The organism is Microbispora sp. H10670, from assembly GCF_014161385.1.
Classification (GTDB): Bacteria; Actinomycetota; Actinomycetes; order Streptosporangiales; family Streptosporangiaceae; genus Microbispora; species Microbispora triticiradicis.
This window is the reverse complement of the sequence record NZ_JABBWW010000038.1, coordinates 1-52,332: the sequence shown is the minus strand read 5'-3', so window position 1 is coordinate 52,332 and position 52,332 is coordinate 1. Positions and strand designations below refer to the sequence as shown.

Genomic DNA, 52,332 nt, shown 5'->3' with positions numbered 1-52,332 from the left:
GCCTTGAACCTCCGTACGTTGATCCACCTCGGGCTCACCCACGCCGACGGCGCCTGGGCTCTCAAGTCAGCCACCGCCTGATGTCCTCCACCGACAGCCCTCACCAAGATTTTCAGTGATCTTCTAGACCGGCGCCCGATCCTCAGCTCAGCGCCTGCCTCAGGAGCGCGCCGATCCTCGCCTCGACGTCGGCGGTGATCTCGGTGAGGGCGTACGAGGCCGGCCACATGGTGCCTTCGTCGAGGGCCGCCTCGTCGCTGAAGCCGAGTGTCGCGTAACGGGCCTTGAACTTCGCCGCGGGCTGGAAGAAGCAGATCATCTTGCCGTCGCGGGCGTACGCGGGCATCCCGTACCACAGCTTCGCCGTGAGGTCGGGCGCGCCGGCCCTGATCAGGGCGTGCAACCGCTCGGCGATCGCCCGGTCGGGCTCCGCCATCTCGGCGATCTTCGCGAGCACCTCGCTCTCCGTGTCGGCCTTGGCACCCCGCCGAGCGCTCGTCTTCAGCTCCTTGGCGCGCTGCTTCATCGCGTCGCGCTCTTCCACGGTGAAACCGTCGTGCTTCTGGCCCTCGGCGGCGGTGGTCTTCCTGGTGTCCGACATGACGACTTCCTCTTTCCGCGACGTACGGGTTGGGGTGGTGCTGATCGGGGACGGTGTCACCACGTGCCCGCCTGCTGGCGGGTCGGCACGTTGAGCCGGTTGAAGGCGTTGGCGATCGCGATGTTGAGCAGCAGTGCGGCCAGCTCCTTCTGGTCGAAGTGCTTGGCGGCCATGTCCCACACCTGGTCCGGCACCGGGTCTGCCCGGTCGGCGAGCCGGGTCACGGCCTCGGTCAGGGCCAGTGCGGCGCGCTCCTCGTCGCTGAACCACGGAGTCTCCCGCCACGCGGCGACGGCGTGCACCTGGTCTGCCGTCACCCCGTGCCGCTGGGCCTGGTGGACGCCCCCGGCCACACACGGAGCGCAGCCGTTGATCTGGCTGGCCCGCAGGTGGCTCAGCGCCAGCAGCTTGCCGTCCGCTCCGGCACCCGCGATGGCCTTGTTGACCGCTATCAGGGCCTCCATCGCCTCGGGGATCAAAGCCGCCGGGTTCGGCATGCGCTCGGTCGACATCGCTTCTCCTTCGTCGTGGGTGTTTCCGACAGGTGCTATCCGACCATCGGCGTGCCGGGGCCCGCCTGGTCCGTGGGACACCGTGGGACAGGCAGAACCCGGTTGAGCTGCGCGAACGCATCGCTGATCCGTCTGCGTGGGCCGGGACGGGTACGGTGTTGCACGTGTCCAGCCCCCAGGAGCGACTGGTGGCTCAGCTCTCCCGGATCAAGGAGCTGAGCGGGCTCAGCCTGCGCGCGCTTGCCCGCCAGACGAATCTGAGCAGCTCGTCGTTGTCGCGGTATCTGACCGGCCGGCTCGTGCCGCCATGGGAGGCCGTCGTGGCGCTGTGCCGGGCCGTGGGACGCGATCCCCGGCCACTGCGCGCGCTGTGGGCCGAGGCGACCGAAGCAGGCGCGGCGCCCGCCCGGCGCCGCAACGACCTGCCGGCCGACCTGTTCGACTTCACCGGCAGAGAAGCGGAGTCCGCGCTGGTCGAAGAGCTGCTGCGCACCACTGGCGCGGCCGCGGTCGACGGCATGGCGGGCGTGGGCAAGACCAGCCTGGCCGTGCACGTGGCCCATCGGCTCGTCCCCGCGTATCCGGACGGCGGGCTCTATCTCGACCTGCAGGGCTTCACCCCGGGTCAGGAACCGCTGGAGCCGCACGCCGCGCTGGGCCGGCTACTGGGCGCGTTGGACGTCACGCATCCCCCGGCCGGCGCCGCCGATCGCGCGGCGCTCTGGCGGTCGGAGCTGTCCCGCAGGCGGATTCTCGTCGTGCTCGACAACGCGGTCGACGCGGAGCAGGTGCGTCCGCTGCTCCCCGGCGCGGGGAAGTCCGCGGTCCTGGTCACCAGCCGACACCGGCTGGTCAGCCTGGACGGAGTGCCGCCGGTTTCCCTGGAGCCGCTGACCGACGACGACGCGGTGCACCTGTTTGGCCGGGCGGCCGGGCTCTCGCTCACCGAAGAGGAAGCGGTCGACCAGGTGCTGCGGCAGTGCGGCGGGCTCCCGTTGGCGCTGCGGATGGCGGGCGCGCGGCTTCGCCACCGCCCGGGCTGGACGGTGGCCGTGCTGGCCGAGCGGCTGCGCGCCACTCCCGGCCGCTTCGACTCCGCGTTCGGAATGTCGCTGCAGCAGCTCGACGCGGTCCAGCGCCGCATGTTCCGGCTGCTGGGCGTGCTGCCGGGCGCCGACTTCGACGCGGCGGTGGCGGGCGCGCTCACCGACATGCCGCCCGACCGGGCCGGCGCCGCGCTGGAGGAGCTGGTCGACGCCCACCTGGTCCAGGAGCCCTCGCCCGGCCGCTACCGGATGCACGATCTGATCCGGCAGTACGCGGCGGACATCGCCGCCGACGAGGAGCCACGAGCCGAAGCCGCCCTGCGCCGGGTCCTGGCACATTATCTGGAGCAGGTCGTCGCCAACGATCGAGCCCTGCCCTCGCCGCACCGCAAGGACCCCTCGCCGGGAGATCCGGCGAAGGCCATGGCCTGGTTCGACCTCGAGTACGTCAACCTGGTGGCCTGCTTCGACGCCGCCGTACGCCTCGGCATGGACGAGGTGGTGGCCGAGCTGCCGCAGGCCATGCGGGTCTGGTTCTTCCGGCACCGTGGAACCGATGACCAGGCACGTATGCTCGAAGCCGCCGCGACAGCCGCGGCGCGTCTCGGCCGCGACCGGCAGCGGGCTTCGCTGCTCGCAGACCTCGGCTACGTCCGTGCCACCGCCGGACGCCTCACCGAGGCGCTCTCCGCCTACGAACTGGCCGAGCAGTCGGGGCCGGACGACGACATCGCGGCCGCCCTGGCGCTGCGTATCGGCATGGCGCGCCGGGATCTCGGCGACCTCGACGCGGCACAGGCGCACTTCCGGCGGGCACGCGAGCTGTTCGAGAGGACAGGGCGCCACGCGGGGCAGTCCCAGGCGCTGGCCTTCGACGGGTGGGTGACACTTCACCTCGGGCGGCGCGGCGAAGCCGTCGAACTCGCCCGGGCATCCCTCGCCCTGGCGGAAGGGCCCGCACGGATCACCGGGCTGGTCACCCTCGGTCTCGCGCTGGCACCGGACGACCTGGCGGAGTCGCTGCGAACGCTGCATGACGCGTTGCGGCTGTCCGAGCAGCACGATCTTCTGCACAACCAGGCGTGGTGCCACAACTGTCTCGGTGTCGCGCTGCGGATCACAGGTTCACCCGAGAAGGCGCTCGAACACCACCGGCGGGCCTTCGAGCTGCTGGAACCGCTGGCCGAGGTACAGCTGGAGATCGATGTCCTGCACGCCTACGCCGAGACGTGCCGCGCGGCGGGCCGCTGGGACGAGGCGCTGGCGCTGCTCGGCCGGACCATCGAGCTCGCGCGTGAGCTGGGCCGGCCGTTCGACGAGAAGCTCGCCCGCGCGGCGCGGGAGACCGTGCGCGCCGCCCGCTGAGCCACCTCCACCTCCACCGTCTGCACGCTTCGCCTGATCATTACCCGGAAGATCCAGATCTCGCCTGCACAGGGTCGGGAGAGAACAAGATCCGGCCAACTGTTGGCACGGCCGCACGTGTCAGCCCACCTCACCCGCGCCCTCCGGGTGAGTCTCTCGCTCGGTGCCAGCGCCGGTCGTACGGCCTGGTGAGTTACCGCCGACGAGAGGATCCCCATGATGAGGCACATCCACAGGATGTGTTACCCCGTCGCCGCCCTGGTGGCGGCTGTGGTCCCCCTGACGCTGTCCGGAGCGGTCCCGGCCGACGCCGCGGCCGCCCGTGCCGAGGCCACGGCGGCGCAGCGGGCCGCGGCGCCGAACCCCGCGTCGTGTCCCGAGCAGGTGGCGCTGGTCAACGGCGGGTTCGAGAAGCCCGTCGTCGCCGGGACGTGGGCTCCGTTCCCCGACGCCTCGCAGAACAACCCGAACGCGGTGCCGGGCTGGCGGACGACCGCCACCGATCACATGATCGAGATCTGGAGCCCCCGGATGAACGTTCCGGCGGTCGAGGGCGCGCAGTTCGCGGAGCTGAACGCGAACCAGGTCTCGACCCTCTACCAGGACCGTCCGACGACCCCGGGCCAGAAGCTGTACTGGCGGCTGTCCCACCGCGGGCGTCTCGGCACCGACCAGATGGCGCTGGACATCGGCGCTCCCTCGGGCCCCGCCCAGCAGGGGACCATGTCCGACGGCACCGGGAAGTGGGGCACCTACCACGGCAGCTACACCGTGCCCGCCGGGCAGACGACCACCAGGTTCGCCTTCCGTTCCATTTCCGCCGCCGGAGGCAACGCGTCGGTCGGCAACTTCCTCGACGACGTCTTCTTCGGCACCCCGCCGTGCGTCGTCGTCACCAAGTCCGCGAGCCCGCAGGGGCCGGTGGACGTCGGTGCAGAGATCACCTACCGGCTGACCGCCGTCAACAAGGGCGGCGACGTCGCGCAGAACGTCCGGCTCACCGACAAGGTCCCGGCCGGGACCACCTACGTGCCCGGCTCGCTCCGTGTCGTGGGCGGCCCGGGCAGCGGCGCCATGACCGACCAGGCCGGCGACGACCGGGCCGAGTTCGACGCCGCCACCGGTGCTGTCTCGTTCAGGCTGGGAGACGGCGCCACGGGCACGGCAGGGGGCCGGCTGGCCAACGACACCACGCTGCCGGACGGCAGCACCGTGGAGTTCCGGGTCAAGGTCGGCAGGTCGGTCGCGGGCAGGCAGGTCGTCAACAGCGGCGCGGTCGCCTACGAGAACCGGCTCGGCCCCGAGCCCGAGACGCTCACCTCCATCAGCGGTGACGCCGTCACCGAGGTCAACCCGGCCGTCGACCTGAGCGTGGTCAAGTCCGCCGACAAGACCGAGGTCACCGTGGGCGAGACCGTCGTCTACCGCGTCACGGTCGCCAACGCCGGGCCCAACGACGCCACCGGCGTCGCCGTCAAGGACGTCCTGCCGGCCAACCTCGCCTTCCTGTCGTCCACGCGGTCGACCGGCACGTACGCCGGTGGAACGTGGACCGTGGGAACGCTGGCCGGCGGCGCGACGGCCACGCTGGTCGTCCGCGCGAAGGCCACCGCGGTCGGGGAGACGGTCAACACCGCCACCGTCGGGGGCAAGGAGCTCGACCTCGACCCGGCCAACGACAGCGACGCGGTGAAGGTCTGCGTGCAGCGCGAGCCGTTCTGCCCATACTGCACACCCGGGAGCAAGCCGGACACCGGGAAGTGATCCGCTGAAACCGGAAGCCTCCGGGACTACCGTTGTGCCGTCGAAGACGCGCCACGACGGAGAGGACCGACATGGCAGGCACTCTTCTGGACGAGCTGTACGAGGCCGAGCGGCGGCTGCAGAACGCCCAGCTCAACGGTGACGTTGAGGAACTCGACCGGCTGCTCGACGAGCGGCTCGTCTTCACCGGGCCTCCCGACGGGCGGCTGTACCCGGAGGCCAAGGAGCTCGACCTGCACAACCACCGCTCGCGCACCCAGGTCATGAAGAAGGTCGTCCAGGAGGACCTCACCGTCCTCGTCTCGGGGACGACCGGGGTGACCTGCTTCCTCGGCACGCTGGAGGGCGAGTTCGCGGGCGTGCCGTTCGGCGGCCGGTTGCGCTACACGCGCACGTGGGTGCACACCGACGAGTACGGCTGGCGCATCCTGGCGGCCCACGCCAGCGAGGCCTGAGCCCGTACGGACGTGTGGAAGGGCACGGGCGGCATGGCCCGTGCCCTTCGTCGACCCGGCCGGTGACGCGCCGGGTTCAACTCTCACCTCACTACTCGCACTACTCGCACTCCTCGCTGGACGAGCTGGACGAGCTGGAGCCGAGCGACGGCTGGTAGGCGATCTGCCGGCTCTCGGTGACGTAGTGCGTCTCCGCGATCGGGCGCTGGAAGGTCTCCATGCGCGTGTAGCTGACCGGACGGCTCTCGGTGACCATGTGCGTGCGGGTCACCGGGTGCGTCTCCGGCACCATCCGGGTGTAGCTGACCGGACGGCTCTCGGTGACGAACCGTGTCTCGGTGATCGGCCGCTGGAAGCTGACCTGCCTGGTCACCGGGCGGCTCTCGGTGACGTACCGCGTCTCCTTGATCGGCCGCTGGTAGGTCTGCTGCTCGGTCACCGCCTTCTGCTCGGTGACGTAGTGGACCACCGGCCGCTGGTAGCTGACGTACCGGGTGACCGGGCGGCTCTCGGTGACGTACCGCGTCTGCTGGATCGGCCGCTGGTAGGACACGTACTGCGTGACCGGGCGGCTCTCCGTGACGAACCGCGTCTGCTGGATCGGCCGCTGGAAGCTGACCTGGCGCGTTTCGGTGACCGGGCGCATCCGGGTGACCATGTGCGTCTCGGACACCGGCCGCTGGAAGGTGACCTGACGCGTGTAGGTGACCGGGCGGCTCTCGGTCACCATGCGCATCTGGGTGACCGGCCGCTGATAGGTGATCGTCCGGCTGTAGCTGAGCGGACGGCTGTAGGAGACCTCGCGCAGCGAGGAACTCCTGAGCGACGGACTGCTGAGGGACGACTCACTCAGTGAGGACTCCCTCAGCGAGGACCGGGAGTGGAGGGCGAGGTTGCTCGCCGCCTCCTCGGACTCCCCGGCCTCCTCGGACTGCCCGGACTCCTCGGCCTCTTCCGACTCCTCGCTCGAACCGCTCGAACCGCTTTCCAGGGCGCTTTCGCTCTCCCGCCCGAACCCGCTCTCTTCGTACGCGCGTACGCTCTGCTCCGCCGCCTCCTCTGATTCCTCGCCGAGGTAGCTCGGCTCCTCGGCCCGCGGCGCGCTCAGCGCGGCGGCCGCCAGGGCGCCGGACGGGTGGACGGTGGAGGCCGAGGCGATGGCCGGCCAGAGCGATACAGCGGTAAGGACTGCCGGACCCAGCAGTAATGAGAATCGAGTGCCGTGCATAGAGATACTCCTCTCCGATCAGCGATCGGGTGCATCTCAATCCTTGGCACCCCCGCCGGAGCCCGTCCAGGCGAATTGACCCCTCCCGGGCCGTTCACGGCATGATTCCGTATGACCTGATGGGCATCCGTGCCATTGAACGGCGGGATGACCGGTCCGCGTTTTGCTGCGCCCTGCCTGCTGGAATGCGATCGGCCGTTTCCGGGACTATTGCGTTTCCGGTGTTGCGAGTTTTCCCCGCTTTCCTGTCATCGGCGGGCGATGACGGCGTAGCGCTCGTCGTGGATCGTCTTGCCCCACAGCACGGGATCGGTCAGCGGCTCCACCCGCACGCTCGCGGCGTACGGCCGGAGGACGTCCAGGAGCGGTCCGGCGCTCACTCCGCCGAGCCACGGCAGCGCGTGGGCTCCGGCGACGTACGGCGGGCCGTCGTCGGAGGACCGCCAGTTGCCCTCGATCAGGACCAGCCGCCCGTGCGGGCGCAGCAGGCTCATCCAGGTGCGGAGCGCGCGTTCCGGCGCGGGCAGGGTCCACACCAGATGCCGGGCCAGGACCACGTCGAAGGAGGCGCCGGCGGCGGGAGGGTCGCTCGCGTCCCCGACGAGGACGGTCACCGAGAAGCCCGCCGAGGCGAGCTTGCGGCGGGCCGTCTCGGCCATCCTCGGCGAGAGGTCCAGCCCCACGGGCCGGTGTCCCTGCTCGGCCAGCAGCAGTGTCAGCGAGCCGGTGCCGCAGCCCAGATCGAGGACGTCGGACGGGGGCCGCGGCATCCAGGAGCGCAGCCGCCCCGCCCAGGCGGCGCGGATCCCGAGGTCACGAAGCCCGTGGTCGGCTTCGTCGTCGAAGGTGTCCGCCGCCGCGTCCCAGTAGGAGGAGATCGACTCGCGATCCGGTACGGGCATGAACGCATCGTGGCACCCGCCACCGACAATTCCGCGCGGTCGGCAGGGGGGGAAGGGATGCCCATAGCCCGTGCTCCCGGAACACGCCTGTGCTCGCGGAACACGCCGGAACTCCTGGAAACACACCGGTGCTCCCCGAACACGCCAGGACCCCGGCAGGAGGATTTCCTGCCGGGGTCCCGCACGTGTGGTGCCGGTGCCGGGTCGCCTCTCGGCGAAAGGCACAACGCGGCTCCAGCCGAACGGTAGTCCGCGAAGGCAAATTAGGTGAGGCCCGGGGACACCTGCACACCGGCCACGCTTCATCAAACCACGTGCCCGGGCCCGTTGTTCCCGGCCGCGCCATCTTTTTCCCGGACGTTCTCCGGGAGGACCCGGAGCAAGAGGGCCTGCTCCGGGAAAAAGGGTTGCCTGCCAGGGGATGCCGCGCGAACCTCTGCTTCGTGCGACGAGTGACTCTGGCCGGGCCCGACGGTTCCCCGGCGATCAGCTACACCGAGGGCGAGAGGTACGGCCTGCCGTGCGCAGACGAGGTGGAGGTGCTGGGCCCGGACCCGGTGAGCGCGATCCTGGAGAAGCTGCCCGGGTGGGCCCTCGCGGGGCCGCCCGATCTCGGCCGGGAACTGCTCGCGCACGGCGCCCGCCTGATGCGGCACGCCCACCAGATGACCTGCGACCTGCGTACGGCGCGGCCCACCGACTCCGCCGCTCCCGAGGGCTACCGGTTCGTCTCCTGCGACCGCGCGCCGGAGGACCTGCTCCCGGCCATGTGGGCGGCCTATCCGCCGGGCCATGTGGACCACCGGAGCAAGGACAAGGCAACGGCGCTCCGCGAGGAGCTCGTCCCGCTGCTGACGGGGGAGCTGCTCGGCGAGCTCCTGCCCTGCAGCGTCCTGGCCGTGGACGAGAGCGACACGGTGGTCGGCGGCGTCCTGGTCAACCGCTTCGGCGACCTGGCCTGGGTGACCGAGGTCTTCCGGCACCCCGGCCGTACGCCGTCCGGCCTCGGCGCCCGGATGCTGGCCGCGGTCCGCGAGAGGGCGTGCGCCACGGGATGGGACCGGCTGGGCCTGGCCGTGACCGAGGGCAACCCGGCCAGGCGCGTCTACGAGCGCCTGGGCTTCACCCTGGTCAAAACCTCGATGACCGTCGTGATCCCCGCCGTCACAGGGACGTGACGAACTCCTTGAGTTCCCGCTCGTAACGGGCGGGGTCGGCGTTCCACGATCCGGTGTGCCCGCCCCCGGCGGTCCGTACGAGCCTGACGATGTCGGGCCGCGCCTCGGCGAAGCGCAGCGCGGGACCGGGCGGCACGGTCGCATCGTTATCGTCCACGAAGACCAGGGCCGGGACCCTGAACTCGCGGGCGTGGCGCAGGTGGTCCAGGTCGTCGAACGACAGGCCGGTACGCCGTTCGACCACCCACTCGCCCACCGGCACGAGGAAGCCCGGGACGCCCATCTGCTCGGCCCCGAGGGCGATGGGCGCCCGCCAGTCGACGACCGGGCTGTCGAGGATCATCGCCTTGATCGGCTCGCCGGGCAGCTTCCGCACGGTCATGGGCACGATGCCGCCACCCATCGACCAGCCGTACAGCACGATGCCGGTCGCGCCCTGCCGCCGGGCGTAGGTGATCGCCGCGGCCACGTCGCGCCACTCGGTGGCGCCGAGGTGGAGCTTGCCGTCCGGGCTCGCCGGGGCGCCCTCGTCGTTGCGGTAGGTGATGCCCAGCACCGGCATCCCCAGGCTGTGGAAAACCGGCAGCACGCGCAACGCCTCCCCGGGGCCGCCGTTCCGTCCGTGCACCGCGATCACCCAGGTCCGCGAGACGCCCTCGGTGCGCCAGCCGGGGAAACCGCCGAGCGGCGAGGGGATCGTCACGTCCGTGTACGGCACGCCCGCGGCGGCCGGGGTCGCGTGCCCCCACAGCCATCGGTCGAGGTAGGCGCGCACCCCCGGGCGCAGTTCGCCGCGGACGACCCGGGTGACCTTCCTGGTCACCGCGCCGGCCCCGGCCGCGGTCGCCGGTCCCAGCAGTGCGTTGCCGTCCGCCCAGGTCAGGCCGTACGTGCCGGGGGACGCCGTGTCGGTGCCGCCCTTGATCGTGACCTCGTCCCCGCGGACGGCCGTGACCTCCAGCGGATAGCCGGCCTCGTGCACCGGGTCGATCACGAAGCCCGAGTAGTACCAGCCGGCGCCGCCGACGGCGGCCAGGCCGAGCGTCACGACGACGGCGAGCGTCCACAGGAGGCGGCGCAGCCAGCGGGATCTGCCGTGCATGCCCAGAATCTACTGGGCGGTTTCCATATTTTTAAGCGCGGATGACGCCCTTCGTGCGCATGAGGAACTCGCCGAGATAGGCGTCGTGCGGGACCCACTGCGGCATCCAGAACGTGGGGGCGTCGCCCAGATAGACGTTCCTGATCGACGGGTCGTCCACCAGGCGGTCGACCAGGTCGTCGTCCCGCGTCATGGCGGTCAGCACCAGCGTGTTCCTGAGCGGCCCGACGCCGTCGGCCGGGCTCCAGGGCGCGAACCACACGCACGGGAACGACAGCTCGATGCCCGTCTGCGGCGCGTCGGGCCGGTCCACCAGGAAGACCGCCGGCCGTAGCACCCCGCTGCCGTCGCCGAGGTCGTGCACGATCCCGTCCCCGCCGAGCAGCGGCGTCGCGCCGTCCACGTGGTCGAGCAGGTACTTCTCGACCGCCCGCGCGTCCGCGACCGGCTGGACGGGCAGGACCGCGGCGTCGTCCTCCGGCGGCAGGCTCGGGATCGCGGCCAGCCGCTCCGCGACGGCCGCGGCGACGGGCGCGGGATCGCCCCGGACGAAGACGGCGGTGGTGTTCACGCAGGCCGTCCCGCCGAACGCGCTGACCGACTCGACGATCGTGCCGAGATGGCGCTCCCAGTCGTCCTCGGTGAGCAGGATCTTCGACCGCCCCGGGCCCTGCGGCAGCACCCGCACGTCGTCGCCGTACTTGCTCACGACCTCCTCGCCGCCGTACACCATCGCGAGGTCCGCGTCCCTGATGACGTCGTCGGCCACGCTGTAGTCGGTCGGCAGGAGCGCCACCTGGTCCTCGCCGAATCCCGACTCGCGCAGCGCGGTGATCAGGCGGTGCGGGGTGAACGGCTCGCGCCGGGAGGGGCGCACCGCGACCCGGTAGCCCATCGCCAGGGCCTCCAGCCACAGCGTGTGCACACCCGGATGGTTGCCCGCCGCGTGGACGGCGAAGACGTCCCCGCGCCGGGTCCAGACCGCCTGCCCACTGCGGGTGAGCGGGTCACGCCAGTCGTCCACCGCGCCCTCGGGCCGGGCGTACCGGGTCGTGCGGTACGCCTCGCCCGCCCGGTGCGCGATGCCGGACGCCGCCGAGCGGACCACGGTGATCGGCATCCCCGAGACGCGGCTGACGACGTGCCGGTACTCCTCGGCGCCGAGGCCGCCGACGACGCCCGTCTCGAACAGCCGTCCCGCGCGGGTGAGGGCCGAAACACGCTCGTCGGCCGGCATGGTGCGCGCCCGGTGCAGGGCCGCCATCGTCCGCTGCACGTAGAGCCGCGGCACCAGGCTCAGCTCGGCGACCGGCCGCCCGCCCAGCTCGCGGATGGGCAGCCGGCTGCGGCTGCGGTACGGCCCGCCCGCGCCGAGGGCGTCGAGCTGGATGGGCTCGTCCATCAGTACACCCCCTCGATGACCGGCTCGTCCTCGAACGTGGGGAGCGGCCCGACGTCGGCCACGGAGTCGCCCGTCTGTCCCGGCGGTGCGGCCACGCGGGTGGCCAGGTCGCGCTCCAGGTTGTTGGGCAGCAGGAAGCTCTTGCTCACGTGGTGCATCACGACCTGGCCGCGGTCGCCGATCCGCACGCTCTCCCCGGTCCGCGGGTCGACCACCTGGAAGGCGATGTACGGCGAGAAGCCGTCGAAGACGACCACGTCCTGTTCCGGCGGCACGACCCGCTCGGGCAGCCCGCCCAGGATCATCGTGCTGCCGTACATGCCGTACAGCCGCACGCCCGGGAAGACCTCCGTACGGAGCAGGTAGTGGGTGTCGGGGTCCATGTGCGCGCCGCTCCAGCCGATCACCGAGACCTTCTCGTTGACCAGGCTGACCAGCTCGTCCCTGCGGGCCAGCCGGGTCAGCAGCGGAGGGGTGGTCACCATGACCCGCACGTCCTGGGTACGGAGGAGGTGGGCGCTCTGGTCGATCAGGTGCTCGGCGTACCGCTCCGCCTCCTCGGCGCGGCCCTCGGCGATGCTCCTCTTCACCCAGCGCGGGTCCATGTCGACGGCGAGCCGGATGCCGCCGCGCCGCTCGGCCTGCCGGCGGACCAGCTCTCCGTAGATGTGCGGTCCGGTCGGGCCGAACGACAGCCAGTTGCCGTTCTCGGGGTAGCCCTTCGCCTCCAGGTCCTGTTCGAGCCGGTGCATCAGCCGGTCCAGCCAGTCGTGGAGGACCACGACCCGCTTGGGCGGACCGGTGGTTCCGCCGCTCTCGAACACGCCGGCCACCGCCGCGTCCGGGCCGTACCCCCTCGGGATGAGGTCCTCCACCCGGACCTCGCGCAGTTCGTTGGTCACGTTGGGGAAGCGCCGCAGGTCCTCGAAGGAGTGCACGTCCGCGCGCGGGTCGAAGCCGAGCGTCCTCGCCCGTTCCAGCCAGAACGGCGAGCCGGTCTCGGGGCTGAAATGCCAGCGCATGGCGGCCTCGACGAACTCCCGGCTGTCCGGGACCTGGTCGATCGGGCAGTCGAGGATGGGATCGGTGCGCGGTGACATATCCGCCCCTTCGACGTGGCAATCCCGTAAAATGTCAGGCTATTTCCGGGTGATGCGCCGTCGAGTCAAGACGTTTCGCGGTCGAGGAAAAGAATGCGCCCTGACCGGAGCGAGGCCGCCGCGCCGTCGCCCCCCTCCCTCCGTCCCGTCTCCGTCCCTTCCCGTACGGCGGTCTCGGCTGGGAGGCGAAAACGGGATGCCGCGGGTGTAAAAGGATAGGTAGCCTGCGCGGGAAGCGCACGAGCACATCCCGGCAGGAGACCCACGGTGGGACACGTTGAGATCGGGCATCTGACCCATGTCCTCCCGGACGGCAGGATGCTCCTGAACGACGTCTCGTTCCGGGTCGGGGAGGGCGTCAAGGCGGCCCTGGTGGGTCCGAACGGCGCGGGCAAGACCACCCTGCTCCGGATGATCGCGGGGGACCTCCAGCCGGTCGAGGGCACGGTCGCCCATTCGGGCGGCCTCGGGGTGATGCGGCAGTTCGTCGGCAACATCCGGGACGGCAGCACGGTCCAGGACCTGCTGCTGAGCGTCGCGCCGGAACGCGTCAGGACGGCGGCGGAGCGGCTGCACGCCGCCGAGCTCGTCATGATGGAGCGGGACGACGAGAAGACCCAGTTGCGGTACGCCCAGGCGATCACCGACTACGGCGACGCCGGGGGCTACGACATCGAGGTCCTGTGGGACGCCTGTGCGATGGCCGCGCTCGGCGCGCCGTACGACCGGGTGAAGTACCGCGAGGTGGGCACGCTGTCCGGCGGCGAGCAGAAGCGGCTGGTCCTGGAGGCGCTGCTGCGCGGCCCCGACCAGGTGCTGCTGCTCGACGAGCCCGACAACTACCTCGACGTGCCGGGCAAGGTGTGGCTGGAGACGGCGCTGCGCGAGACGCCCAAGACCGTGCTGCTGGTCTCCCACGACCGCCAGCTTCTCGCCAACGCCGCCGACCGGATCGTCACGGTCGAGTCGGGCAACGTCTGGATCCACGGCGGCGGCTTCGGGACGTACGCGCAGGCCCGCAGGGAGCGGAGCGAGCGGCTCGACGAGCTGCGCCGGCGCTGGGACGAGGAGCACGCCAAGCTCAGGCGCCTGGTGGTCATGCTCAAGCAGAAGGCCACCTACAACGACGGCATGGCCTCCGCCTACCACGCGGCGCAGACCCGGCTCCGCCGGTTCGAGGAGGCCGGGCCGCCGGAGCTCGCGCCCAAGGACCAGCTCATCAGCATGCGCCTGCGCGGCGGCCGTACGGGCAAACGGGCGGTGATCTCCGAGGGCCTGGAGCTGACCGGCCTGATGAAGCCGTTCGACCTGGAGGTCTGGTACGGCGAGCGGGTGGCCGTGCTCGGCTCGAACGGCTCGGGCAAGTCCCACTTCCTGCGGCTGCTGGCGGGCGAGGAGGTCCGCCACGCCGGGGTGGTCAGACTCGGCGCGCGGGTCGTGCCCGGCCACTTCGCGCAGACCCACGCCCGTCCCGAACTGCTCGGCCGCACGCCCTGCGAGATCGTCATGACCGAGCACGCCCGGCTGAAGAACGAGGCGATGAAGGCGCTGGCCCGCTACGAGCTGGCCGGGCGGATCGCCGAGCAGAGGTTCGAGACGCTCTCGGGCGGCCAGCAGGCGCGGCTGCAGATCCTGCTGCTCGAACTGTCGGGCGCCACGCTGCTGCTGCTCGACGAGCCCACCGACAACCTCGACCTGGCCAGCGCCGAGGCACTGCAGCAGGGCCTGGACGCCTTCGACGGCACCGTGCTCGCGGTCACCCACGACCGCTGGTTCGCCGCCGACTTCGACCGCTACCTGGTCTTCGGCTCCGACGGGCGGGTGTACGAGTCCCCCGAGCCGGTGTGGGACGAGACGCGGGTGGTCCGCCCGCGTTGAGCGGCCGGTAAAGATACCGGCGGGGGCGCGCGTGTCCGGGAGGGGACGTCCCTTTCAGCGGTTATGACGGCTGAGTGACGCGACGTTGCCGCATAACCGCCGCCCTCGCCCTCGCCGTACTGGCGACGGCGTCGTGCGCGAGCAAGCACAAGCAGGAGGGCCCGCTGCCGCTGGCCCTCAAGGAGCAGGTGTCCTCCGTCGTACGCTCCGGAGCCGGGTACGCGGTGACCTGGGCGGGGGTGCTGAGCAACCCCAACCGCGGGCACTTCGGGGAGAACGCCGTCGCGGTGGTCACGGCCGTCGACGCGGCGGGCAAGGAGGTCGTCCACCTGGAGCAGCCGCTGGACGCGGCGCCTCCGGGCCGCCCGCTGGCGTTCGGCGGCCAGGTGACGACCGGCGGGCAGCCGGTCCGCGTGAAGATCGACTACCGGCCCGCCTCGTGGCGGGCGGCGTCGCGGCCACCGTCGGCGTACCTCAGGTTCCCGATCTCCGACGTGCTCACCGAGAAGCAGCCGGACGGCTCCTACCTCGTCACCGGCTACGTGCTCGACCCGTTCCGCAGGACCGCGGGCGCCCTCGCCGTGACGGCCCTGCTGCGCGACGACGCGGGCCGGCTGGTCGCCGGCCGCACGTCGTATGTGGACGACGTGCGGCCGGGCACGAAGCGGAGGTTCGTCATCACGGTCGACGGCGTCCGCGGGGCCGTCGGCGCGACCGACGTGTACGCCACGACCTGGGGCTCCACCGCCCGGGCGTACGAGGATCTGGCGCGGGCCGGGGCGGTTCCGCTGCACACGATCCCGCCGACCACCGCGCCGTTCACCAAGGACCGCGGCTATCCGCCGTACAACGATCGGCGCCAGTGAGCGGCCCACCGCCGATAGCGATAGGAGGGGCGGGTTACCGTAGCGGAATGGCCAGGATCGTGCTCTTCGGAGCCACCGGTTTCACCGGCGGACTGACCGCCGAGGCGCTCGCCCGGCGCGGGGCCCGGCCGCTGCTGGCGGGCCGGGACCAGGCGCGGCTGACCGCCCTCGCCGACTCGCTCGCCGGCTCACATGGCGGTGAGCTGCCGATCGCGGTGGCCGACGTCGGCCGCCCGGAGTCCGTACGGGCCCTCGTGGCGCCGGGCGACGTGCTGATCTCGACCGTCGGGCCGTTCGCCCGCTGGGGTGAGGCCGCGGTGGCCGCCGCGACCGAGGCGGGCGCCGTCTACCTCGACAGCACGGGCGAGCCCACGTTCATCAAGCGGATCTTCCAGCGGTACGGCCCCGCCGCGGCGGCCCGGGGCGCGGCCCTGATCACCGCCTTCGGTTACGACTACGTCCCCGGCAACCTCGCCGCGGCCCTGGCCCTCCGGAAGGCGGGCGCGGACGCCGTCCGCGTCGACGTCGGCTACTTCGTGGGCGGCGACATGGCGCGCCGCGCGAGCGCCGGGACCCGCGCCTCGATGCTGGGGATGCTCCTTGAGCCGATGTACGGCTTCCGCGAGGGCCGCATCGTCCCCGAGCACGGCCGCACGCGGCGCTTCCTGGTGGACGGCCGGCCGCGGCACGGCCTGTCCATCGGCGCCACCGAGCACTTCACGCTGCCGCCAGTGCACGCGGGACTGCGGGAGGTCAACGTCTACCTCGGCTGGCTGGGCGGGCTGACCAAGGCCGCGGGCGTGCTGGCCCGGGCGACCCCGGTGATCGCCGCCCTGCCCGGCGCCAGGCGGGTCACCGAGGCGCTGGCCGACCGGGCGCTCCGTACGGGCACCGGGACGCCGGCCCCGGCGGCGGGTGTGTCGTCCAGGATCGTCGCGGAGGCCTACGACGCGCGGGGGCGCCGCCTGTCGGCCGTCCATCTGTCGGGCTGGGACCCGTACGAGTTCACGGCCGGCATGCTCGCCTGGGCCGCGACCACGGCGCTCGCGGAGGGCGTGCGCGGCACCGGCGCCCTCGGCCCCGTCGACGCGTTCGGTCTCGACGCGCTCACCCGGGGATGCGCCGCCGCCGGCATGACCGTACGCGAACCGGCCTGACCCCTCCTATCGCCCGGATGTACCCGAACCCGGCCCCGAGCCCCTCCCTGAGCCCGGTCACCAGCCCACGCAGGGACGCAACCGCGAGCCCGACCGCGAGCCCGCCTACAAGCCCGCACACGCGGGCGGTACGTCGTCGCTGGGCCGGGGTGGCGGTGAGGTCGGCCAGGTGCCACCAGGCGAGGTCGCGGGTGCCGTGCGCGGTCAGTTGGCGGGCGAGGTAGGCCAGGTAGTGGCGGGCCTGGTCGGGTTCCCAGGCCAGGCGCAGCAGCAGCTGCACCGCCAGTGTGGTCTTGCCGCTGCCCGGGCCGCCGGTGATGACCAGCCGGCGGCGGCGTAACGCCCGGAAGTTCTCGGCGAGCCGCGGGATCCGGTCGCCGGTGGCGGTGAAGGTCAGCGGCTGGTGGCCGATCAGGCGGGGATGGTCCATCAGGCCGGGGTCGTCGGTCAGGTGCCAGGAGACGGGGATCGGTTCGGGATCGCCCAGCGATCGGATCGTCGCCTCGGTGCGCGCGGCGACCACTGCCACGGCAAACAGGATCGGCCACCACGATCTGCGCCCGTTCACCCAAGCATCGTCTCCCGACGGCGCCGCTGCGCGGGCCGATGCGCACAAATGGTGATGAGAAGGATGTTCGTCCGTCAGACGGACGGACGGAGGAAACGACTTCGGCCGAATGGGTGGAGCGGGTAGTTACCAAGCATTTACTCTCCGTATATGAATGATGGCGTCCTGGTGGAGGCGTTGCGTGCCCGGGATCCGGGGGCGCTGTCCGCTCTCTACGACACCTACGCCGAAGGGCTCTACCGATACTGCAGGGCGCTGCTGGCCGGGCCCGACGCCGCCCAGGTCGCCCTGCGCGACACGCTGATCGCCGCGGAGGCCCTCGTCGGGTCGCTCGCCGATCCGGGCATGCTGCGCCCCTGGTTGTACGCCCTGGCCAGGGGTGAGTGCGTGCGCCGCCGCACCCCCGGGGAGGAGGGCGGCCAGGAGCGGGGGGCCACCCCTGTGCCGACCGCGCCCTTCCCCCGCGCCGGGGACGGCGAGGGCGACACCGACCTGCGCCTGGCCGCCGGCGGCGCCGTGGCCGCGCTGTCCGCGGAGGACCGCGAGGTGCTCGAACTGGTCGCCCGGCACGACATGGACACCGGCGACCTGGCCGCCGTGCTCGGGACCGGCGACCGGTACGCCCGGGCCCTCCTCGACGCCGCCACCGAACGCCTGCGTGAGACGGTGACGGCCGAGATCCTCGCCCGGCGCGCCTCGCACGACTGTGAGCGGGCGGCGGCGATCCTCCAGGGTCTCTCCGGTGAGCTCACCCCGCAGACGCGCGGACAGCTCACCCGTCACATCGCCCGTTGCGAGACCTGCGCGCGGCACCGCGTCCGGCAGGTCTCCCCGGCCAAGGTGTTCTCCCTGCTGCCCCGGGTCGCCCTGCCCGAGACGCTGCGCGTGCGGGTGCTCAGCAGCTTCATCGACCCCGAGCTCGTGCCCTACCGGCGGTACGTCGCCAAACGCGTCGGCGGGCTGAGCGCGGCGGGCTTCCCCAGGGCGGGGGCGCGGCGCGAGGGGCGGCTCGCCCAGGCCGTGGCCGGCGCGGTGGCGGCGGTCGCGGCGGTGGCGACGATCGCGCTCGTGTTCGCCCAGTTCGCCGGTGACCTGCGTGAGCGGGCCGCCGACTCGTTCGTCGGCCACCGGCCCCCGGCGGCCGAGGCCCCGGCCGCGACCGGTTCCGGCCCGGCCGGGGACGCCGGGGACACGGCCTCCCCTGGATCTTCGGACGACGGGGACGGCCGCTCACCCGAGTCCTCGGGCTCGGGGGACACGGCCGAGCCCGGTGGCTCCGTACGGCGGGCCGATCCGGTCGTCCTGCCCCGGCCGGCGCCCCTGCCCGCTCCCGTGCCTCCGGCCACCGTCCGGCCCCCGCGTCACCACGAGCCGACGCGCAGCCCGGCGGCGCCGCCCACGACCCCGCCCAGGACCCCACCCACGACCAGGCCCTCCGGCTCCGCGCCGTCGCCGCCCGGCGAGACGGCCACGCCGCCGGACCCCGGGTCCGGCGACGACCCCGGCTCGGGCGGTCCGGGTTCCGGCGGTCCGGGTTCTGGCGGTCCGGGTTCTGGCGGCCCGGGCGGCTCGGACGACCCCGGCGGCTCCGGCGACGACCCCACGGATCCGCCCACCGGCGGCCCACCGAGGGGCGGGCCGCCGCCGGCGCACTGGCCGGGACGCCGCCCGCCCCACCGTGAGCACCAGCATCATCACGAAGGACGTTTCCACTATCCGCGCACGCCGGGCCACCGGCGTGGAGGAGGGGACTGCCCGCCGGCTTCCGAGCCCGCACCCGGCCCCCTCTTCCTCCGGCAAAAAGGACGACCTATCACATAGGCCAATTACTGGGCGTACCTTAGATGTGTACGGAGAGTAGTCACTGGGAACTGAGGGGAGTGGAGCAGGGAAGGGGAAGGAATGCCACTCCTCAGGGCATCGGGGCTGGTCGCCGGGCTCGGGTCAAGTCTGGTCCTCACGTTGGGGGCTCCGGCGGGAGCCGATCCGAAGCCGTCGTCGAAGGACGTCGCCAGGGCACGGCAGCAGGTGCAGGAGCGGGCGCGGGAGCTGGGCAGAGCGTCGGCCGATCTCGCCACCGCCCAGGCCCGCCGGGACGCGCTGGACGCCGACGCCGAGCGGCTGGTCGAGGCGTACAACGGAGAGCTCGTACGCCTGGAGCAGGCGCGCGCCGCCTACGAGCAGTCGGAGCGGCGGGTCGGCCAGGCGGCCGGCGAGTTCGACCGGTTGCGGAGCGTGGTGATGACCCGGGTGGCCCAGGGGTACGGCCGGCTGCGGCTGGCGCCGTCCGCCGCGGCCGTGCTCGGCGGCTGGGACGACGCGGACGGGTTCCTGCGAAGAGCCAGCGTGCTGACGCAACTCGGCGACGAAGAGAACGCGACGCTCGCGGAGATGGACGACGCGCGGAAGATCTACGAGATCCTCCGAGAACAGGCGGCCCGCGCGTACGCCGAGCAGTCCCGCACCGCCGACCAGGTCCGGCAGGCGAGGGACGCGGCGCAGCGGGCCGTCGCGGACCAGCTCGATCAGACCCGGCTGATCGAGCGGGAGAAAGAGGAGATCTCCGAACGCCTGGACGCCGCCCGCGCCCGCGTCGACGAGCTGAGACAGGCGAGGAGCGCGGCCAGGCAGAGATCCCGGCGCCAGGCTCCCCCCGCGCGGAGCGGCATGGCGATCCCGGGCTGGGCGGCCCGGCTGCCGTCCGGCCGGGGCGGGGAGGCGGCCCAATGGGCGCTCAAACAGATCGGCAAACCGTACGTGTGGGCCGCGGCCGGCCCGTCGGGGTTCGACTGCTCGGGACTGACCATGCGGGCCTGGCAGCGGGCGGGGGTCTCACTCGACCACTGGACCGGCACCCAGTGGACCTCGGGACGGCACGTCCCGCTCAGGGAACTGCGCAGCGGCGACCTGCTGTTCTACGGCAGGCTGAGCCGCAGCCCCGGCACCATCCATCACGTGGGCCTCTACATCGGGCGCGGCCTGATGGTCCACGCCCCCCAGACGGGGGACGTGGTCCGCATCTCACCCATCTGGCGCCATGATCTCGTCGGCGCCACCCGGCCCGCCTAGTGCCCCCCGCGGCACCGGCTCAGTGGTCCTCGCCCTGGTGGTCGATCTCCTCGTACCGCTTGATGCTGGCGACGATCTCGGCCTCGGCCTCGGTGCGTCCGACCCAGTTGGCGCCCTCGACCGACTTGCCGGGTTCGAGGTCCTTGTAGACCTCGAAGAAGTGCTGGATCTCCAGCCGGTCGAACTCGGCGACGTGGTGGATGTCGCGGATGTGCTCCATCCGCGGATCGGTGGCCGGGACGCACAGCACCTTGTCGTCGCCGCCCTTCTCGTCGGTCATCCGGAACATCCCGACCGCCCGGCACTTGATGAGGCAGCCGGGGAAGGTCGGCTCCTGGAGCAGCACCAGCGCGTCGAGCGGGTCTCCGTCCTCGCCCAGCGTGTCCTCGATGAACCCGTAGTCAGCGGGGTACTGGGTCGACGTGAAGAGCATGCGGTCCAGGCGAATGCGGCCGGTCTTGTGGTCCACCTCGTACTTGTTCCGTTGTCCCTTGGGAATCTCAACGACAACGTCGAACTCCACTCGTTCCTCCGCATGAGTCCCCGGTCTCCCGGGCTGGCGTTAATGTCTCGTAAGCGTGTTCAAGGTCGGCGCGAAGTGAGGGTGACGTGGTGCGACGTGAGCGCTGGGTGGTGGTGTCCACCCTCGCCCTGCTGCAGATCTTCGTCGTCCTCGCGGGCAGCTATCTGATCGCCCATGACGCCGACAGGACCCCGGCTCCGGTCGCGTCCCCGAAGCCGAACCCGATCCCCCTGGTGACCGCGGGTCCGGTTCTGGCCGCGGTGGGGGATGGGGCTCTCCCCGCCAAGGGTACTTTGACCACCCGGCTCGCCGCTGCGATGGGTGACCCCGCCCTGGGCGGCAGCGTGGCCGGCATCGTCCTCGACGTGACGACCGGCGCCACCGTGTTCGACGGCCGCTCGGGCACTCCCATCACCCCCGCCTCCACCACGAAGGTCGTCACCGCGGTGACCGTGCTGGCCTCGGTGGGCCCCGACGCCCGCCTGGCGACCCGGGTGGTCAAGGGGACCGCCCCGGGCTCGATCGTCCTGGTCGGCGGGGGCGACCCCACCCTGGCCGGCCCGGGGACAAGCGCCGCGGAGCGGAAGGACGCCTACCCGAGGCCGGCGTCGCTCGACCAGCTCGCCTCCCGTACGGCCAAGGCGTTGAAGGCGGCCGGCGTGACCTCGGCCGACCTGTCGTACGACGCGTCCCTGTTCGGCGGGCCGCGTACGGCGCCGGGCTGGAAGCCGACGTACATCCCCGAGGGCAGCGTCGCCCCGGTGTCCGCGCTCATGATCGACGAGGGCCGGGCGGCGAACGGCGCGCGGGTGCCCGACCCGGCGCAGACCGCCGCCGCCGCGTTCGCCGCGCTGCTCAGGAAGAACGGCGTCAAGGTGGGCAGGGACGTCGGCCCGGGCCGGGCCCCGGCCGCCGCCCAGGAGCTGGCCCGGGTGGAGTCGGGGCCGGTCTACGCGCTGGTGGAGCGGATGCTCACGCACAGCGACAACGACCTCGCCGAGGCGCTCGCCCGCCAGGCCGCCGTGAAGGAGGGCCAGCCGCACACGTTCGAGGGCGTGGCCGCGACGGTCCGCCGCGTGCTCACCCGTCTCGGCGCGGCCGAGGGCGTGGAGGTCCACGACGGCAGCGGCCTTTCCACCAGGAACCGGATCACGCCCGGCGGCCTCGCCCGGATCCTGGCCCTGGCGGCGTCCCCGGGGCACCCCGGCCTGCACTCGCTGATCAGCGGGCTGCCGGTCGCCGGCTTCACCGGGACCCTGCACAACCGGTACGGCAGGTCCGGCTCGGCGGCCGGCGCCGGATTGGTCCGCGCGAAGACGGGCACTTTGAACGGCGTGAACACCCTGGCGGGGATCGCGTACACATCCGAGGGCCGGCTGCTGACCTTCGCGTTCATGGCCGATCAGGTGGCCGATCCGACGCAGGCCATAGCCGCGCTCGACAAGATGGCCACGATCGTCTCCCAGAGCTGAGGTGTCGGATCCCGCTCGGCCGCCCGCGCGGCGGGCAGGCGGAGAACGTACGGTGGTGAGTATGCAGGTGATCGACTGGGATCTGGCCGTCACGACCGGAGTGCGCCTCGTGCGACCGGGCCCGCAGGTGAGCCGCGAGGAGGCCAGGCAGGCCGTCCTCGAACTCCGGCGGCTGTCGCGGGACGCCGAGGGGCACGTGCGGGAGTTCACCCGCATCGACTCGGCCCCGCCGGAGGCGGCCACGGTGGTGGACCGCCCCGGCTGGATCCGCGCCAACGTCGACGGTTTCCGGGTCGTGCTGGAGCCGCTGACGCAGAAGATGTCCAACGTGCCGGCGATCGTCGGCGCCGTCGGCTCGCGCATCACGGGTCTTGAGGTGGGCGCGGTGCTGGCCTTCCTCGCCTCCCGGGTGCTCGGGCAGTACGAGCTGTTCCTCCCGCCGGACCCGTCCGGCGTCGCGCCGACCGGCCGGCTGACGCTGGTCGCGCCGAACATCGTGCACGCCGAGCGCGAGCTCGGCGTCGACCCGCGCGACTTCCGCCTCTGGGTGTGCCTGCACGAGGAGACCCACCGGGTGCAGTTCACCGGCGTACCCTGGCTGCGGGAGTACGTGCGCGGCCAGATGACCGAGTTCCTCCTCGCCTCCGAGATGGACCTCGCGACGCTGCTGGAGCGCCTGCGCGCCGCCTCCGACGCGGTGGCGGACGCCTTCAAGGGCGGCGAGGGCAATCTCATCGAGGCCATCCAGACGCCCGAGCAGAAGGCCGTGCTCGACCGGGTCACGGCCGTGATGACGCTGGTCGAGGGGCACGGCGACTACGTGATGGACGCGGTCGGGCCCAGCGTGGTGCCGTCGGTCGCCGAGATCCGCGCCAAGTTCCAGCGCCGCCGCGAGGGCGGCTCCCGCGTCGACCAGCTGGTCCGCCGGCTGCTCGGCATCGAGCTGAAGATGAAGCAGTACGCCGAGGGCTCCCGCTTCGTCCGCACGGTGGTGGACGAGGCCGGGATGGACGGGTTCAACAAGGTCTGGACCTCGCCGGAGACGCTGCCCGACCGCGACGAGATCGCCGACCCCCACGCCTGGATGTCCCGGGTCCTCGCCACCTCCTCCTGACCCGCGCTCCTCCTCACCCGTGCTGACCCGCGTTCGCGCGGGACACCGCGAGAATGGGCCCATGGGCCCGCATCCCGCCGTCGCCGACGTCCGCCGTGCCGTACGGCTGTCGCTCGCGGACCTCGCCGCGCGCGCGCAACCGGACGCGGGGCCGGGGCCGCTGGTCCTGGTGGCCTGCAGCGGCGGCGCCGACTCGCTGGCACTGGCCGCGGCCACCGGGTTCGCCGCCCCGCGCCTCGGCCTGCGCGCCGGGCTGCTGACGGTCGACCACCGCCTGCAGGAGGGCTCGGCCGGGCGGGCCCGCGACGTCGTACGGCTCGCGCCGGCGTTCGGCCTCGGCCCGGCCGAGGCGCTGACCGTCACGGTGGGGACGGCCGGCGGCCCCGAGGCGGCGGCGCGGGACGCGCGTTACGCCGCGCTGTCGGCCGCGGCCGACCGGCTGGGCGCCGCCGCGGTCCTGCTCGGCCACACCCTCGACGACCAGGCGGAGACCGTGCTGCTGCGGCTGGCCCGGGGCAGCGGCTCCCGGTCCCTGTCCGGCATGGCGGAGGTCTCCGGGATCTACCGGCGGCCGCTGCTGTGGCTCGGCCGGGAGCGCACCCGGCAGGCCTGCGCCGCCCTCGGCCTGCGGCCGTGGGACGACCCGCACAACGACGACCGCGTCTACCGCAGGGTCCGCGTGCGGCACGACGTCCTGCCGGTGCTGGAGGACGCGCTGGGACCGGGGATCGCCGAGGCGCTCGCCCGTACGGCGCGGCTGTGCCGGGACGACGCGGACGCCCTGGACGGGTGGGCCGCGGAGGTCCACGCGCGCTCACGGGGACCGGCGGGGGAGCTGCGGGTGCCCGATCTCGCGGACGTGCCGGCCGCGGTGCGGCGGCGGGTGATCAGGCGCGCCGCCGTCGAGGCGGGGGCGCACGCCTCCGCGCTCGCGGCGGTGCACATCGAGGCGGTCGACCGGCTGGTGACCGGCTGGCACGGGCAGAAGGGGGTGAACCTACCCGGGGGGGTGGTTGTGGTCAGGCGCTGTGGCACCCTTGTCTTCGCTGTGGACAACGTCTCGCTCGCGTAAGGAAAACCCCAGGTGGATGCAGCAGACATGGGCAAGGACCTCTCCCGCGTCCTCATCTCGGAGCAGGAGCTGCAGGCGAAGATAAAGGAGCTGGCCGGCCGCATCGACGCCGACTACGCCGGCACGGAACTGCTGATCGTCGGTGTGCTGAAGGGCGCGGTGATGGTCATGGCCGACCTCGCCCGCGCGCTGCACGTGCCCGTCCAGATGGACTGGATGGCCGTGTCGTCGTACGGCGCGGGGACCAAGTCGTCGGGCGTCGTGCGGGTGCTGAAGGACCTCGACACCGACATCGCCGGACGGCACGTGCTCGTGGTCGAGGACATCATCGACTCGGGCCTCACCCTTTCGTGGCTGTTGAACAACCTGAGGTCGCGCAGTCCGGCGTCCGTGGAGATCTGCACGCTGCTCCGGAAGCCGGACGCGGTGAAGGTCGAGATGGACGTCCGATACGTCGGTTTCGACATCCCCAACGAGTTCGTCATCGGGTTCGGCCTCGATTACGCCGAGCGCTATCGCAACCTGCCGTTCATCGGGACTCTTGCGCCGCATGTGTACGGAGGGGAGTAAGCCCTTAGCGAAGTGCCCCGCCGATCGTGCGTTATTGGGCGCCAGGTCGGGGAACACGGGGTTGGCTGACGTACGTTGGAAAGGCAAAGCCGGAGCCGCTCGGGCAGTTACCCGACGCGGCGGCCGGGTGTACCTTCGGATATCCGTGGGGAGCCGTTCGGCGTCCCTCGGTAGCCAGAAGGAGCGGTAACGGATGCCGCGACCCCGGGTCCGCCCGGGGCAGGCCTTGGTCAGGAAGGGACGGGCCCGCCGGGGTTCCGCAACGGATGGATCTCAAGCGATTTACACGTGGCCCACTCCTGTGGATCCTGGGCATCGTATTGCTTCTCCTGCTCGTCACCACGATGTTCGGCGGGGACGGCAACTACACCACCGCCGACACCTCGACGGTCGTCCAGCAGATCCAGCAGGGCAATGTCAAGAGCGCGACCGTGGTCGACAAGGACCAGCGGGTCGAGTTGACGCTCAAGCAGCCGATCACGGTGCAGAACAAGAGCGTCACCCGCATCCAGGCGCCCTGGGTCGAAGGGCAGGGTGTCCAGCTCACCCAGGCGCTCGACACGTCCAAGCCGTCCGAGGGCTGGACCGTCGAGGTGCCGAAGGAGAACTTCCTCCTCAGCCTCCTCGCCAGCTTCCTGCCGATCATCGTCATCGTCCTGATCTTCCTGTTCATCATGAACCAGATGCAGGGCGGCGGCTCCCGGGTCATGAACTTCGGCAAGTCGCGGGCGAAGCTGATCACCAAGGACACCCCCAAGACCACCTTCGCCGACGTGGCGGGCGCCGACGAGGCCATCGAGGAGCTCCAGGAGATCAAGGAGTTCCTGCAGGCCCCGGCCAAGTTCCAGGCCATCGGCGCCAAGATCCCCAAGGGCGTCCTGCTGTACGGCCCGCCCGGCACCGGCAAGACCCTGCTCGCCCGGGCCGTGGCCGGCGAGGCGGGCGTGCCCTTCTACTCGATCTCCGGTTCCGACTTCGTCGAGATGTTCGTCGGCGTGGGCGCATCCCGCGTCCGTGACCTGTTCGAGCAGGCCAAGGCGAACGCCCCCGCGATCATCTTCATCGACGAGATCGACGCCGTCGGCCGGCACCGCGGCGCGGGCCTCGGCGGCGGCCACGACGAGCGTGAGCAGACGCTCAACCAGCTTCTCGTCGAGATGGACGGCTTCGACGTCAAGGGCGGCGTGATCCTCATCGCCGCGACCAACCGGCCGGACATCCTCGACCCCGCCCTGCTCCGTCCCGGCCGCTTCGACCGCCAGGTCGTCATCGACCGGCCCGACCTGGAGGGCCGCAAGGGCATCCTGCGCGTCCACGGCCGCGGCAAGCCGTTCGCGCAGGACGTCGACCTCGACGTGATCGCCCGCCGGACCCCCGGCTTCACCGGCGCCGACCTCGCCAACGTGATCAACGAGGCGGCTCTGCTGACCGCACGGCAGGACCAGAAGCTCATCACGATGTCGACCCTCGAAGAGTCGATCGACCGCGTGATGGCCGGTCCGGAGCGCAAGTCGCGGGTCATGTCGGACCAGGAGAAGAAGATCATCGCCTACCACGAGGGCGGGCACGCCCTGGTGGCCCACGCGCTGCCCAACTCCGACCCGGTCCACAAGATCACGATCCTGTCGCGCGGCCGCGCCCTCGGTTACACGATGACGCTGCCGATGGAGGACAAGTTCCTCGCGACCCGGTCCGAGATGATGGACCAGCTCGCCATGCTGCTCGGCGGCCGCACCGCGGAGGAGCTCGTCTTCCACGAGCCCACCACCGGCGCGTCCAACGACATCGAGAAGGCGACCTCGATCGCCCGACGCATGGTCACCGAGTACGGCATGAGCGAGCGGCTCGGCGCCCGCAAGTTCGGCAGCGGCAACGGCGAGGTCTTCCTCGGCCGCGAGATGGGCCACGAGCGCGACTACTCCGAGCAGATCGCCTCGGCGATCGACGAGGAGGTCCGCCGCCTCATCGAGAGCGGGCACGACCAGGCGTGGGAGATCCTCGTCCAGTACCGCGACGTGCTCGACAACCTGGTGCTGGAGCTCATGGAGAAGGAGACGCTCTCCCGGGAGCAGGTCCTCGAGATCTTCTCGCCCGTGGTGACCAAGGAGAAGCGGCCCTCCTACGCCGGGTACGGCAAGCGCCTGCCGTCGGACCGTCCTCCGGTCATCACGCCGAAGGAGCGGGCCAACGGCAACGGCTCGGCGCTCCCGGCCGGTGGCTCCGGCTCGGCCCCGTGGGTGAACGACCAGCCGGCGCAGCGGGACGAGGCCTGACCGTGGCCGATCCGCACGCGGCGGAACCGCCTTCCGGATTCGACCATGGCCGGATCGAGAAGGCCGTACGCGAGATCCTGATCGCGATCGGGGAGAACCCCGATCGCGACGGGCTCCGCGACACCCCCGCCCGGGTGGCGCGGGCGTATGCCGAGCAGTTCGCGGGTCTGGGGCAGCGTCCCGAAGACGCGCTGACCACGATGTTCGACGCGGACCACGACGAGATGGTGCTCGTCAAGGACATCGAGGTGATGTCCACCTGCGAGCACCATCTGCTGCCGTTCCAGGGCGTGGCGCACATCGGGTACACGCCGAACGAGAAGGGGCGCATCACCGGCCTGTCGAAGCTCGCCAGGCTGGTGGACGTCTACGCCCGCAGGCCGCAGGTGCAGGAGCGGATGACCTCGCAGATCGCCGACGGCCTGATGCAGGTGCTGGAGCCGCGCGGGGTGATCGTGGTGATCGAGGCGGAGCACATGTGCATGACCATGCGCGGCGTGCGCAAGCCCGGCGCCAAGACGATCACCTCGGCCGTCCGGGGCGACTTCCGCACCAGCGAGGCGACACGGGCCGAGGCCATGTCGCTGATCCTGCGTGGTTGAGTGGGCGGGTGCGCTCCTGCCGGACGAGCCCTGCCGAACCGGGCACTAGGCTGGACCCCATGACCACGTCGAGCGTGCCCGGCATGCCGGAGGCCGAGCGCTGTCTGGTCATGGGTGTGGTCAACGTGACCCCCGACTCCTTCTCCGACGGCGGGCAGTGGTTCGATCCCGACGTCGCGATCCGGCACGGCCTCGACCTGGTGGCCGAGGGCGCGGACATCGTGGACGTGGGCGGCGAGTCCACCCGCCCGGGCGCGGCCCGGGTCTCGCTGGAGGAGGAACTGCGCCGCGTCGAGCCGGTGATCCGCGCCCTCACCCAGGAGGGCGTCACGGTCAGCGTCGACACCATGCGGGCGGAGGTCGCCGAGGCGGCCGTCGCGGCCGGGGCCAGACTGGTCAACGACGTGAGCGGCGGCCTGGCCGACCCGGCGATGCCGCGTGTGGTGGCCGCGACCGGCGTGCCGTACGTCGTGATGCACTGGCGCGGGCACAGCCGCGACATGGACAACAGGGCCGTCTACGGCGACGTGCTGACCGAGGTGGCGGAGGAACTGCGCAAGCGGGTCGACTCCGTGCTGGCCGAGGGGGTGCGGGAGGAGCAGATCGTGCTCGACCCCGGCCTCGGTTTCTCCAAGAACGCCGAGCACAACTGGGCCGTGCTGGCCGGCCTCGCCGAGCTGAACCGGCTCGGCCATCCCCTGCTGGTCGGGGCGTCGCGCAAGCGGTTCCTCGGCCGGCTGCTGGCCGGGCCGGACGGCGAGCCACGCCCCTTCGACGGCAGCGACGACGCCACCGTCGCGGTCACCGCGCTCGCGGCGCAGGCCGGGGCGTGGTGCGTCCGGGTCCACCGGGTGCGGCCGAACGCCGACGCGGTGCGCGTCGCCGCCGTCTGGAGGGCAGCAGGCGTACGACACGCGGCAGGCGGACGGGACGCAGTAGCCGCACGACACTCAGCCGCGCGACATGCCGACGAGAGCCGGTGAGGATATGCCGACAGGGACGCCCATGAAGGACATCGAGGAGCTCAACCAGGCGTTCTACAACGCCATCGAGGCGGGCGACCTCGACAGGATGTCGGAGATATGGATCGAGGACGTCCCGGGACGTCCGGCGCTGTGCGTCCACCCCGGCTGGCCCATGCTGAGCGGGCGGTCGGAGGTGCTGCGCTCGTGGGCGCTCATCATGGCCAACACGACGTACATCCAGTTCGTGCTGACCGACGTGCAGACCACCGTGCTCGGTGACGTCGCGGTCGTCACCTGCGCGGAGAACATCCTCACCGCCGCCGACAGCGACGAACCGGGTTTCGCCGCCGGCCGGGTCGTCGCCTCCAGCACCTATGTGCGGACCTCCGGGGGGTGGCGGTTGTGGCTCTACCACGGATCTCCGGTCCTGCAGAGCGACGACGAGGACGAGGAGGAGGACCAGGAGCAGTGAGCCGCGACGCGGTGCGGTTGACGGGGTTGCGGGCGCGCGGCAGGCACGGGTGCCTGCCGGCCGAGCGCGAGCTCGGCCAGGAGTTCGTGATCGACGTCTGCCTGCGTCTCGACACCGCCCCGGCGGCGGCGGCCGACGACCTCACCCTGACGGTCGACTACGGCGCGCTGGCACTGGAACTCGTCCGGATCGCGGAGGGCGAGCCGGTCAACCTCATCGAGACCCTCGCCGAGCGGCTGGCGGCGGCCTGCCTGGCCCACGACATGGTCGAGGAGGCGGAGGTCAGCGTGCACAAACCGGCGGCGCCCATCCCGCTACCGTTCGACGACGTGGTGGTGACGATCAGAAGGGGGCGCGCATGAGGGTCGTGATCGCACTCGGCAGCAACCTCGGCCGGCGCATCGAGAACCTCCAGGGCGCCGTCGACGCGTTGTTCGACGCCCCCGGGCTCACGTTCGTGGCGGCGTCGCCGGTCTACGAGACCGAACCGGTCGGCGGACCCACCCAGGGCGCGTACCTGAACGCGGTGGTCGTCGCCGAGAGCATGCTCGACCCCCGCGCCCTGCTCGACCGGGCGCACAGCGTCGAGAACGCCTTCGGCCGTGAGCGCGCGGAGCGGTGGGGCCCCCGGACCCTCGACGTGGACCTGATCGCGGTCGGCACGCTGATGTCGGACGACCCCGAGCTCACCCTCCCGCATCCCCGCGCGCACGAGCGGGCGTTCGTTCTGGTGCCGTGGGCCCAGGCGGACCCCTCGGCGGTGCTGCCCGGGCGCGGGTCGGTCGCGGCCCTGCTGGCCGACCTGGACCAGAGCGGGGTGCGGCTGCGCACCGACCTCGTGCTCGAACCCCCGGCCTGACGAGGAGAGACCCCGCGTGAAGCCCAGCAATCCCGGCGTGCTCGTCGGTCTCGTGGTCGTGTTCGCCGTGATCACCTGGGGCCTGCTGCGGCAGTCCTACTCCGTGGTGCCCACACTGCCGTGGACCGCGGTGCCCACCGTGCTGCTGCTCGCGCTCGGTGAGGCGTACACGGGCTGGCTGACCCGGGCGAGGATCCTGCGCCGCCCGGACACCAAGCCCGTCGAGCCGCTCGCCGTCGCTCGGCTGGCGGCGCTGGCCCAGGCCACCGCGTACGCGGGCGCGGCGTTCGCCGGGGTCTTCGCCGGTTTCGTCCTGCGTGTGCTGGACCTGCTCGACCTGGACAAGCCCCGCCAGGACGCGATCGTCGGCGGCGGGTCGTTCGTGGCGTGCGTGATCCTGATCTGCGCCGCGCTCTTCCTCGAACACTGCTGCCGGGTGCCCGGCAAGCCCGACGGGGAGAGCTGACCCTTGCTTCCAGGCTGCTCGCCGGCCTACTTGTCGATGTCGCCGACCACGAAGAACATCGAGCCGAGGACCGCGATCAGGTCGGCGACCGAGTGGCCGGGCAGCATCTCGCGGAGCACCTGGACGTTGTTGTAGGAGGCGCTGCGCAGCTTGAGCCGCCAGGGGGTCTTCTCGCCGCGTGACACCAGGTAGTAGCCGTTGAGGCCGAGCGGGTTCTCCGTCCAGGCGTACGTGTGGCCCTCCGGCACCTTGAGCACCTTCGGCAGGCGCTGGTTGATCGGGCCGGGCGGCAGGTGGCGCAGCCGCTCCACGCAGGCGTCGGTCAGGTCGAGCGACACCTTGACCTGGTCGAGCAGCACCTGGAACCTCGCCTGGCAGTCTCCCGCCGAGCGGGTCACGACCTTCACGGGCAGCTCGCCGTACGCGAGGTAGGGCTCGTCGCGCCGCAGGTCGAAGTCCACCCCGGAGGCCCGCGCGGCCGGGCCGCTCACGCCGTACTGCATGATCGTCTCACGGTCGAGCACACCGACGCCGCGGGTGCGCGCCACGAAGATCTCGTTGCCCGTGACCAGCTCCTCGATGTCGGGCAGCCGCCGCCGCACGGCCGCCACGGCGGTGGTCACGCGGCCGAGCCAGCCCTCGGGCAGTTCCTCCTTCAGCCCGCCCACCCGGTTGAACATGTAGTGCATGCGGCCGCCGGAGATCTCCTCCATGACGTACTGCAGCGTCTCCCGCTCCCGGAAGGCGGGGAAGACCGGGCCGGCCGCGCCCAGCTCCAGCGGATGGCCGCCGAGGAACATCAGGTGGTTGAGCACGCGGTTGAGCTCGGCCAGCAGAGTCCTCGCCCACACCGCCCGCGGCGGGGGCTGCATGCCGATCATGCGCTCGACCGCGAGCACGACGCCCAGCTCGTTGGCGAACGCCGACAGCCAGTCGTGCCGGTTGGCCAGCACGATGATCTGCCGGTAGTCGCGCACCTCGAACAGCTTCTCCGCACCGCGGTGCATGTAGCCGACGATCGGCTCGGCGGCCACGATCCGTTCACCGTCAAGGACGAGCCGCAGCCGCAGCACCCCGTGCGTGGACGGATGCTGCGGCCCGATGTCGAGGATCAGGTCCTCCGTCGCGAGCCCTCCCGGCCGCACCGCGTCCGCCCCGGCCCCGATGCCCACCACTCGCTCGACACGCGGGCCGTCCTGCTCGGTCATACCGTCCATGCTTTCACGCCCGTCACCCACCGGCGAAAGCCACGGCGGTCGGGGTCAGGCGGGGGCGATTTCGCGGAGGGCGGTGATGAGGCGGTCGACGTGCTCCTCGGTCGTGCCGATGCCGATCGAGGCGCGTACGGCGCTCACCGTGCCGTCCGCGCAGCCCTCGTCCTCGGCGCCGCCGAGGAGGTGGCGGACGAACGGGTGGGCGCAGAACTTGCCGTCCCTGACGCCGATGCCGTGCTCGGCCGACAGGATCTCGGCGACCTCCCGGGCCGGGCGGCCCTCCACGACGAACGACACGATCCCGACCCGCGGGTGGTCCGGGCCCCACAGCGACAGTTCGCGTACGCCGGGGATCGCGGCGAGCCCGGCGCGCAGGCGGGCGAGCAGCCGCTCCTCCTCCCGCACCAGCGGGGTCCAGCCGGTCGCGGCGAGGGCGTCGCAGGCGGCGGCGAGCGCGACCGCGCCGAGCACGTTGGGCGTCCCCGCCTCGTGCCGAGCCTCGGGGTCGTCGCTCCACTCGGTGGTCTCGCCCACGGCTCGCACGGCTCCGCCGCCGCGCAGGTACGGGTCGGCGGCGGCGAGCCAGTCGGGCCGGCCGACGAGCACGCCCGCGCCGAACGGCGCGTAGAGCTTGTGCCCGGAGAAGGCGACGTAGTCGAGGTCGAGCGCGGCGAGGTTGAGCCCGCGGTGGGGGACGAGCTGGGCGGCGTCCACGGCGATCCGCGCGCCGTGCCGGTGCGCGATGTGCGCGAGCCCGGCGATCGGCCACAGCTCTCCGGTGACGTTGGACGCGGCGGTCACGACGAGCAGGGCCGGGCCCTCGATCGCCGCGAGGGCCTCGTCGGCGGCCCGGACGGCCTCGCCGGGGAAGGCGGGCGGCGCGAGCCGTACGGCGTCGGTCCAGGGCAGCAGCGAGGCGTGGTGCTCGGTGCCGAACACGACGACCGTGGTGCCCTCGGGGAGGCTGCGGGCCAGCAGGTTCATCGCGTCGGTGGTGTTGCGCACGAAGACGAGGGCGTCGCCGGGGCGGGCGCCCACGAAGGCCCGCACGGTGTGCCTGGCCTGCTCGTACCGCTGGGTCGTGAGCTGCGAGGCGTAGCCCGCGCCCCGGTGCACGCTGGAGTAGGCCGGCAGCGCCGCCGCGACGGCGGCGTTCACCGGCTCAAGACAGGGCGCGCTCGCCGCGTAGTCGAGGTTCGCGTACGGCACGAGCCGGCCGCCCCGGACCGGGACCTCCAGGTCGGCGCCCACGACCACCGGTACGCGCACCGGCTCGGACACGGGGTTGGCGGGCTGCTGCGGGACGAAGGTGAGAGCGGACAACGCCAGGCCTCCTCGGGTCGGGGACCCCTGCCATGGCGTCGTACGGCGGAGCCCGCGCTTGCCCGGCACACCGCGCGCCGGGCCCGGTCCTCACCCGGGGCACCCCGCCGCGAGCGCGAGGGTTGCCGGCCAGCAAGCCGGGGCTTGACGCTGGCACTCATGACCTGAGCGCACTATAACCCGGAGAACCGGCGATCCGGCAAGTCCCCTGGTGAGAGGCGCTTTACCGTTATGGTGTCCAATGTGAGGTTTGATCCCTGGAATCCGGAGTTCGTGGCTCACCCGTACGACGCCTACCGCGACCTGCGGGACAACGATCCGGTCAGCTTCTTCGAGCCGACCGGGCAGTGGCTGGTCGCCCGGCACGCCGACGTCAACACGCTGCTGCGCGACCGCCGCCTGGGCCGGTCCTACCTGCACACGGCCACGCACGAGGAGTTCGGCCGGGAGCCCGAGCCGGACTTCCAGGAGCCCTTCTGGCGGGTGATCCGGGCCGGGATGCTCGACGTGGAGCCGCCGGTCCACACCCGGCTGCGCCGCCTGGTGTCCAAGGCGTTCACGCCCCGGATGGTGGAGTCGCTGCGCCCGCGCGTACGGAGGATCGCGACGGAGCTGACCGAGGGGCTGGTCGAGCGCGGCGGCGGCGACCTGCTGGCCGAGGTGGCCGAGCCGCTGCCCGTCACCGTGATCGCCGAGATGCTGGGCGTGCCGGAGGCCGACCGCCACCTCCTGCGCCCCTGGTCGGCCGACATCTGCGGGATGTACGAGCTGAACCCGTCGCCGGAGGTCCAGCACACGGCCGTACGCGCGGCGACGGAGTTCGCCGAGTACCTGCGCGGGCTGGCCAGGGCGCGCAGGGAGCGTCCGGGCGACGACATGATCTCCGCGCTCGCGCAGGTGGTGGACGACGGGGACCGGCTCACCGAGGACGAGCTGATCGGCACCTGCGTGCTGCTGCTCAACGCCGGGCACGAGGCCACGGTCAACGCCACCGGCAGCGGGTGGTGGGCGCTGTTCCGCAACCCCGGCGAGCTGGAGCGGCTGCGCGCCGACCCCGGCCTGATGCCGGCGGCGGTCGAGGAGCTGCTGCGTTACGACACCCCGGCGCAGATGTTCGAGCGGTGGGTGCTGGAGGACGTCGAGGCCGGCGGGGTGGCGATCCCCCGGGGTGCGGAGATCGCGCTGCTGTTCGGCTCCGCCAACCGGGACCCCGAGGTCTTCGCCGACCCCGACCGCCTCGACGTCGGCCGGGCGGACAACCCGCACATCTCGTTCGGTGCGGGCATCCACTTCTGCCTCGGCGCGCCGCTCGCGCGGGTCGAGATGGCGGAGTCGTTCGGCGCGCTGCTGCGGCTGGCGCCCCGCCTGGAGCTCGCCGAGGAGCCGACCTGGAAGCCCAGCTACATCATGCGCGGCCTGGAGTCACTGAAGGTCGCCGTCTGACACGCTGACCGTGTGGTGGGTGACCGTGGTGTCGTAGCCGAGCAGGACGGCCTGGGCCGCGGGCTCGACGACGGCCGTCGCGGGGTCCTCCCCGGAGAAGCGGCGGATCGCGTCCATCGAGTCCCACAGGGTCATGACCTCGATCTCCACCCGGCCGTCGGTGTCGCGCCGCAGCAGGTAGGCGCCGCGGTGCCCGGCCATGCCGCGCAGGGAGGGCAGGACCGCCTCGGTGAAGTGCCGCTCGTAGCCGTCGGCGCCCTCCGGGGTCGCGCTCGCGCGCCAGATTCTCGCGATCATGATGTCTCCTCATCCACACCGGGACTGGCTGAGCCAGCCGAAGCCGCCGAGGCCGGCGGGGTCGATGAGCTCGGCCTCCTGCGAGGCCCGGCCGAGCGCGCGTACGTAACCGGCGGGGTCGGCGGACGCGAGCGCGAGCGGCGGCCGGGCGCCGGTGACCCCCAGGTCGCGCAGGGCCTCCCGCTGCGTCGTGAGCGTGGTCGCCGCCGCGCCCGCCCGTTCGCCGGCCGCCGCGCAGGCGTCCAGCGCGACGTGGGCCGTGACGTCGCACGACCCGTCCGGCACGGCGGGCACCGGCGAGCCGTCGCGGTAGCCGGCCAGCGTGCCGAGGGCGGGGCGCCGCCCGGCGAGATGGGCGTAGTCCACGGCGACCGCCGTGCCGCGGGTCAGCCGCGCGATCACCCCGGCCCACGCCTCGTCGCGGGGGCGGCCGATCTCGGCGCGGTCCCCGACCGGGCCCAGCGGCCACCAGCGGTCCAGCCAGGCCAGGTCCTCCGGATCGGGGACGGGACCGGGCCGCTCCGCTCCGGTCGCCGGGTCGACGAGCACCAGCCGGGGGCCCGCGGGGGTCGCCTCGGCGACGTCGAGGGGCACGTTGTCCAGCCATTCGTTGGCGACCACGAGCCCGGTGACCCCGTACGGGACCTCCGGCTCCCAGGCGACCCGGGGATCGAGGCCGCGGGGCCGGGGGGACAGGTCCACCGCGACGGCCCGCAGCCGCGCCGCGAGGTCCGGCGGCGCGGCGGCCACGACGCGGGCGGCCAGCAGGCCGTCGCCGCTGCCCACGTCCACGAAGTCGACCACACCGGGGTGCCCGAGGGTCGCGTCGACCCGTTCCAGCAGGCGCAGCACCGCCTCGGCGAAGACCGGTGAGGCATGGACCGAGGTGCGGAAATGGCGGTCCGGGCGCTCCCGCAGGTAGAAGCCCTCCGCGCCGTAGAGCGCGCGCTCGACGGCCTCCCGCCAGGTCACCTCCACACCGCATCACGCTACCGACACGCGTGGGCCGTGGCGAAAATCAGTCACATTCGTACCTGTAGCTCAACATAGGCCCGTTAGAAACGGGACAAACTCCGACCGTCGGGCCCGTCGTGGTCATGCTCGGCATGGCCTGATCCGTGAGGCACGACCTGGCACCGGGCCGGCGGGAGCGCCGCCGCTACGCTGAACCGAGGGGAGGCGTCATGGACACAAGTGACCGCCCGGCGCGGCTCGCCGTGGGAGTGCTCGGCGCGGGACGGGTCGGCTCCGTGCTCGGGGCCGCGCTCATGCTCGCGGGTCATCGTGTGGTGGCGGCCAGCGGCGTGTCCGACGCGTCGCGCCGCCGCGCCGCCGACCGTCTCGGCCAGGCGCTCAGCAGGCCGGAGGAGGTCATCGCCAGGTCCGAGCTCGTGCTGCTGACCGTGCCGGACGACGTGCTGCCCGGCCTGGTCTCCGGCCTCGCGGCCACCGGCGCCGACCTGCGCGGCAAGCTGCTCGTGCACGCCAGCGGCGCGTACGGCCTCGGCGTGCTCGACCCCGCCGCCGAGGCGGGGGCGCTGCCGCTCGCGCTGCATCCGGTGATGACCTTCACGGGCCGGAGCGACGACCTGACCAAGCTCAACGGCTGCTCGTTCGGCGTCACCGCGCCGGACATGCTGCGGCCGGTGGCCGAGGCGCTGGTCATCGAGATGGGCGGCGAGCCGGTGTGGATCGCCGACCAGGACCGGCCGCTCTACCACGCCGCGATCGCCGGCGCGGCCAACCACATGGTGACGCTCATCGCCGAGTCGCAGGAGCTGCTCGCGAAGATCGGTGTCGAGCATCCCGGCCGCATGCTCGGGCCGCTGCTCGGCGCGGCCCTCGACAACGTGCTGCGTCTCGGCATCGGCGGGCTCACCGGGCCGGTCGTCCGCGGCGACGCGGGCACGGTGCGCAAACACGTGGACGCGCTCATCCTGGCCGCCCCCGAGGCCGCGGACGCGTACGTCGCCCTGGCGCGGCTCACCGCCGACCGGGCGCTGGCGGCGGGGCTGCTCAAGCCGGAGGCGGCCGAACGCCTGCTGGACGCCCTGGGAGGGAACATATGGACGTGACCGTGGCCGCCGACCGGGCCGCCCTCGTCAAGGCGAGGGACTCTCTCGGCCCGGGAAGGATCGCCCTGGTCCCCACGATGGGGGCGCTCCACGAGGGCCACCGGTCGCTGGTCCGGCTGGCGCGTGAGCACGCCGACCACGTGGTGGTGAGCGTGTTCGTCAACCCCCTGCAGTTCGGTCCCCACGAGGACTTCTCCCGCTATCCCCGCACGTTCGACGCCGACCTCCGGGTGTGCGAGGAGGAGGGCGCGGGCGTGGTCTTCGCGCCCTCGGCCGAGGACATGTACCTGCCCGACCGGCAGGTGGAGGTCTCGGCGGGCGGCATGGGCGGGACGGCCGAGGGCGCCTTCCGCCCGGGCCACTTCGACGGCGTGCTGACCGTGGTGCTCAAGCTGTTCAACCTCGTGCGGCCGGACGTCGCGGTCTTCGGGCAGAAGGACGCCCAGCAGCTCGCGCTGATCCGGCGGATGACGGCCGACCTCGACGTCCCGGTGTCGATCGTGGCCGCCCCGACCGTACGGGAGCCCGACGGGCTGGCGCTGTCGAGCCGCAACCGGTACCTCTCCGAGGACGACCGCCGTACGGCCCTCGCGCTGTCGCGGGCGCTGAGTGCCGGTGCGGCGCGGGCCCGGACCGGGCCGGCCGGGGTCCTCGACGCGGCCAGGGCCGTGCTGGAGGAGGCGGCCCGGTTCGACCCGCCGCTGCTGCTCGACTACCTGATCCTGGCCGATCCCGCGACGTTCGCGCCGGTGGGCGGCGACCACCGCGGCGAGGCGGTCCTGGCCGTCGCCGCCAAGGTGGGCACCACCCGCCTGATCGACAACATGGTGCTCACCCTGTAGGCGCGCGCAGGGTGAACCAGAAGGTGGGCACCGGGTTCGTACCGGGTGTCATGTCGACCAGCTCCCAGCCGCCGAACCGGGCACGGAGCTCGTCGGCGGTGACGCCGGAGAACGTGTCGTCGAACGCCCCGGGGCCGTACCCGAACATCAGCAGCCATGCGCCGGGAGCGGCGCGGCGGGTGAGCCCGGCGACGTAGGCGTCGCGGCGGTGCGGCGGGATGCCGCAGTAACAGCTCAGGTCGAAGAACAGCTCGAAGGGGCCGGGCGCGTCCAGCTCGTCGAGCCTGGTGGCGTCTCCGTGCAGCAGCCGTACGTCCACTCCCGCCGCCTCCGTCCTCTCCCGGGCCAGCTCGATCGCGCGGCCGACCAGGTCGACGGCCACGACCTCCCAGCCGTGCCGGGCCAGATAGATCGCGTTGGTCCCGGCGCCGCAGCCGAGCTCCAAGGCGCGGCCGGGCGGCAGCGCATCGTGTCCCTCCCCGTGCCCCTCGACGAGGGCGACCAGCTCGGGCGGTGTGACGCCGGTGTCCCACGGCGGTTTCCCGGCGCGGGAGCTGTTCGTCGCGCAGGGCTACGGGGCGACGAGCCTGCAGGAGGTCGCCGACCGGGCGGGCGTGGCCGTCCAGACGGTCTACTTCGTCTTCGGCAACAAGCGCACGCTGTTCAAGGACGTCGTCGACACGTCCATCGCCGGGGACACCGAGCCGGTGGCCGTCATGGACCGTGAGTGGTTCCGCGCCGCCTGCGCCGAGCCCACCGCGGCCGGCCAGCTCCGCGCGCACGTGCGCGGCACCGGCGAGATCCTCGGCCGGGTCGCCCCGATCATGCCGATGATCGCGTCCGCCGGGGCCGCCGACCCGCAGATCGCCGCGCAGTGGCCCGACGGCCCCGACCCGCGTTACACCGTGCTGCACGCCGTGGCCCAGGCGCTGGCCGGCAAGCCCGACGCCCGCCCGGACGTCTCCGTCGCGATGGCCGCGGACCTGCTGTTCTGCCTGCTCAGCCCGCAGCTGTACCTGCTCTTCGTGCAGGACCGCGGCTGGTCGCGGGACAGGTGGGAGGAATGGGCGTACGCCACTCTGGTCGCCCAGCTCTGCACCGGCCCCGCGGCACCCCCCTTCTAGGAGGGGGCGGGGCGGCACCACTCGGCGGGGGGCGTTATCGTCATTATGACGAAAGGGGATCCCCTCATGGTGGCGCTCGCACGCAGACTCACCGCCCCCGCACCCGGCTGGACCGTCGAGGCCGACGCGGTCGTGATCGGTTCCGGCATCGCCGGCCTCACCGTGGCGCTGCGCCACGTCGAGCTCGACCCGCGGGCGCGGGTGCTCGTGGTCACCAAGGACGTCCTGTCCGCCGGGTCCACCCGCTGGGCCCAGGGCGGGATCGCCGCCGTCCTCGACCCCGAGGACACGCCCGACGAGCACCTCAGGGACACGCTCCTCGCGGGGGTCGGCCTCTGCGACGAGGAGGCCGTACGCGTCCTGGTCACCGAGGGCCCCGACGCGCTCAAGCGGCTGATGAGCCACGGCGCCGAGTTCGACCGGGACGTCGACGGCGGGCTCCAGCTCACCCGAGAAGGCGGTCACCGGCGCAACCGCATCGTCCACGCGGGCGGCGACGCGACCGGCGCCGAGGTGCAGCGGGCGCTGGCCGAGGCGGTGCTCGCCGAGCCCCGCATCGAGGTCATCGAGCACGCCCTCGCCCTCGACCTGCTCCTCGACGCCGAGGGTCACGCCTGCGGGGTCACGCTCCACGTGATGGGGGAGGGCGCCCGCGACGGCGTGGGCGCCGTACGGGCCGGGGCCGTGGTGCTCGCCAGCGGCGGCATGGGCCAGGTCTACGCGGCCACCACCAACCCGGTCGTGTCCACCGGGGACGGCGTCGCGCTGGCCCTGCGGGCCGGCGCGGTGGTCAGGGACATCGAGTTCGTGCAGTTCCACCCCACGGTCCTGTGGCTCGGGGAGGGCTCGACCGGTCAGCAGCCCCTCGTCTCCGAGGCCGTGCGCGGCGAGGGCGCGGTGCTGGCCGACGCGGCGGGCGAGCGCTTCATGCGGGGCGTCCACGAACTGGCCGACCTCGCGCCCCGCGACGTCGTCGCCAAGGCGATCATGCGGAGGATGCACGAGACCGGCGCCGACCACGTCTACCTGGACGCCACCGGCTTCGGCGAGGACAGGTGGCGGACCCGCTTCCCGACCATCCTCGCCGTCTGCCGGGAGCACGGCATCGACCCCGTCACCGAGCCCATCCCGGTCGCCCCCGCCGCCCACTACGCGAGCGGCGGCGTGCGCACCGACCTGTACGGCAGGACCAGCGTGCCCGGCCTGTACGCCTGCGGCGAGGTGGCCTGCACGGGCGTCCACGGCGCCAACCGGCTGGCCTCCAACTCCCTGCTCGAAGGGCTCGTCTACGGTGAGCGCATCGCCGCCGACCTGGCCGCGCGCGACCTGACGCCGCGCGAGCCCGCCGGACGGGACGACCGGCCGGAGGGGCTGGTGGACCCGCGTACCCGCGCCAGGATCCAGAGCCACATGAGCCGCGGCGCCGGAGTGCTGCGCGGCGACCGCAGCCTCGCGGAGGTCGCCCGCGCGCTCTCGGACGCCCGCTGGACCCCGGTCGCGGTCGAGCCCTGCACGGAGTCGTGGGAGACGACCAACCTCCTCACGGTCGCGTCCGCGCTGGTCGCCGCGGCGACCGTACGCGAGGAGACACGCGGCTCGCACTGGCGGGAGGACCACCCCGACCGCGACGACGCCCGCTGGCGGGCGCACATCGACATCGCCCTGACGGCGGAGGGACTGACCTTGACGTACACGCCCCACGAGGACCTGCGGACCGAACTGGACGAGAACGGCCTCGACCCGGACGCCGTGCTCGGCCTCGTCCGCGCCGCCCTGGACGAGGACCTGGCCGGGGGACAGGACGTCACCTCGGTCGCCACGATCCCGGCGGACCAGCGCGCGGTCGCCGACGTGGTGGCGCGGAAGGAGGGCGTGGTCGCCGGTCTGGCCGTGGCCGAGGCCGTCTTCCGCCAGGCCGCCGGGGGAGCCGAGGTCGAGCGGCACGCCGCGGACGGCGACCGCGTGCGCCCCGGCGACGTGGTGATGACCGTGCGCGGCGCCACCCGCGACCTGCTCACGCTGGAGCGCACCGCGCTCAACTTCCTCACCCACCTGTCCGGCGTCGCCACCCAGACCCGGCGCTGGGTGGACGCCGTCGAGGGCACCGGCGCCCGCGTGCGCGACAGCCGCAAGACCCTGCCGGGCCTGCGCGTCCTGGAGAAGTACGCCGTACGGGCCGGCGGCGGCGTGAACCACCGGATGGGTCTGCACGACGCCGCGCTCATCAAGGACAACCACGTCGTGGCCGCCGGAGGCGTCGCGGAGGCCTTCCGCGCCGTACGGCAGGCCTTCCCCGGCCTGCCCATCGAGGTCGAGGTGGACCGGATCGACCAGATCGAGCCGGTCCTCGCCGAGGGAGCCGACGAGATCCTGCTCGACAACTTCACGGTGGACCAGCTCGCCGAGGCCGTACGCCTGGTGGCCGGCCGGGCACGGCTGGAGTCGAGCGGAGGGCTGACCCTGGACGCGGCCCGCGCGGTCGCCGAGACCGGGGTCGACTACCTGGCGGTCGGCGCGCTCACCCACTCGGCCCCGGCACTCGACCTGGGTCTAGATCTTCGTGAGGCATAATCGGGGGATGCTGCTCACCATCGACGTCAGCAACACCCATACGGTGCTGGGCCTGTTCGAGGGTGAAGAGGTCATCGAGCACTGGCGGATCGCGACCGACCCCCGCCGCACGGCGGACGAGATCGCGGTGGTGCTGCAGGGGCTGCTCGGGCAGTCGCCGTTGCTCAAGGACGCCGACATCAGCGGCATCGCGATCTGCTCCACGGTTCCGTCGGTGCTCAACGAGATGCGGGAGATGTCCCGGCGCTACTACGGCGACGTCACGGCGGTGGTCGTCGAGCCGGGCGTCCGCACCGGCGTGCCGGTCCGGATGGACAACCCCAAGGAGGTCGGCAGCGACCGCATCGTGAACGCGCTCGCCGCCACCACCCTGTACGGCGGGCCCTGCGTGATCGTCGACTTCGGCACGGCGACCTCCTTCGACGCGGTCTCGGCCCGGGGCGAGTACGTCGGCGCGGTGACCGCCCCCGGCCTGGAGATCTCGGTGGACGCGCTGGCCACGGCCGGGGCGCAGCTCCACAAGGTCGAGCTGGTCCGGCCGAGGTCGGTGATCGCCAAGAACACCGTCGAGGCGCTCCAGTCGGGCATCCTCTACGGCTTCGCCGGGCTGGTCGACGGGATCGTGGACCGCATGACCGCCGAGCTGGCCGCCGACCCCGACGACGTCACCGTGGTCGCCACGGGCACCGGCGCGCCGCTCGTCATCGGCGAGGCCCGCACGATCGACGTGCACGAGCCCTGGCTCACGCTCATCGGCCTGCGGCTGGTCTACGTCCGCAACACGTCCTGACGACTCCCTCGGGTACGGGACCATAGAAGGCAGGATCCCGTTTCGAGAGGACTGACGTGATGGACGCCGACTGGGTGGCGCGTTTCGCCGATGAGGTCATCGCCGAGGCCGAACGGCGCGCACCGGGCAAACCCGTCGTCTGCGCGTCCGGCCTCAGCCCGTCCGGCCCGATCCACCTGGGCAACCTGCGCGAGGTCATGACCCCGCACCTGGTGGCCGACGAGATCAGGCGGCGCGGGCACGAGTGCGTGCACATCATCTCGTGGGACGACTTCGACCGCTTCCGCAAGGTCCCAGCGGGCGTCGACCCCGCCTGGAACGAGCACATCGGCAAGCCGCTGACCACCGTCCCGGCTCCGCCCGGCAGCGAGTACCCGAACTGGGCCGAGCACTTCAAGGCGCCGATGATCGCCGCGCTGGCGGAGATGGGCGTGGAGTTCCACGGCATCAGCCAGACCGAGATGTACACCTCGGGGGCGTACCGGGAGCAGGTGCTGCTCGCCATGCGCGAGCGGCGGCGGATCGACGCGATCCTCGACCAGTACCGCACCAAGAAGGCCAAGGCCAAGGAGGTCCTGGACGCCGACGAGGCCGCCGCCCTGGAGGGCTCGGGGGCCGCGAGCGAGGACGACGGCTCCGGCGCGGGGGGTTACTACCCCTACAAGCCGTACTGCTCGTTCTGCGACCGCGACCTGACCACGGTCACGTCGTACGACGACGAGACCACCGCGTTGTCGTACACCTGCGTCTGCGGGCACGGCGAGACCGTCCTGCTGTCCGAGCACACCCGCGGCAAGCTGGTGTGGAAGGTCGACTGGCCGATGCGCTGGGCGTACGAGGGCGTGGTCTTCGAGCCGTCGGGCGTCGACCACAGCTCGCCGGGCTCGTCGTTCGTCGTCGGCGGCCAGATCATCCGCGAGGTGTTCGGCGGGCAGCAGCCGATCGGGCCGATGTACGCCTTCGTCGGCATCAGCGGCATGGCCAAGATGAGCAGCTCCAAGGGCGGCGTGCCGACCCCGGCCGACGCTCTGTCGATCATGGAGCCCGCGCTGCTGCGCTGGCTGTACGCCCGCCGCCGTCCCAACCAGTCGTTCAAGATCTCCTTCGACCAGGAGATCCAGCGGATGTACGACGAGTGGGACACGCTGACCAGGAAGGTCACGGAGGGGACGGCGCTGCCGGCCGACCAGTCGGCCTACCGCCGGGCGTCGAGCACCGCGTCCGCGACGCTGCCCGACACGCCGCGCCGGCTGCCGTACCGGACGCTCGCCTCGGTGGTCGACATCGCGACCGGCCACGAGGAGCAGACGCTGCGCATCCTGCGCGCCTTCGACCCGGAGATCGGCGGGCTGGACGAGCTGCGGCCGCGGCTCGACCGCGCCCGGCACTGGGTGAACACCTACCTGCCCGCGGAGGAGCGCACGCAGGTGCGCGAGACGCCCGACAAGGAGCTTCTCGACACGCTCGGCGAGGCGGAGCGGGAGTCGCTGCGCCTGCTGCTCGACGGGCTCGACGACCACTGGTCGCTCGACGGCCTGACCACGCTCGTCTACGGCGTGCCGAAGGTGCTGGCCGGGCTGGAGATGGACGCAAAGGCGGCCACGCCGGAGCTGAAGGCCGCCCAGCGCGCGTTCTTCGCCCTGCTCTACCGGCTGCTCGTCGGCCGCGACACCGGCCCGCGCCTGCCCACGCTGCTGCTGGCGGTGGGCCGCGACCGGATCCGCGAGCTGCTCGACGCGGGCCGCGCCGCCTGACCTCCCGCCTGGCCGGGCGCGCTCGCCCGCTGTGCTGAACGCCGTTCCGGACGTGTTCCGGAGGTGGGCGGCCGGGCCGGACGGCATCCCCGTCCGGCCCGGCCACTCGCCCCCGTCGCCCCTGCCCCGATCTGGTGCCGGGCGGGTCAGGGGGTCAGCACCAGGCGTCCGCGCACGCCGCCCCGGACGAGCCGCTCGTGGGCCTCGGCCGCCCGGTCCAGCGGGCAGACACCGGCGACCCGTGTCGTGAGCCGGCCCGCCTCGGCCAGCTCGACGACATCCCTGAGCTGCGCCGCGTCGGCCCGGACGAACACCGTGGAGGTGCGGATTCCGCGCAGCGGGAGCGGAGCCTGCCCCGCGCCGACGGCGACGAACACGCCACCGCCCCGCACCGCGTCCAGCGCGGGCAGGCCGACGACGGCCGCGTCCACCACTCCGTCCACGCCGCCCGGGACGACGGCCCGTACGGCGCCGGCCAGATCGGCGCCCCTCGCGACGAACCACTCCGCGCCGAAGCCGCGTACCAGCGCCTCGTCTCCGGGCGCGGCGACGGCGACGACCCTGATGCCCCGCAGGGCCGCCAGTTCCACCAGATAACCGCCGAGGCCCCCGGCCGCCCCCGTCACGAGCAGGCTCTCGCCTTCGGCGAGCCCGGCGAGGTCGAGCGCCTGCACGGCGGTCAGTGTGTTGAGCGGCAGCGTCGCCGCCTCGATCGCGGGCATCCCCGCGGGCGCGGCCGCGACGGCGTGCTCGTCCAGCACGACCAGTTCGGCCTGGGCCTTGATCGGGTCCGTCAGCCGGTCCGACAGGCCGATGACCCGATCACCCGGGCCGGCCGCCGTCACCCCCGGTCCCACCCGGTCGATCACCCCTGCCACGTCCCAGCCCAGGGCGTAGGTGTCGAGCCGGGGCGTGAGTCCGTGGTCGGGAAGGGCGCCGGAGACCGTGAAGAGGTCGATCGGGTTGACGGCCGCCGCCTCCACCCGGATCCGCACCTGTCCCGGCCCCGGCTCGGGCTCGGGCACCTCGGCCACCCGTACGACTCCGTCCCGCCCCACCAGTGCTCTCATGTGTCCTCCTCTCCGTACGACAGGAGGCTATGAAGAGTTACTCTCTTTCGGTAAGTAGGCACCCCGAGGTGCGTAACGGAGGCGGAGGGAAGATCATGCCCACCCGGACGGCGGCCCAGCGGCGGGAGGAGGCGCGGCGGCGGTACGACGCGTACGTGGCGACCTGCCCGTCCCGGCAGTTGCTCGACGCGCTCAGCGACAAGTGGGTGAGTCTCGTGCTGACCGCGCTCGCCCGCGGGTCCCTCCGCTACAGCGAACTGGCGAGGACGATCGCCGGGGTGAGTCAGAAGATGCTCACGCAGACGTTGCGGACGATGGAACGCGACGGACTGGTCTCGCGTACGGTCACCCCGTCGGTGCCGGTACGTGTCGACTACCGGCTCACTCCCCTGGGCGAGAACCTGATGCCGCTACTGGAAGCGATCAAGAATTGGGCGGAGATCCACATGGAGGACGTGGAGGCCGCCAGGGATGCGTATGACCGGCGGCCCGCCGCCGCACCTTGACGGCCTTCAGCAAAGGCGTTTACCGTCCCTGGAGGGTGGGCCGACGAATCATCGTCGTGGGGAGGGCGGACGATGGGTTATCCGGAGGTCGTCTACCGGGGTGAGGATCTCGCCTCGGACCTTGAGCGTGCCGGTCTCACCGAGGAGGACCTACTGCTGCTCGCCGAGCTGGCGAAGGGCGTCACCGCCGACCGGGTGGGCCGCAGCCTCGACGTCAGCGGCCGTACGGTGCGGCGGCGGCTGCGCTGCATCTGCGACCGGATCGGCGTGGCGACCGCTATCGAGGCCGTCGCCTGGGCCGCCCGCCGCCGTCTCATCTGAGCACGTCCCGAACTCGTCCGGCCGCGCACGCGGGCGCGGCCGGTGAACGGTGGTCGTGCACCTCGATCATGCGTGTGATCAGTCGGCGACGCGCACGCCGCCCGCGAACGGCCGTCCGGCGATCTTCGCGATGTGGATGACGTCACCGGTGCGCGGCGCGTGGACCATGTAGCCGCCGCCGATGTAGAGGCCCACATGGTGCAGGTCGGAGTAGAAGAACACGAGGTCGCCGGGGCGGAGCTGGTCGCGGGAGATGTGCGTGCCGGCCGTCCACTGGTCGCCCGTGTAGTGGGGCAGGCTGATGCCGACGGACTGGTAGGCGGCCATCACCAGGCCGGAGCAGTCGAACGAGCGCGGCCCTTCCGCGCCCCAGACGTACGGCTTGAGCTGCTGCGCGAGGGCCCAGCGCGCCGCCTGGGCGGCCTTGCCGCCCCCCACGATGGGGAACGACATCTTCCTGCGCGTCTCGGTGCCGACCTCTCGCGAGACCTGCCGGTAGAGGCTGCTCTCGGTCTTCTTGATCAGCTTCGTGATCTTGTCGCGCCGCGTGTCGAGGCCGTCCAGCAGCTTCCTGACCTCGCTCTGGCGGGCGGCGGCGCTGGACTTGGCCCGCGCGGCGGCGTCCATCGCCTTGCTGACCTCCGCGACCTCCTGGCTCTGCTGTAACTCCAGCGCGTACGTCGTGGAGGCCTGGTCGAGGTACTGCCGCGGGTCCGTGGACTTCACGAGCACCAGGGCGTTGCCGAGCCCGTTGGTCATGTAGGAGTGCTGGGCGAGGGCGCTCGCCCTCTGCCGGCGGGTCTCCAGTTCGGCCTCGCTCTTGGCGAGGTTCTTCTTGGCGAGATCGGCGGACCGCTCGGCCGCCTTCAGACGCACCCGCTCGCCGTTGTACTGCTCGGTGAGTGTCTCGATTTCGCTGTAGAGGTCCTCCACCTCCGCGGCGAGCTCCTTGAGGCTCGGCTTCGGGTCGGCGGTCGCGCGGACCACCGGAGCGCCGAATGTGACCGCGGCGAGCGCGACTCCGACGAAGGTGAACCGCCGGATGGCACCTGGACCGGCCGGGCCGGATCCGGGCCGTCGGCGACGGGCGTGCCTGCCCGCCTGCCGTCCTCCACGCATGCGCAACCGAGCTCCTCTCCCATAGGTGCCCCCGCACCGGCCGGCGTCGTCGTGACGGGTCGTGCGGCTGGGCACTGCCGAGCGCCTGCCGGGTTAGCTGACGGGTTCGGGCCGGAGCAGCCCTACCTTGCGGATTCACCCCTGGACGATCTGAACCTGAACCGATCCTGATCCCATGGATTGGGTCCCCGGCTCCTCTCCGCACCCGGCCCCCGACAGGGTTCGGGCACCGGCGCTTCGAGGATTCGGCGCCCGATCGTCGAGATCGCTCACGACGATCGGCATCGTCGCTGGACGATAGTGCACCCTGAGTTGTTGCTCAACCAGAACTCGCAAACCCGTCTACGTTTGACAACCAAATGATCACGCTAGGGTCACGAGTTGATCAGTGATACCGGCTGGTCTACCTGGGTTTGTGGTGCTTTGGTGACATCTGAGGTGCTGGTCGGAAGCAGAGAAAATCGATGCGCGGCCAGACGTGCGTCACGGGGTCCGATCCGGCGTCGATCCGTATTCCGGTGGCTACAGAACGTCAGGCGCGATGTCGGACGGACCGTTTGGGGTTGACCGTAAATCGGAGCCGCCTACGCCGATCCGCGCGCGACAGGCGAGGGGGACGGCGGGAGGGGCACTAGGCTGGCCGTTCATGGAGCAGGTCGCCGCACAGACACCGAGCGGATCCGGCGCCAGGGGCGTTATGGTGCGCCGGGCCAGGACCCCGGACGTCAGGGCGATCCGCCGCCTCGTCGACGCGTACTCGGGCGTCGGGCCGCGCCTGCTGAAGAAGAGCACGGTCACGCTGTACGAGGACGTCCAGGAGTTCTGGGTCGCGGAGATCGGCGGAGAGGTCGTCGGCTGCGGCGCGCTGCACGTGCTCTGGGAGGACCTGGCCGAGATCAGGACCGTCGCGGTGGATCCGGCGGTGCGCGGTGGAGGCGTCGGCTACCGGATCGTCGCCTCGCTCATCGACGCCGCGCGCGGCCTCGGCGTACGCAGGGTCTTCTGCCTCACGTTCGCCGTGGAGTTCTTCGCGCGCCATGGTTTCACCGAGATTCAGGGCACCCCCGTGTCGCCCGAGGTGTACGCGGAACTCCTCGCGTCGTACGACGAAGGAGTCGCCGAGTTCCTCGACCTGGAGCATGTCAAGCCGAACACACTGGGGAACACGCGAATGCTGCTGCATCTCGATCGCCATTGAGTCATAATGCCGACATTGGTGGCTGATCTTGACGGTCATGGTCAGTCGCTGCAAAGGTGACTGTTGATACGCGTGTCGCTACTTTTGGCGGTATCAGCGTGTGCTACTGAGATGCGGCGCATGCGTCTTCGAAACGAGGTGACACGGTGAGCACCGGACAGCCGCCGTACCCCCAGGACGAGTCGGACGGGACGCCACCGCCGCCTTCGAACCACGGGTACAACCCGGACAGACCTTCCCAGGACTACGACCCCGAGGCCACGGTCGTCGGCTATCGGGCACAGCAGACGGGCCCGCAGCAGACTCCCGGCCAGGACTCAGGCCAGGGCGGATACGGTCAGCAGCAGTACGGCCAGCCTTCACAGGGCGGGTACGGCCAGCAGGGTTATGGCCAGGACACCGGCCAGCAGGGCTATGGCCAGCAGTACGGTCAGCAGACCCCGCAGCAGGGCTATGGTCAGCAGCAGCAGTACGGCCAGTCTTCGCAGGGCGGGTACGGCCAGCAGGGTTATGGCCAGGACACCGGCCCGCAGGGGTACGGCCAGCAGGCTTCACAGCAGGGCTACGGCCAGCAGCAGTACGGCCAGTCCTCCCAGGGCGGTTATGGCCAGCAGGGTTATGGCCAGGAGACGGGCCCGCAGGGCTATGGCCAGCAGTACGGCCAGCAGGCCCCGCAGCAGGCGTCGCAGCAGGGCTACGGCCAGCAGTACGGTCAGCAGGCGTCGCAGCAGGGCTACGGCCAGCAGCAGTACGGCCAGTCCTCCCAGGGCGGGTACGGCCAGCAACAGGGTTACGGCGAGCAGCAGGGCCAGCCGACGGGCGGCTACGGCCAGCAGTCGCAGGGGGGCTACCAGCAGTACGGCCAGCAGACCGGCCCGCAGGCATCCGGCTCGCAGGCGTACGGCCAGCAGGGCTACGAGCAGCAGGGTTACGGCCAGCAGGCTCCGCAGCAGGGCTATGGTCAGCAGCAGTACGGCCAGCAGCAGTACGGCCAGCCCGGCTACGGCGGCGGGCAGGCCACGCCGGGGTACGGCCAGCCCGCCTACGGGCAGTCGTACGCGCCGCAGGGGGCGATCCCGCCCGGCGCGCCGGCCCCGCTGGCGGAGTGGTGGCAGCGCCTCGTCGCCCGGCTGATCGACGGTGTCGTCGTCGGGATCCCCTACATGATCCTCAGCGCCGTCATCGGGGGCTTGGTGTTCACCGCCGCCAGCATCGACCCGACGACCGGCGTCACGACCCTGGAGAGCGGGGCCTTCCTGGCCGCGCTGCTCGTCGCCGTGCTGGGGGGCGTCGTGATGGCCGTCTACGAGTTCTTCATGCTGCGCTCACGCGGGCAGACCCTCGGCAAGATGGCGATGGGCATCAAGGTCGTCCCGGTCGGCGGAACGCTGACCGCGGCGGGGCTGCCCCAGGACGCGGCGATGAAGCGCGCCGGAGTGCTCTTCGCCTTCCAGTTCCTGTCGTGGATTCCCTTCATCAAGTACCTCGCGAACCTGGCCGCCCTTCTCAACGTGCTCTGGCTGCTGTGGGACAAGCCGCTGCAGCAGGCTTTGCACGACAAGGTCGCCAACACCGTGGTGGTCAAGGTCAAGTAATGACCGCGGACGGGGCCGATGGCGTGGACCATCGGCCCCGTTTTTCGTATGGCGTGACGGTTCCGGGGGTCGACGGCGCCTGCTCCGGAAAATTCGGTAACGGGACCACCCGGACATGCCATGCTTGGCGGACCGGCGGACCCGCCCGCGAGATGGCAATGACCGCGACACCGCCGCGTCAATCCTTCCGGTCCGCCGGCGTCACCCCGCTCCGGGCCATATCCGGCCGGAGCGGCTTATGGAACCCGCTCGGCGCTCTTATGGGCCCGAAGGCGGCGCACCGGGCCTTATGGGCTCCTCCGCCTGCCCGTCCCCCGCGAGCCCCGGTGCCGACCCCCGAAACGGCGGGCCGTTTGGCCGCGCGAAACCTTAGGCGGGCCCGGCCGGCGGGGGCGGCCATGCGTTTGTGGCGCGGCCGGTTAAATCGATCTTCGGGCCGCCCGGGCAGTGGATCTTGTCGGGATGCGGTGCGGTCCTCTCTTTTTGCGAGCCTTCCCGGCACCGGGGATCTGTTTTAGACGCGCGTATATCCCGTCAAGGGTGCGCCGGTCGTACCAGAAGGGTCACGGTGGTCATGAAGATCCGAGTGCCGGGGGACGCGGCGTCCCCTCGTTTCAGTGACGCTCATCAACGGTACGGCGTGCCGGGACGGACCTATTGTGTGAGAGTTGTGTGAGAGCCGGATGGAGAGGCGGACAGAGTGGCTGACAGAGTGGCGGATTGCCGGTTCGGCCTTGTCGCCGCGCCTTCGTGGCGCTGGTCGGCGACGCTCTGACCTGCGACTTCGCCGCTATGGGCCAAGCGTACGGCCGAGTGGGAGCCCTTGCCGTCCCGCCGTGAGTAGTGGCCGCGAGCGGCCGAAACATCGGGCCGGACGGCTTCCGGTGACCGTCCGGCCCGACATTTGGGTACGATTTCGTGGAGCATCCGGTAAGGCCGCTGGAGAGACGAGGATTAGGCTGCCACCCCCGGGGCACCCCGGAAGGCGCGCCTGACCCTCCCGGCGCTATGGTCGTATGAGGGCGACCGGCCCGGCAAGAGGGCCCGGGACCTCGGCGCGTCCTCGGAATTTCCTCGGGTGCACCTAATGACACCCCGGCACGAGCGAGGCAGAATGTCAGAGGTATTGTCCGCCTTGATACCTTCCGTGGTCGTCGCCGGCGCGGTCGTCTACGGCATCGTAAAGTTGGTACGTTCCGACGCGGCGGGTCTCCGCCCGGCTCGGGAGCCACGCGAGAAGTCACCGGACTCAGGAGTTCCTGAGAATCCGCAATCTTGAATTGTCAGCCGGGGGAAACCGGGTATATGTTTGGCTGACGAATCAAACTATGGGCTGCGAAAGGATTGCCGGATGGCCAAGCACACGCAGGTGATTCTCATCGACGATCTCGATGGCGGCGAGGCCAATGAGACGGTCACCTTCGCGATTGACGGCACGTCATATGAGATTGACCTGAGCGACGGCAACGCGAAGCGGCTTCGCGACGCGCTGTCGCCTTTCGTCGGCAGCGCGCGGCGCGCGGACAGCGGGCAGGCCCGCGGCCGCCGTCGCGGTGCGGGCGGCGGGGGTCAGCGAGCCATGACCCGCGAGAAGAGCGCGGAGATCCGCGCGTGGGCCAAGTCGCACGGACACCCCGTGAGCGAGCGCGGCCGTATCGCCGCCTCGATCGTCCAGGCGTACGAGGACGCGCACTAGGCGGGGTCGGGTGCGATCCGGGTCGCACCTGCCGGACCTTCACCCGTCGCGGCCGGCCGGGTGGCGCCTCGCCAGGCGTCGACGGCGAATGCCGCGGGTGAAGCGCGGAGTTCGCGCGGGACCGGAGTGGCCCTCTGCTCTGCTTTGGGCTCCTCCGTCGCATTGTGATGCATCCCGCCAGGCCGGTCCTCGGTGTGGCGTGATCCGCGGGATGGTCCGTAACCGCATCTTCGATCGCGCGGTTATCCGGTTCGTCGGAGGACCTGACGATCGCATAACCGCGCGATTGTGTTTGCGCTCCCTAAAACCTCGTTCGCTTGCGGCGTATCGGGAACATGTCACCCCCGGCAGGGGGTTGGATAGAGCGTGAACGCCCTGCGCTTGGGGAACCCTTCCGCCGAGGACCGGGTCGCTGGGTCGGGGCTACCGTGCGGGACGGCGTGCCGGATCTCCCGGATTCGCCTGACCGCTCTGTGAGGAGCGACGACATGTTCGAGAGGTTCACCGACCGTGCGCGGCGGGTTGTGGTCCTGGCCCAGGAAGAGGCCCGGATGCTCAACCACAACTACATTGGTACCGAGCACATTCTTCTTGGGCTGATCCATGAGGGCGAAGGTGTGGCGGCCAAGGCTCTGGAGAGCCTGGGGATCAGCCTCGAGGGGGTGCGCCAGCAGGTCGAGGAGATCATCGGCCAGGGGCAGTCGGCGCCGTCGGGGCACATTCCCTTCACTCCGCGTGCCAAGAAGGTGCTCGAGCTGTCGCTTCGTGAGGCGTTGCAGCTTGGGCACAACTACATCGGCACCGAGCACATCC

General features: G+C 71.9%; 49 protein-coding genes and 2 riboswitches. Of the genes, 33 read left to right on the top strand and 16 right to left on the bottom strand.

Going from position 1 to position 52,332, the window contains the following annotated elements; translation table 11 throughout:
- Positions 1-142 precede the first annotated feature (142 nt).
- Both HHX33_RS32215 and HHX33_RS32210 read right to left on the bottom strand, forming a co-directional pair.
- On the bottom strand, positions 143-601 hold the full coding sequence (locus tag HHX33_RS32215) for an iron chaperone (protein ID WP_182877869.1): 459 nt from the start codon (positions 599-601) through the stop codon (positions 143-145).
- A 56-nt stretch (positions 602-657) separates the two neighbouring features.
- Complete coding sequence (locus HHX33_RS32210) at positions 658-1,113, bottom strand: carboxymuconolactone decarboxylase family protein (protein ID WP_182877868.1); 456 nt, start codon at positions 1,111-1,113, stop codon at positions 658-660.
- 164 nt (positions 1,114-1,277) lie between these two features.
- Here HHX33_RS32210 and HHX33_RS32205 point away from each other — a divergent pair, with 164 nt between their 5' ends.
- The 3 genes from HHX33_RS32205 (at position 1,278) to HHX33_RS32195 (ending at position 5,743) form a co-directional block, all read left to right on the top strand.
- Complete coding sequence (locus HHX33_RS32205) at positions 1,278-3,524, top strand: ATP-binding protein (protein ID WP_220502434.1); 2,247 nt, start codon at positions 1,278-1,280, stop codon at positions 3,522-3,524.
- 216 nt (positions 3,525-3,740) lie between these two features.
- On the top strand, positions 3,741-5,288 hold the full coding sequence (locus HHX33_RS32200) for a DUF11 domain-containing protein (RefSeq protein WP_220502433.1): 1,548 nt from the start codon (positions 3,741-3,743) through the stop codon (positions 5,286-5,288).
- Between the two features lie 71 nt (positions 5,289-5,359).
- A complete protein-coding gene (locus HHX33_RS32195; protein WP_111697819.1) occupies positions 5,360-5,743 on the top strand; it encodes a nuclear transport factor 2 family protein in 384 nt (127 codons plus the stop codon).
- A 100-nt stretch (positions 5,744-5,843) separates the two neighbouring features.
- On the opposite strand, the gene HHX33_RS32190 is transcribed toward HHX33_RS32195, so the two are convergent.
- Together HHX33_RS32190 and HHX33_RS32185 are read right to left on the bottom strand one after the other, a co-directional pair.
- Positions 5,844-6,971, bottom strand: coding sequence for a hypothetical protein (locus tag HHX33_RS32190; protein ID WP_182877866.1), 1,128 nt, complete (start codon positions 6,969-6,971; stop codon positions 5,844-5,846).
- A gap of 248 nt (positions 6,972-7,219) precedes the next feature.
- Positions 7,220-7,873 carry a class I SAM-dependent methyltransferase gene (locus HHX33_RS32185; protein ID WP_182877865.1) on the bottom strand — a complete coding sequence of 218 codons (654 nt, stop codon included), beginning with the start codon at positions 7,871-7,873 and terminating at the stop codon, positions 7,220-7,222.
- 443 nt (positions 7,874-8,316) lie between these two features.
- Here HHX33_RS32185 and HHX33_RS37540 point away from each other — a divergent pair, with 443 nt between their 5' ends.
- Positions 8,317-9,051 (top strand): GNAT family N-acetyltransferase, encoded by a 735-nt coding sequence (locus HHX33_RS37540; RefSeq protein WP_182877864.1) that lies wholly within the window; start codon positions 8,317-8,319, stop codon positions 9,049-9,051.
- Here HHX33_RS37540 and HHX33_RS32175 read toward each other — a convergent pair.
- The 3 genes from HHX33_RS32175 to HHX33_RS32165 are packed head-to-tail and all read right to left on the bottom strand — an operon-like array spanning position 9,038 to position 12,655.
- Entirely contained in the window at positions 9,038-10,153 is a 1,116-nt protein-coding gene (locus HHX33_RS32175; protein WP_182877863.1) for an alpha/beta hydrolase family protein, read from the bottom strand. The two genes, HHX33_RS37540 and HHX33_RS32175, sit on opposite strands and share 14 nt — an antisense overlap.
- 31 nt (positions 10,154-10,184) lie before the next feature.
- Positions 10,185-11,555: an aldehyde dehydrogenase family protein gene (locus tag HHX33_RS32170; protein WP_182877862.1), complete on the bottom strand. Its 1,371-nt coding sequence runs from the start codon at positions 11,553-11,555 to the stop codon at positions 10,185-10,187.
- A complete protein-coding gene (locus HHX33_RS32165; protein WP_182877861.1) occupies positions 11,555-12,655 on the bottom strand; it encodes a phenazine antibiotic biosynthesis protein in 1,101 nt (366 codons plus the stop codon). The genes HHX33_RS32170 and HHX33_RS32165 overlap by 1 nt, the downstream gene beginning before the upstream one ends.
- 267 nt (positions 12,656-12,922) lie before the next feature.
- Here HHX33_RS32165 and HHX33_RS32160 point away from each other — a divergent pair, with 267 nt between their 5' ends.
- From HHX33_RS32160 to HHX33_RS32150, 3 genes are all read left to right on the top strand, one after another.
- A complete protein-coding gene (locus tag HHX33_RS32160; protein ID WP_111697810.1) occupies positions 12,923-14,533 on the top strand; it encodes an ABC-F family ATP-binding cassette domain-containing protein in 1,611 nt (536 codons plus the stop codon).
- A gap of 74 nt (positions 14,534-14,607) precedes the next feature.
- Positions 14,608-15,399, top strand: coding sequence for a hypothetical protein (locus tag HHX33_RS32155; RefSeq protein WP_182877860.1), 792 nt, complete (start codon positions 14,608-14,610; stop codon positions 15,397-15,399).
- A gap of 47 nt (positions 15,400-15,446) precedes the next feature.
- On the top strand, positions 15,447-16,556 hold the full coding sequence (locus HHX33_RS32150) for a saccharopine dehydrogenase (protein ID WP_182877859.1): 1,110 nt from the start codon (positions 15,447-15,449) through the stop codon (positions 16,554-16,556).
- Here HHX33_RS32150 and HHX33_RS32145 read toward each other — a convergent pair.
- On the bottom strand, positions 16,507-17,085 hold the full coding sequence (locus HHX33_RS32145) for a hypothetical protein (protein WP_182877858.1): 579 nt from the start codon (positions 17,083-17,085) through the stop codon (positions 16,507-16,509). The genes HHX33_RS32150 and HHX33_RS32145 overlap by 50 nt on opposite strands.
- Positions 17,086-17,274: 189 nt before the next feature.
- Here HHX33_RS32145 and HHX33_RS32140 point away from each other — a divergent pair, with 189 nt between their 5' ends.
- A complete protein-coding gene (locus HHX33_RS32140; RefSeq protein WP_182877857.1) occupies positions 17,275-18,945 on the top strand; it encodes a hypothetical protein in 1,671 nt (556 codons plus the stop codon).
- An 81-nt stretch (positions 18,946-19,026) separates the two neighbouring features.
- Positions 19,027-20,193 (top strand): NlpC/P60 family protein, encoded by a 1,167-nt coding sequence (locus HHX33_RS32135; protein ID WP_182877856.1) that lies wholly within the window; start codon positions 19,027-19,029, stop codon positions 20,191-20,193.
- Between the two features lie 19 nt (positions 20,194-20,212).
- Here the strand turns inward: HHX33_RS32135 and HHX33_RS32130 are convergent, their stop codons facing one another.
- Entirely contained in the window at positions 20,213-20,716 is a 504-nt protein-coding gene (locus HHX33_RS32130; protein ID WP_111697804.1) for an inorganic diphosphatase, read from the bottom strand.
- 86 nt (positions 20,717-20,802) lie between these two features.
- Here HHX33_RS32130 and dacB point away from each other — a divergent pair, with 86 nt between their 5' ends.
- The 11 genes from dacB to HHX33_RS32075 all read left to right on the top strand — a co-directional run bounded on the left by dacB (position 20,803) and on the right by HHX33_RS32075 (position 30,581).
- Positions 20,803-22,188, top strand: a complete 1,386-nt coding sequence (gene dacB / locus HHX33_RS32125) for a D-alanyl-D-alanine carboxypeptidase/D-alanyl-D-alanine-endopeptidase (RefSeq protein WP_310741615.1) — start codon at positions 20,803-20,805, stop codon at positions 22,186-22,188.
- A 61-nt stretch (positions 22,189-22,249) separates the two neighbouring features.
- The gene (locus tag HHX33_RS32120) at positions 22,250-23,302 is read left to right on the top strand and encodes a zinc-dependent metalloprotease (RefSeq protein ID WP_182877855.1); all 1,053 of its coding nucleotides are present in this window, start codon (positions 22,250-22,252) and stop codon (positions 23,300-23,302) included.
- A 61-nt stretch (positions 23,303-23,363) separates the two neighbouring features.
- The gene (gene tilS, locus HHX33_RS32115) at positions 23,364-24,374 is read left to right on the top strand and encodes a tRNA lysidine(34) synthetase TilS (protein ID WP_182877854.1); all 1,011 of its coding nucleotides are present in this window, start codon (positions 23,364-23,366) and stop codon (positions 24,372-24,374) included.
- Between the two features lie 12 nt (positions 24,375-24,386).
- Positions 24,387-24,944, top strand: a complete 558-nt coding sequence (hpt, locus tag HHX33_RS32110; protein WP_244302458.1) for a hypoxanthine phosphoribosyltransferase — start codon at positions 24,387-24,389, stop codon at positions 24,942-24,944.
- A 266-nt stretch (positions 24,945-25,210) separates the two neighbouring features.
- Positions 25,211-27,217: an ATP-dependent zinc metalloprotease FtsH gene (ftsH, locus tag HHX33_RS32105; protein WP_111701856.1), complete on the top strand. Its 2,007-nt coding sequence runs from the start codon at positions 25,211-25,213 to the stop codon at positions 27,215-27,217.
- Positions 27,218-27,219: 2 nt separating this feature from the next.
- Positions 27,220-27,819, top strand: a complete 600-nt coding sequence (gene folE, locus HHX33_RS32100; RefSeq protein ID WP_310741614.1) for a GTP cyclohydrolase I FolE — start codon at positions 27,220-27,222, stop codon at positions 27,817-27,819.
- 59 nt (positions 27,820-27,878) lie between these two features.
- Positions 27,879-28,802, top strand: a complete 924-nt coding sequence (folP, locus tag HHX33_RS32095) for a dihydropteroate synthase (RefSeq protein WP_259403085.1) — start codon at positions 27,879-27,881, stop codon at positions 28,800-28,802.
- Positions 28,803-28,824: 22 nt separating this feature from the next.
- Positions 28,825-29,256, top strand: a complete 432-nt coding sequence (locus HHX33_RS32090) for a nuclear transport factor 2 family protein (RefSeq protein WP_111701853.1) — start codon at positions 28,825-28,827, stop codon at positions 29,254-29,256.
- Positions 29,253-29,618: a dihydroneopterin aldolase gene (gene folB / locus HHX33_RS32085; RefSeq protein WP_111701851.1), complete on the top strand. Its 366-nt coding sequence runs from the start codon at positions 29,253-29,255 to the stop codon at positions 29,616-29,618. Before HHX33_RS32090 ends, folB begins: the two co-directional genes overlap by 4 nt.
- Complete coding sequence (folK, locus tag HHX33_RS32080; RefSeq protein WP_111701849.1) at positions 29,615-30,115, top strand: 2-amino-4-hydroxy-6-hydroxymethyldihydropteridine diphosphokinase; 501 nt, start codon at positions 29,615-29,617, stop codon at positions 30,113-30,115. Before folB ends, folK begins: the two co-directional genes overlap by 4 nt.
- Positions 30,116-30,131: 16 nt before the next feature.
- Positions 30,132-30,581, top strand: a complete 450-nt coding sequence (locus HHX33_RS32075) for a DUF3180 domain-containing protein (RefSeq protein ID WP_182877853.1) — start codon at positions 30,132-30,134, stop codon at positions 30,579-30,581.
- Positions 30,582-30,607: 26 nt separating this feature from the next.
- Here the strand turns inward: HHX33_RS32075 and HHX33_RS32070 are convergent, their stop codons facing one another.
- Positions 30,608-31,789, bottom strand: a complete 1,182-nt coding sequence (locus HHX33_RS32070) for an NADH-quinone oxidoreductase subunit D (protein WP_182877852.1) — start codon at positions 31,787-31,789, stop codon at positions 30,608-30,610.
- 54 nt (positions 31,790-31,843) lie between these two features.
- Positions 31,844-33,118: an aminotransferase class V-fold PLP-dependent enzyme gene (locus HHX33_RS32065; RefSeq protein WP_182877851.1), complete on the bottom strand. Its 1,275-nt coding sequence runs from the start codon at positions 33,116-33,118 to the stop codon at positions 31,844-31,846.
- Positions 33,119-33,167: 49 nt separating this feature from the next.
- Positions 33,168-33,283: riboswitch (SAM riboswitch) on the bottom strand.
- A gap of 78 nt (positions 33,284-33,361) precedes the next feature.
- Here HHX33_RS32065 and HHX33_RS32060 point away from each other — a divergent pair.
- Positions 33,362-34,561: a cytochrome P450 gene (locus HHX33_RS32060; protein WP_310741613.1), complete on the top strand. Its 1,200-nt coding sequence runs from the start codon at positions 33,362-33,364 to the stop codon at positions 34,559-34,561.
- Here HHX33_RS32060 and HHX33_RS32055 read toward each other — a convergent pair.
- Together HHX33_RS32055 and HHX33_RS32050 are read right to left on the bottom strand one after the other, a co-directional pair.
- Positions 34,541-34,858 (bottom strand): antibiotic biosynthesis monooxygenase family protein, encoded by a 318-nt coding sequence (locus HHX33_RS32055; protein ID WP_182877849.1) that lies wholly within the window; start codon positions 34,856-34,858, stop codon positions 34,541-34,543. The two genes, HHX33_RS32060 and HHX33_RS32055, sit on opposite strands and share 21 nt — an antisense overlap.
- A 9-nt stretch (positions 34,859-34,867) precedes the next feature.
- Positions 34,868-35,836 (bottom strand): SAM-dependent methyltransferase, encoded by a 969-nt coding sequence (locus tag HHX33_RS32050; RefSeq protein ID WP_182877848.1) that lies wholly within the window; start codon positions 35,834-35,836, stop codon positions 34,868-34,870.
- A 206-nt stretch (positions 35,837-36,042) separates the two neighbouring features.
- Here HHX33_RS32050 and HHX33_RS32045 point away from each other — a divergent pair, with 206 nt between their 5' ends.
- Both HHX33_RS32045 and panC read left to right on the top strand, forming a co-directional pair.
- Positions 36,043-36,933: a Rossmann-like and DUF2520 domain-containing protein gene (locus tag HHX33_RS32045; protein ID WP_111701837.1), complete on the top strand. Its 891-nt coding sequence runs from the start codon at positions 36,043-36,045 to the stop codon at positions 36,931-36,933.
- Entirely contained in the window at positions 36,924-37,775 is an 852-nt protein-coding gene (gene panC / locus HHX33_RS32040) for a pantoate--beta-alanine ligase (protein ID WP_111701835.1), read from the top strand. The genes HHX33_RS32045 and panC overlap by 10 nt, the downstream gene beginning before the upstream one ends.
- On the opposite strand, the gene HHX33_RS32035 is transcribed toward panC, so the two are convergent.
- Complete coding sequence (locus HHX33_RS32035) at positions 37,765-38,280, bottom strand: class I SAM-dependent methyltransferase (protein WP_182877870.1); 516 nt, start codon at positions 38,278-38,280, stop codon at positions 37,765-37,767. The genes panC and HHX33_RS32035 overlap by 11 nt on opposite strands.
- A gap of 10 nt (positions 38,281-38,290) precedes the next feature.
- Here HHX33_RS32035 and HHX33_RS32030 point away from each other — a divergent pair, with 10 nt between their 5' ends.
- The 4 genes from HHX33_RS32030 to lysS all read left to right on the top strand — a co-directional run bounded on the left by HHX33_RS32030 (position 38,291) and on the right by lysS (position 44,014).
- Positions 38,291-38,899, top strand: a complete 609-nt coding sequence (locus tag HHX33_RS32030) for a TetR/AcrR family transcriptional regulator (protein WP_182877847.1) — start codon at positions 38,291-38,293, stop codon at positions 38,897-38,899.
- Between the two features lie 66 nt (positions 38,900-38,965).
- Entirely contained in the window at positions 38,966-41,470 is a 2,505-nt protein-coding gene (locus tag HHX33_RS32025) for an L-aspartate oxidase (protein ID WP_182877846.1), read from the top strand.
- Positions 41,471-41,477: 7 nt separating this feature from the next.
- The gene (locus HHX33_RS32020) at positions 41,478-42,260 is read left to right on the top strand and encodes a type III pantothenate kinase (protein ID WP_111701827.1); all 783 of its coding nucleotides are present in this window, start codon (positions 41,478-41,480) and stop codon (positions 42,258-42,260) included.
- Positions 42,261-42,319: 59 nt separating this feature from the next.
- Positions 42,320-44,014 carry a lysine--tRNA ligase gene (gene lysS, locus HHX33_RS32015; RefSeq protein WP_111701825.1) on the top strand — a complete coding sequence of 565 codons (1,695 nt, stop codon included), beginning with the start codon at positions 42,320-42,322 and terminating at the stop codon, positions 44,012-44,014.
- Positions 44,015-44,160: 146 nt separating this feature from the next.
- On the opposite strand, the gene HHX33_RS32010 is transcribed toward lysS, so the two are convergent.
- Positions 44,161-45,084 carry an NADP-dependent oxidoreductase gene (locus HHX33_RS32010; protein ID WP_182877845.1) on the bottom strand — a complete coding sequence of 308 codons (924 nt, stop codon included), beginning with the start codon at positions 45,082-45,084 and terminating at the stop codon, positions 44,161-44,163.
- A 95-nt stretch (positions 45,085-45,179) separates the two neighbouring features.
- Here HHX33_RS32010 and HHX33_RS32005 point away from each other — a divergent pair, with 95 nt between their 5' ends.
- Both HHX33_RS32005 and HHX33_RS32000 read left to right on the top strand, forming a co-directional pair.
- Entirely contained in the window at positions 45,180-45,590 is a 411-nt protein-coding gene (locus tag HHX33_RS32005; protein WP_182877844.1) for a winged helix-turn-helix transcriptional regulator, read from the top strand.
- A 72-nt stretch (positions 45,591-45,662) separates the two neighbouring features.
- Entirely contained in the window at positions 45,663-45,911 is a 249-nt protein-coding gene (locus HHX33_RS32000) for a LuxR C-terminal-related transcriptional regulator (protein WP_111701819.1), read from the top strand.
- Positions 45,912-45,989: 78 nt separating this feature from the next.
- Here the strand turns inward: HHX33_RS32000 and HHX33_RS31995 are convergent, their stop codons facing one another.
- A complete protein-coding gene (locus HHX33_RS31995) occupies positions 45,990-47,030 on the bottom strand; it encodes an NlpC/P60 family protein (protein WP_111701817.1) in 1,041 nt (346 codons plus the stop codon).
- 67 nt (positions 47,031-47,097) lie between these two features.
- Positions 47,098-47,251: riboswitch (cyclic di-AMP (ydaO/yuaA leader) on the bottom strand.
- 425 nt (positions 47,252-47,676) lie between these two features.
- On the opposite strand from HHX33_RS31995, the gene HHX33_RS31990 reads away from it, so the two are divergent.
- The 4 genes from HHX33_RS31990 to HHX33_RS31975 all read left to right on the top strand — a co-directional run.
- The gene (locus HHX33_RS31990) at positions 47,677-48,228 is read left to right on the top strand and encodes an amino-acid N-acetyltransferase (protein ID WP_182877843.1); all 552 of its coding nucleotides are present in this window, start codon (positions 47,677-47,679) and stop codon (positions 48,226-48,228) included.
- Between the two features lie 146 nt (positions 48,229-48,374).
- On the top strand, positions 48,375-49,823 hold the full coding sequence (locus HHX33_RS37535; protein WP_182877842.1) for an RDD family protein: 1,449 nt from the start codon (positions 48,375-48,377) through the stop codon (positions 49,821-49,823).
- A gap of 1,351 nt (positions 49,824-51,174) precedes the next feature.
- A complete protein-coding gene (locus HHX33_RS31980) occupies positions 51,175-51,519 on the top strand; it encodes a histone-like nucleoid-structuring protein Lsr2 (protein ID WP_111701811.1) in 345 nt (114 codons plus the stop codon).
- A 488-nt stretch (positions 51,520-52,007) separates the two neighbouring features.
- Positions 52,008-52,332 (top strand): Clp protease N-terminal domain-containing protein (locus HHX33_RS31975; RefSeq protein WP_279633920.1); only part of this gene is annotated, 325 nt, incomplete at its 3' end.

Excerpts from the sequence above, each read along its gene's own strand:
- HHX33_RS32215 (WP_182877869.1), bottom strand. The coding sequence starts at position 601 with ATGTCGGACACCAGGAAGACCACCGCCGCCGAGGGCCAGAAGCACGAC.
- HHX33_RS32210 (WP_182877868.1), bottom strand. The coding sequence starts at position 1,113 with ATGTCGACCGAGCGCATGCCGAACCCGGCGGCTTTGATCCCCGAGGCG.
- HHX33_RS32200 (WP_220502433.1), top strand. The coding sequence starts at position 3,741 with ATGATGAGGCACATCCACAGGATGTGTTACCCCGTCGCCGCCCTGGTG.
- HHX33_RS32195 (WP_111697819.1), top strand. The coding sequence starts at position 5,360 with ATGGCAGGCACTCTTCTGGACGAGCTGTACGAGGCCGAGCGGCGGCTG.
- HHX33_RS32190 (WP_182877866.1), bottom strand. The coding sequence starts at position 6,971 with ATGCACGGCACTCGATTCTCATTACTGCTGGGTCCGGCAGTCCTTACC.
- HHX33_RS32185 (WP_182877865.1), bottom strand. The coding sequence starts at position 7,873 with ATGCCCGTACCGGATCGCGAGTCGATCTCCTCCTACTGGGACGCGGCG.
- HHX33_RS32175 (WP_182877863.1), bottom strand. The coding sequence starts at position 10,153 with ATGCACGGCAGATCCCGCTGGCTGCGCCGCCTCCTGTGGACGCTCGCC.
- HHX33_RS32170 (WP_182877862.1), bottom strand. The coding sequence starts at position 11,555 with ATGGACGAGCCCATCCAGCTCGACGCCCTCGGCGCGGGCGGGCCGTAC.
- HHX33_RS32165 (WP_182877861.1), bottom strand. The coding sequence starts at position 12,655 with ATGTCACCGCGCACCGATCCCATCCTCGACTGCCCGATCGACCAGGTC.
- HHX33_RS32150 (WP_182877859.1), top strand. The coding sequence starts at position 15,447 with ATGGCCAGGATCGTGCTCTTCGGAGCCACCGGTTTCACCGGCGGACTG.
- HHX33_RS32140 (WP_182877857.1), top strand. The coding sequence starts at position 17,275 with ATGAATGATGGCGTCCTGGTGGAGGCGTTGCGTGCCCGGGATCCGGGG.
- HHX33_RS32135 (WP_182877856.1), top strand. The coding sequence starts at position 19,027 with ATGCCACTCCTCAGGGCATCGGGGCTGGTCGCCGGGCTCGGGTCAAGT.
- HHX33_RS32120 (WP_182877855.1), top strand. The coding sequence starts at position 22,250 with ATGCAGGTGATCGACTGGGATCTGGCCGTCACGACCGGAGTGCGCCTC.
- tilS (WP_182877854.1), top strand. The coding sequence starts at position 23,364 with ATGGGCCCGCATCCCGCCGTCGCCGACGTCCGCCGTGCCGTACGGCTG.
- ftsH (WP_111701856.1), top strand. The coding sequence starts at position 25,211 with ATGGATCTCAAGCGATTTACACGTGGCCCACTCCTGTGGATCCTGGGC.
- folP (WP_259403085.1), top strand. The coding sequence starts at position 27,879 with ATGACCACGTCGAGCGTGCCCGGCATGCCGGAGGCCGAGCGCTGTCTG.
- HHX33_RS32090 (WP_111701853.1), top strand. The coding sequence starts at position 28,825 with ATGAAGGACATCGAGGAGCTCAACCAGGCGTTCTACAACGCCATCGAG.
- folK (WP_111701849.1), top strand. The coding sequence starts at position 29,615 with ATGAGGGTCGTGATCGCACTCGGCAGCAACCTCGGCCGGCGCATCGAG.
- HHX33_RS32070 (WP_182877852.1), bottom strand. The coding sequence starts at position 31,789 with ATGACCGAGCAGGACGGCCCGCGTGTCGAGCGAGTGGTGGGCATCGGG.
- HHX33_RS32055 (WP_182877849.1), bottom strand. The coding sequence starts at position 34,858 with ATGATCGCGAGAATCTGGCGCGCGAGCGCGACCCCGGAGGGCGCCGAC.
- HHX33_RS32045 (WP_111701837.1), top strand. The coding sequence starts at position 36,043 with ATGGACACAAGTGACCGCCCGGCGCGGCTCGCCGTGGGAGTGCTCGGC.
- panC (WP_111701835.1), top strand. The coding sequence starts at position 36,924 with ATGGACGTGACCGTGGCCGCCGACCGGGCCGCCCTCGTCAAGGCGAGG.
- HHX33_RS32025 (WP_182877846.1), top strand. The coding sequence starts at position 38,966 with ATGGTGGCGCTCGCACGCAGACTCACCGCCCCCGCACCCGGCTGGACC.
- HHX33_RS32020 (WP_111701827.1), top strand. The coding sequence starts at position 41,478 with ATGCTGCTCACCATCGACGTCAGCAACACCCATACGGTGCTGGGCCTG.
- lysS (WP_111701825.1), top strand. The coding sequence starts at position 42,320 with ATGGACGCCGACTGGGTGGCGCGTTTCGCCGATGAGGTCATCGCCGAG.
- HHX33_RS32010 (WP_182877845.1), bottom strand. The coding sequence starts at position 45,084 with ATGAGAGCACTGGTGGGGCGGGACGGAGTCGTACGGGTGGCCGAGGTG.
- HHX33_RS32005 (WP_182877844.1), top strand. The coding sequence starts at position 45,180 with ATGCCCACCCGGACGGCGGCCCAGCGGCGGGAGGAGGCGCGGCGGCGG.
- HHX33_RS32000 (WP_111701819.1), top strand. The coding sequence starts at position 45,663 with ATGGGTTATCCGGAGGTCGTCTACCGGGGTGAGGATCTCGCCTCGGAC.
- HHX33_RS31995 (WP_111701817.1), bottom strand. The coding sequence starts at position 47,030 with ATGCGTGGAGGACGGCAGGCGGGCAGGCACGCCCGTCGCCGACGGCCC.
- HHX33_RS31990 (WP_182877843.1), top strand. The coding sequence starts at position 47,677 with ATGGAGCAGGTCGCCGCACAGACACCGAGCGGATCCGGCGCCAGGGGC.
- HHX33_RS31980 (WP_111701811.1), top strand. The coding sequence starts at position 51,175 with ATGGCCAAGCACACGCAGGTGATTCTCATCGACGATCTCGATGGCGGC.